The organism is Vibrio zhanjiangensis, from assembly GCF_030161235.1.
GTDB classification, from domain to species: domain Bacteria; phylum Pseudomonadota; class Gammaproteobacteria; order Enterobacterales; family Vibrionaceae; genus Vibrio; species Vibrio zhanjiangensis.
On sequence record NZ_BSPW01000077.1, the window covers coordinates 57,672 to 115,342 of the forward strand.

Sequence of the window (57,671 nt, forward strand, 5' to 3'; positions counted from 1 at the left end):
AGAGAATGATCTCGCCTGGTGCTTCTTCTGTTCCAGCGAACATAGAACCCACCATAACGCACGATGCACCAGCAACAATCGCTTTACAGATATCACCGGAGAAGCGGATACCACCATCAGCAATGACAGGAATTCCGTATTGATTGGCAACCTCAGCGGCATCTGCAATTGCGGTAACTTGAGGTACACCAACGCCCGTTACAATACGTGTTGTACATATAGAGCCTGGACCAATGCCGACTTTCACCGCACTCACACCCGCTTCAATCAAAGCCAGAGCGCCAGCGCCAGTCGCCACATTACCGCCAATAATATCTAAATCAGGATACGCTGCGCGAGTTTCGCGAATGCGATTCAAAACGCCTTCAGAATGACCATGGGATGAATCTATCAGCAGAACATCAACACCCGCTTCAACCAATGCTGCCACTCGTTCTTCGTTGCCAGCGCCAGCACCAACCGCCGCACCAACACGTAAACGACCTTGCTCGTCTTTACATGCGTTAGGTTTGCGCTCTGCTTTGTGGAAATCTTTTGCTGTGATCATGCCAGTAAGCTGGAACTCACGGTTGACAACCAGTACTTTTTCAACGCGCGCTTCGTGCATCTTTTCTTGAACTTCTTCGCGAGTGGCCCCTTCTTTCACGCAAGCTAAACGCTCTTTCGGCGTCATAACCACTGCCACTTTCTTAGATAAGTCGGTAACAAACCTGACGTCTCGTCCAGTAATAATACCAACCAGCTCATTGTTGTCTGTCACAACAGGAAAACCAGCAAAGCCATGCTTTTCAGTCAATGCAATCACATCTGAAATCGTCGCATCGGGGTTCACAGTGACAGGATGAGAGACAACGCCAGCTTCAAAAATCTTTACTTGATGAACCATCTGAGCTTGCTGCTCTATCGACATGTTCTTATGAATAAATCCAATCCCACCTTCCTGTGCAAGTGCAATCGCTAAACGCGCTTCTGTCACAGTGTCCATTGACGCCGAGATCATTGGGATGTTTAAAGTAATATTCTTTGTCAGCCGAGTGCGAAGATCAGCTGTGTTTGGGAGAACGGTGGAGTGTGCTGGCACTAGCAATACATCATCGAATGTCAGCGCTTCTTTGGCAATTCTTAGCATTTGCAATATCTCACAATTAAAGGAGTAAAAAAGAAAACCCAACCTCATCGTTTCGCATAATGAGTGCAGTGAGCTTATAACGCTTAACTACATTTGGATTAGATATTGCGGACGGATTATACGGCTAACGCAATCGATTTACTACAAATTTTTTACTTTTTTTCTTGCATTACCCCCCTTGCTATGTATTATATTGCCGCTAATCTCCATACTCACGTCCAAGAGACTCCCTGTGTCATCTCTGAGTAATCCAAACATTTTTACCGTTTCTCGATTAAATGCTGAAGTCCGACTTTTACTCGAAAATGAGATGGGTATAGTCTGGCTGTTAGGAGAGATATCCAATTTTTCAGCACCCGTTTCAGGTCATTGGTACTTAACTCTCAAAGACTCACGCGCTCAAGTTAAATGTGCTATGTTCCGCGGTAACAACCGCCAAGTCACCTTTGAGCCGCAAAATGGTCATCAAGTACTGGTCAAAGCCCGTTTGTCTCTTTATGAACCCCGTGGCGATTATCAATTGATCATAGAAAGCATGCAGCCCGAAGGCGATGGCATGCTCCAACAGCAATTTGAACAACTCAAACTTAAGTTAGCAAGTGAAGGACTGTTTGCTCAGAGTAGCAAGCTGCCACTACCAGAGCACCCCAAATGCGTCGGTATCATTACCTCAAAAACCGGTGCCGCGTTATTCGATATTCTCAACGTTCTTAAGCGTCGCGATCCATCTCTTGAAGTCATCATTTATCCCACTGTCGTTCAAGGAGAAGAGGCCGCAATTCAAATTGCTCAAACCATAGGATGCGCGAATAGTCGTAACGAGTGCGATGTCTTAATTCTAGGTCGTGGGGGTGGCTCATTAGAAGATCTCTGGTGTTTTAACCACGAAATCGTCGCACGGACAATAGCAGCAAGCCAAATTCCCATCATTAGTGCTGTCGGGCATGAAATTGATGTCACGATCAGTGATTTTGTTGCTGATATGCGCGCAGCGACCCCATCAGCCGCGGCAGAGCTGGTCAGCCGAGATAACAGCCACAAATTACAGACATTCAATACGATAGAAAGCAGGCTGAAACGCGCCTTTAGTCACTACATAAATGTGCACAAGCAAATGACGACTACGCTAGCGCACAGATTGCAGAGACAGCACCCAAATAATCAATTACAACGGCAAAGCCAACAACTTGATGAGCTGTCGACGCGCCTACAAAGATCCATCACTCTCTATATCAAAGCTCAACGTCAAGACATTAGTCAGCACTATTATAAGCTGCAACTGCACACACCAAGCCGCCATATCAGTGGACAAAGGTCAAAATTGGAACGGTTGGAGCAGAAACTTATCGATTCGATGGAGAGACACCTGCTTAAAGCTCGTCATCAACTTTGTTTAGCTGGGGAAAAGCTTGATACGGTGAGTCCACTGGCTACATTAAAACGTGGATACTCAATCACCCAGACGACATCGGGCCAAGTCATCACTCGTACAAAGGATGTGAAATCCGGAGACACAATAGTGACTCGTTTAGGTGACGGCGATATACACTCTACGGTCGCATAGTCAGTTTATGCCCGTTTAATCAATACAAACTTCGCTCTGGATTTCGATTTCAACTCATTGCACTGGTTGCAAAAATAATTACTCGCGCCACACGCTTGAATCTTCTCAAGTTGAGCTTCACAGTAGGGGCAATAGCCAACCTTATCGAAATCGCTTTCACACTGCTGGCAATGATATTGCCCCTGCCATATAAGCTCTAAATTACAGTCAGGACACCGATTCATCTTTTTATCCTTTATTTTGCTAGATGGAGATTCGCTATCTTAGCCAATAGTATCTTATGGGTTTATGATCTTTATCATTCTAGATTTGGATCATTATGAGATCAGAGGCTAAATCCATTTTGATCAGCGATCTGTACATAAAAGAATATTTATATCACCACACACCGAAAGCATAAGTTACATATCCTGCATTTGAATTTTAAACGGAATAAAAAACCAACATTAATATCAAAAAGCCAAGTTTAAAGTTTTTTATAAAACGATCCGTTAACTACTTTGCGGCGAACGCCAGAGTCTTCATTTCAATACTTTGCTCATCCAAGCAGGTCAATTCTACACGAATTTGCGTATACTCTTTAAGGCTTCTAGCATGTGTCCCACCACAAGGCATTTCGGCGAGCTTGCCTTCTCCAAGGTCACATTGCCAATAGCGAGAATCGGTTAAGGTCTCACCGCAGCATTTTATGCTGATATCAGAACCTAATGTTAACCATTGTGCTATCTGGCTATTTATTCTTTCTTCGACTCCCTTTATGTCGCTCAGAAATTCTGCGCTATTTAATCCCCTTTTCCGTAATGTTTTTCCCAAACGATACGTATCAAGACATTGCTCCTCTGAAACGATACTCGTCTGCTGTGCATAGCTATTAAAATCGTAATATCCATGAGTATCCTTACGTTCCGCGTCTTTACGCCAGTAACCTTGTTCAGCCAATACCTTGTTAAGCGCAAGTGATGCGATATGGCCTGCACTGTGCCCGCGGCTCAGCGCTTGTTGGTACGATTTATCGACCTTCAAGGACACTTGCTGACCAACAGATAAACTGACTTCTGTGTTCTCGATACAATGAACAACGACAAAACGCCAACCATCTTGGTTGCGCCGCACTGGAATATCACGACCTATAAACAACCGTTGAGTCGACATATCCACGGCACCAACCTGACAATCAACAACCGGGTATTCATCTAACAAGCCTCGATCTGCTGGATGATCGGGCCAAATATGGCTCATTGGATGGAAAGGGGTTGCTTGAGTGACCACATAGCATAACTTGGGCTCACACACTAACATCTGCACTGACGAGCTCATACTCCACGTGTCATGGCAAAAACGAATAATGGTCGGTGTAACAGACATGAATTCTCCTCAACAAAAAAGCGCCTAATTAAGGCGCTTCTAAACATTATTTTTTGCGATTTTTCATCATACCCATGAGGCGTTTACGTTTGCGCTCTTGAGATAAAGTCATCTTGTTCGATTTCCCCTCAAAAGGGTTGTCGCTACTTTGAAATTGAATTCGAATCGGCGTACCCATAATCTCAAGTGACTTACGATAGTAGTTCATCAGATAACGTTTATAAGAATCTGGCAATTCATTGACTTGGTTACCATGAATGACCACGATAGGTGGATTGTATCCTCCTGCATGAGCATACTTGAGTTTCACTCGGCGACCACGCACCATAGGAGGCTGATGGTCCTCAGTAGCCATTTTCATGATACGAGTCAGAACTGAAGTTCCCACCCGTGTCGTCGCAGATTTATAGGCTTCCTGAACGGATTCAAAAAGGTGCCCAACGCCTGTGCCATGAAGTGCCGAAATAAAGTGAATACGCGCAAAGTCGACAAAACCTAAACGGCGATCGAGCTCTTTTTTAACATGCTCTTTTACATCCGTATCCAAGCCATCCCACTTATTCACTGCAATCACGATGGAGCGGCCTGCATTGAGAGCAAAGCCTAATAAGCTGAGATCTTGGTCAGAAATATTTTCACGCGCATCGATAACCAGCAAAACCACGTTTGCATCTTCAACGGCCTTTAGGGTTTTCACCACTGAAAACTTCTCGACCGTCTCGTTGATACGCTTGCGGCGACGAACCCCTGCCGTATCAATCAATACGTATTCCCGCTCGTCACGCTCCATTGGAATATAGATAGAATCACGAGTAGTGCCTGGCATATCGTAAACTACGACACGTTCTTCACCCAAAATACGGTTAGTCAGCGTCGATTTGCCTACGTTAGGACGACCGATAATCGCCAGCTTAATCGGTTGATCTTGCAGGCGCTTGAACTCCTCTTCGGCTTCTTCCTCGGTGTAATCTAGCTTCTCTTCATCTTCGTCGATAAAGTCGGTCAGATCTTCGATTTCACCGTTTGCTTCCTCTGCCATTTTTTCTGCAAATGGGTTTAAGGCGCGATCGATCAAAGCACCAACACCTCGGCCATGAGCCGCAGCAATTTGGTACATCTGCTCAACACCTAGCTGCCAAAAATCCGCAGATGCCGCATCCGCATCAATACCATCAACTTTATTCACCACCAACATTGACGGTTTTTCAATTTTTCTCAAATGGTTTGAAATCGCGATATCGGCAGGCGTTAATCCAGCGCGGCCATCAACCATAAACAGCACTACATCCGCTTCATCAATCGCAGCAAGGGACTGTTGTGCCATTTTGGTTTCAACCCCTTCTTCGGTGCCATCGATGCCGCCAGTATCAATTACGATAAACTCGTGTTCACCAAGCTTAGCCTGGCCATATTTACGGTCGCGAGTTAAACCTGGGAAATCCGCAACCAAGGCATCGCGCGTACGAGTTAATCGGTTAAATAACGTCGATTTTCCAACGTTTGGACGCCCAACCAGAGCAACAACAGGAACCATAACAACCTCTACAATATTCTTTTCTTTATGTAGTTATAGGTAACAACTCAGGTGAATACCTGTCATGAGCTTGTTACCTATAACCACATTTCTACCAATCTCTAAAACAAACAAACGGCTCCCAACTGTCGCCAGAAAGGAGCCGATTGTGAATTGTATCACATGATCACTGAGTGAGGGTCAGTTTCTTTACTTGACCATTTCGGGTCACGATAACATACCCGTCATCAAGCTTAATTGGTGCCACAGCAAAACCACTACTATTGATTTGCTGCTGAGCAACAAACTCACCAGATTCACGATCTAACCAGTGCAAATAGCCTTGCGTATCCCCAACCACAACATAACCATCAATAACAAAGGGTGCGGTGAGCAAACGGTTTTCCAGCTGGTCGTTGGCCCACAGCTCCGTACCACTTCTCGCGTCTACCGCAATAAGATGATCTTTGTCTGTCACCAAATATATCCGCTTTGTATCACTCGCTAAATTTGTCGACGAAGAGTATTTGCGCTTCCACATAGGTTTGCCTGAGCGCAAATCTATCGCGGTCAATTGACCATTATACCCCACTATGTAAAGAGTGCTGCCCAGTATTAATGGAGAGGCATCAACATCAACCAAACGATCAATTTCAGTGGCTCCTTGAGGGGTACCGATAGGCTGCTGCCAAATCAATTGGCCACTTTCTATAATCGCTGCCGCCAAGCGTCCACCGGCCGTTCCCCAAAATACCCCTCCAGAGACAGCAACAGGCGCACTATCGCCACGTAAAGTCAGGTTTGGCACTTCTGTACTCACCTTCCACTTTACATCTCCGGTGGCTTGCTCAAGGGCAATGAGCATGCCGGTTGTGGTGTGTACCATGACTAAATTGTCATCGGTTGCAGGCGCTGCAAGTACCTCACCGTCAACATCTACTCGCCAATTTACTGCTCCCGTTTCTTCGCTCAGAGCAATAACCTGACCGTTTTCACTGCCAATAAAAATCTGACTATAAGCGGCTGTGATTCCCCCTGACAACCGCGCAGAAACATCTTGCTCAAGATCTTGCTGCCAGAGTGTTCGTCCATTCTCAGGGTTTAGCGCTTTCACCAAACCATCACGACTGGCTACAAATACTTTGTCATACGCATATGCAGGAGCAAGCTTAGAAAAATATTGCTCCACGCCACCACCAACACTGGCACTCCAAAGGCTTTTAGGGGTGAATTCACTTTTTACTTTTGGAACGGGCGCCATTATGACGGTATCTTCCTCGCTAGCACAACCAGCAAGAATGCCCACCATTGCTGCAGCTGTAATGGCTCGCTTTAGCATTTTTTTCATGCTTTGCACCTTTACTTCGCAAGATCGTCCAATTTCATTTGTAATGTTTGACTCGCATCTTCAGCCTGTTGAGCTTCTACATAGGCTGTATAAGCTGATTCAGAGTCACCTTTGCGAAGCAGAATATCACCTTTTAATTCAGCGACCCTGCCAGCCCAGGTTTCATCACTGATAGCAGATAACTCAGCCAAAGCTGCATCAAAATTACCTTGCTCTAGCTTTAAGCGAGCGATGCGAAACGCGATCACCGAGGTCAAAGCTTGATCTTCTGTCGCTGATTTAGCCCATTCGAGCTGAGCTAAAGCTTGGTCAAATTCGCTCGCTTCGACTTGTACTTTCGCCAGCTGAAGCGCTGCCAATACAGCATATTGAGTGTCTTTATTAGCATCAATAAAGCTTTGTAATGCCGCTTTACCATCTGCATCATTATCTGCTAACTGTTGCACCGCTTTGGTATAACTTTCAGAAGCGCTCTCCTGAGCGGCAGTCACTGAGTCTTGATAGTAGCGCCAACCAAACAGACCACCCAGACCAACGACAGCCCCTAAGATGACGGATTTTCCGTTCTCTTTCCACCAGTCTTTAATCGCTTCTACCTGTTGTTCTTCAGTATCGTAGAGTTCCACTTCCTGTCCTCATAAATCTAAAAAGTGGCGACATTAGCCACCACTTCAAATTTGAATTTGTGTTTAAACCAGTTGTGCCAATTTGGCAGCGATTTCATTTTGGCTATACGTTTCTTGCGTACCGCCATGCAAATCTTTTAGTACTACGGTGTTTTCGGCGACTTCATTTTCACCAAGTACCAAGGCTACCGCCGCTCCGACTTTATCGGCTCGTTTAAACTGTTTCTTAAAGTTTCCGCCACCAAAGTGACTCATAACACGAAGCCCATCAATGTTTTCACGCAATTGTTCGGCAAGCTTCAAACCTGCCATCATAGTGCCTTCACCCGCGGTCACTATGTAAACATCAACAGCACGACGAACACCTGTCAGCTCGAGTGTTTCTAGCATCAATACTAATCTCTCGAGTCCCATAGCAAACCCAACAGCTGGAGTTGACTTACCACCCAACTGTTCAACAAGTCCATCATATCGTCCACCAGCACATACCGTTCCTTGAGCACCAAGATTTTCGGTAACCCACTCAAACACGGTACGGTTGTAATAATCAAGCCCACGCACTAAACGTTCGTTGACCGTATATTCGATACCTGCCGCATCGAGAAGTTCACACAAGAGCGCAAAATGTTGCTTCGATTCTTCACCTAAATAATCTGAAAGGCGAGGCGCATCAGTTAAGATAGCTTGCACGTCCGAGTTTTTGGTATCCAGCACCCGAAGTGGGTTAGTATGCATACGACGCTTGCAATCGTCATCCAAAACATCAACATGTTGTTCTAAAAACGCGATCAGAGCGGTACGATAACTCGCACGATCTTCTAATGATCCAATTGAATTAAGCTCCAAACGAACATGCTTTTCAATCCCTAGCTCACGCCACAGGCGAGCCGTCATCATAATAAGTTCAGCATCAATATCAGGGCCATCTATACCGAACACTTCTACACCACATTGGTGGAATTGACGATAGCGCCCTTTTTGTGGTCTTTCATGACGAAACATCGGTCCCATATACCACAAACGTTGCTCTGAGCGGTCAATCAAACCGTTCTCAATACATGCTCGCACGCAGCCGGCTGTCCCTTCAGGACGAAGGGTCAAGCTGTCACCATTACGGTCATCAAAGGTATACATTTCTTTTTCAACCACATCGGTGACTTCACCGATCGCTCGACTAAAAAGATGAGTCATCTCAACAATCGGCATGCGAATTTCAGTGCAGCCATAGGAGCTCACCACTTTCTTGACCGCATTTTCTAATTTTTGCCACAGCGCAGACTGGCTAGGAAGGCAATCATTCATGCCTCGAATTGCTTGAATTTTTTTTACCACAATATTTACCGTAATTTAGGTGACCTTGAGATTAATCTTTGACTTTAACATCGATGCGATTTTGAGCATCCAAGATAGAAGCTTTGGCTCGGATCTTTGCTTCCAGCTGATTGACTAAATCATCGTTATCAAAACGCTCTTTTTGACGTTTACCATCTTCATAAAAAGCACTTTTTTTGTGACTACCTGCAAGTCCAAGATGAGACACTTCAGCCTCACCGGGTCCATTTACCACGCAACCAATGATGGACACATCCATTGGCGTGATTATATCCTCTAGTCTTTCCTCAAGAGCATTAACCGTATTGATAACATCAAACTCCTGACGAGAACAACTTGGACATGCGATAAAGTTGATTCCTCGTGATCGAATACGCAGCGATTTGAGAATGTCAAAGCCAACTTTAATTTCTTCTACAGGATCAGCGGCAAGAGAAATACGTAGTGTGTCACCAATTCCTTCGGCAAGTAACATACCCAAGCCAACTGAAGATTTAACAGCCCCAGCCCTTGCTCCACCTGCTTCTGTAATCCCGAGATGAAGGGGTTGATCGATTTTTTTCGCCAGTAAGCGGTATGAGTCGACAGCGAGGAAAACATCAGATGCCTTCACACTCACCTTGAATTGGTCGAAGTTAAGACGATCTAAAATATCCACATGACGCATAGCAGATTCCACCAAGGCTTCTGGGGTCGGTTCGCCATATTTCATCTGAATATCTTTTTCTAATGAACCACCATTGACGCCAATTCGAATCGGGATATTTTTATCGCGAGCACAATCGACAACTGCCCTGATACGGTCTTCCTTACCTATATTGCCAGGATTGATGCGTAAGCAATCCACGCCATATTCCGCTACTTGCAGTGCGATACGGTAGTCAAAATGAATATCCGCCACTAAGGGAACGGAGACTTGCCGCTTGATGTGTTTAAACGCCTCGGCAGCCTCCATTGTTGGTACTGAAACACGTACGATATCAGCGCCAACCTTTTCCAGTGATTTGATTTGCGCAACCGTCGCTTCTACATCCGTGGTTCTTGTGTTTGTCATTGACTGAACAGCGATAGGTGCGCCGTCGCCAATGGGTACATCGCCCACATAAATACGAGTAGATGGACGACGTTTTATAGGTGATTGGTATTGCATAGCTACTTCTAAGGTAAGGTGAACCTTGCTACTTTACCAGAAGTATACCCAGATAGGTCAATAGGTTCGTCTGATAAAGTTATTGATACATTTTCCGGCGCGCCTAAGATGACTTTATAAGGTGGATTCCCAGCAAGCTCGATATCTTGTCCTGCTTTCTTAATTCCAGTCGCAAGTATCTTACCTGTCGAATCTTTAATTTGAATCCAGCAGTCATCACTGAAAGAGATTTCTAATAAGTTAGCAACCACAGACGCTGTCGGTTGTTCTGGTTCAGATGCGGCCTTTTGTTCTGTGCTCGAAGTATTGTTCTCCACATCCGAGCCTTGAGTTGAAGCGATAGAGCCTGATGTATTTGTTTGCTCCACAACCGGCTCAGTCACTTTTGCTTCTTCAAGCTCGTGTTCAGTCTGATCAGCAGAAGGAACAATTTGAGTCGTTACCGCTTCTAGTGGTTGCTCTACCAACTGCGAATCATCTGGCTTAGGTTTATCCAAAGATTGAGGTTCAACAGCAGCAAAATCAAGTACATTTTGTTCTGCCAACTCTTGTTCAATTTTCTGCTCTTGCTCGGTGATAGCCGTCAATTCTACCGCTGTTTTTTCTTGATTTTGCCACCACCAGATACAAGAAATACCAACAATAATCGCCGCAATACCCCATGTCAGCCCCATGATTCGATTATCGTGTTTCTCTTGGCTTGTTTTTTGAGAAAAGCTCTGCATTTCATGCTCTTGGTGCTGGGCTTTCCCCTTATCATCAAGAGCACAGAGAACAACCGATTCTTCTATTCCAACAACACGAGCATAGGAACGTAAATATCCACGGGTAAAAGTTGCGACTTGCTTACTTTCAAACTGATTGGATTCAATATTTTCAATAATTGAACGTCTAAGACGTAATCGATTTGCAATTTGTTCCAGCGTTAAGCCAAGCTCTTCACGCTTTTGCTTTAATATTGTACCCGCTTCAAGCTTTGTCTCTTCATCAATCAAGGGCGTCTGTTCAGCACTCATTTTATAAACGTCTCTAGTTGCAGAATTCCACGTCAAACGCACATTTATTCATTATCGTTAGTTGTACAGATTTGAGTAGCAATCTAATATTTTGAGGTAAATCCCTCACCAAAATGTGCAAAAGCACTTCACGTAAATCTCAGAGATATTTTCTCTAAAGCACTAAAGTTTAATTCTAATAGATATCAGAGATGAAACAACATAGAAAACACGTATAATTCACAGTCAGGTCAAGGTTTTTCCATATTTTGACATTATTTAGCTCAATCAGTTTAAAAAAAACCAGAGCTGAGCTCTGGTTTTTTGTCGATAAGCATCATTTTAAACTGCTTTAATAGCGATTGTCTCACCTTTTGCCGCTCGAATGGTTGCCGTACGTTTTGTACGATCAATAACATCCCCGACAAGCTGACCACAAGCAGCATCGATATCATCACCACGCGTTTTACGGACAGTCACCGTATGCTCATACTGCATCAATGTTTTTTGAAAGCGGTCGATTCGAGAATTGCTTGGCTTTTTATAAGGTGAACCTGGATACGGATTAAAAGGGATCAGGTTAATCTTACACGGCGTATCTTTCAGTAACTGAGCAAGCTCATGAGCATGGTCCATGTCATCATTAACATGGTCGAGCAGTACATACTCAACCGTTACTTTACCACGATTGGCATTCGACGAAGCGATATAACGACGAACCGAAGCCAGAAAGTCTTCAATATCCCAACGATCATTGATTGGCATAATGTCACTACGCAGCTTGTCATTGGGTGCATGAAGTGAAATGGCTAACGCCACATCTATCTGACCTGTCATTTGATCCAAGCCAGAAACAACCCCTGAAGTCGATACGGTTACTCGGCGCTTAGACAAACCAAAACCAAGATCATCGAGCATAAGTTCAAGCGCTGGAATAAGGTTTTTCATGTTGAGTAAAGGCTCACCCATTCCCATCATGACCACGTTAGTAATCGGGCGCCGACCTGTTTCTTTTTCTAAACCAATTTCACGAGCAGCACGCCACACTTGGCCTATAATCTCTGAAACTTTTAAATTACGATTAAAGCCTTGCTGCGCCGTTGAGCAAAATTTACACTCCAAAGCACAACCAACTTGGGAAGACACACAAAGTGTCGCTCTATCATCTTCAGGTATGTAAACGGTTTCGACATCCTGATCGCCCACTTTCATCGCCCACTTAATGGTACCGTCAGAGGAATGTTGAGCTTCTGAGACAACAGGCGCTTTAATCTCACAGCGCTCCATGAGCTTTTCGCGCAATTTTTTATTAATGTTGGTCATGTTTTCGAAGTTATCGACACCAAAATGGTAGATCCACTTCATGACCTGATCGGCACGAAACGCTTTTTCGCCAAGTTCCTCAGCAAAAAGTTTACGCATTCCTTTACGATCAAAGTCGAGTAGATTGATTTTTTCAGTGCCCATGGAGCCTCACGAAACAAGGTAACATTATTAAGGGCGCGAATTGTACAGCCTTTAATTCGCAACGACAAGAGGGCTAACACCCTGTATTTTATAAGGCATTAATATCATTGCGATTAAAATTTAGCCAAATGTTTGTTTTAATCTGCGATCTGTTTAATCTGTTCAACTATCGCTTTGAGTCCGTTTCCACGCGATGGGCTGAGATGGGAGATGAGACCTAAGCTTTCAAAATATTCATCAACATCAAATGCTTGAATTTGCTGTGAGCTTTTACCATCAAAAGGGGCCAAAACAAGTGCAATTAGGCCGCGAACAATACGCGCATCAGAATCAGCGCAAAAATACCATACGCCGTCTAACTGTTTACTCACTAACCACACCTGGCTTTCACACCCAGCTACTTTCACTTGGTCTAATTTCAGCTCATCAGCCATGACTGGAAGCTGCTTTCCCCATTGAATGACTTGACGATAACGCTCTTCCCATCCTGTTAGCGCTTGCATCGTTGAGACTATATCCTCAACGGTAATTTCTTTACCAAAAGGCGATGTAGGGAAAGGGGACATAGACGACTCCAATAAAACTACTGAGTGTGTTTTTGAATCAGTTTTTCAACAATACGTGACACAGCGACAAAACCAAATGTCGCGGTCACAACAGTGGCAGCGCCAAACCCACTCGCACAATCCATACGCTTAGGCCCTTCCGCAGTAGATTTCATATTACATACCGTACCATCTGGTTGTGGGTACTTTAACTGCTCAGTGGAGAACACGCAGTCGATACCAAATTTACGCTGCGGATTTTTGGGAAAGTTGTAATGACGCCGTAAAGTATCTTTAATTTTTTTCGCCAACGGATCTTGTATCGTTTTAGTCAAGTCTGCAACTTGAATCTGAGTAGGATCGACTTGCCCACCCGCCCCACCAGTGGTAATGACTTTAATCTTATTACTGCGGCAATAGGCAAGTAGAGATGCTTTAGCTTTGACGCTATCGATAGCATCAAGGACATAATCAAAGTCCTTTGTTAGGTATTCATTCTGGTTATCCGGTGTAATGAAGTCATCGATAAGATTTACCTGGCAGTCAGGATTAATAAGCTTGACCCGCTCAGCCATCACTTCTATTTTACTCTGGCCAATGTTACCACTCATGGCATGAATTTGACGATTAATGTTAGTCACACAAATATCGTCCATATCGATAAGGGTTAATTGGCCGACACCTGTGCGAGCTAATGCTTCAACGGCCCATGAGCCGACACCACCAATTCCTATCACACAAATGTGTGCCGCGCGGAGAATTTCAACTTGCGAGTGACCATAGAGACGACGAGTTCCCCCAAAACGTTGGTCATAACTATCTGAAGCTGGTGTATCAAGTTCACGCATTATGATGTCTTCCGCTAAATTGACGATTAAAAAACAAAGAGTGCGATTTATACGCACTCTTACTTAAAAAGTCTAGTCAACCAAGACTATTCTAATTTTTCAGGTGGCAGTGCCCATGGTGCTTGGGTTGCTGAGTTTTCTAACCCCAGCTTCCATACACGGCCAAAGTGCTTGTAATGGCCCGCTTCAGTTCCCGCTCTTGGGCCCATACCATGATATAAATCTAGGTGATTTTGTTTTACCGCGCCGCCAGTATCAAGCACAATGAGCAAACGCAGTTGATGTGCCCCACTCCAAGTGCCATCGGCATTGATCAAGGGCACTTCAGCGAGAATTGGGGTCCCCATTGGCAAAATAGTGGCATCTCCTGCCACAGAAGCCATGGGAAGTAGAGGAATACCTGCGGTGCCCGTTACTGGAGCATCAGCTCTTGGTTCAAAAAACACGTAAGATGGGTTTTGCTCGAGCAATTCACGCACGGTTTGATCATCGTTTGCCAACACCCAATCTTTAATGGCTTTAAGTGACATTTTCTCGCGAGCGACTAAACCTCTCTCAATGAGCACCTTACCGATACTGACATAGGCTTTGTTATTTTTGCCGCCGTAGGCAAAATATTCCAAGCTATCGTCATCTTCAAAGTGAACAAAACCACTTCCTTGCACTTCCATCATAAATGGATCGATCATATTGGCGGAATAACCAAGCTCAAGGCCCAGACCTTGTAAAGCGCCATCGTAGATTTGTGCACGGGTTGGGCAGTCCGTCTCACAGTCAGGCTTTGCATAAACAGGATAACGGTAGGTTTCATTGGCTTCATGACGTAATTCCATTACGGGAGAAAAATAACCTGTAAACAGAACATTACCTTTTTTATCTCCCCCTCCTAGCTGAGCCGCCTGAACACCAAAATCCGCTAACTGCGCAGGATCACCGCTTTGCAACGCCCACTCATTCAGTTGTTCATACAAAGGCTGATATATTCCAGCCATTGACGGCGAGTTTTCAAGTACTTGCTCCGATTGCTTTGCAAATTCAGTAAAATCTTTCGGCTTATTAGACTCAATAGTTGCGGTTTTATTGAGTATCGATGCAAAGTCACCATCAAGATACTGCTGAGCCCGATCGTTTGGCTGCGCGCAGCCAAACAAGACACTAGCAACAACAAAGGGAAGGTATTTTTTTAACACGAGAAATATTCCTTATTGAACTGTCGCTAAGAATGACAAACTCAAACGACGAGTGCAATCAAGTAAGTGTATGTAAACGTGATTTTTGATGATTTCTTACCACCCGATATTGCTAGCCTGACATTTATTACCACATTGAGTAACAAAATCCTTGATGAAAAAAGAATAAAGATGCAATATAAACACATATTAATTCATCTGTATGTCAATTATGAAAATTAGGAATACCGCTTTAGTAAAAGGTTTTCGTCAATCCGCTCCTTATGTCAACGCACACCGGGGTAAAACCATGGTTGTGATGCTTGGCGGCGAAGTCATCGCAGATGAGAACTTTTCAAATATCATCAATGATATTGCGCTACTTCACAGCCTTGGTGTCAATATTGTGGTTGTGCATGGCGCTAGACCTCAGATTAATCAATTACTTGAGCAGTCTAAGCACGAGAGTCCATATCACAAAGGTATTCGAGTAACAGACCAACAAAGCTTAAACCTTGTGATGCAGGCCGCAGGCCAGCTACAACTTGCCATTACAGCGCAATTATCCATGAGCCTTGCGAATACACCAATGGCTGGCACTCAACTCAACGTGGTCAGTGGCAATTTTGTCACCGCCCAGCCACTGGGTATCGATGATGGTGTCGATTACTGCCACAGCGGGCGTATTCGGAGAATAGATACCCAAGGAATCAATCGCGCCTTGGAACAAGGTTCCATTGTCCTACTCGGCCCAATCGCCAGTTCAGTCACTGGTGAATCGTTTAATCTACTTTCTGAAGAAGTCGCGACTCAAGTTGCCATCAAACTGGGGGCTGATAAACTTATTTGTTTTTGTTCTGAACAAGGTGTTATCGACAGCAACGGTAGAGCCGTTGCCGAGTTGTTTCCACACGACGCTGAACAAATACTTCTCAAACTAGAGAAAAGCAAACAAGACTCTTCAGGTACAATACGTTTTTTGAGAGCAGCGACGGCAGCGTGTCGTGCTGGCGTTCCCCGTAGCCATTTAATTAGCTATAAGGTTGATGGTGCACTGATTCAAGAACTCTTTTCTATTGATGGAATCGGCACACAAATCTCTAAAGCAAGTACAGAACAAGTTCGCCAAGCTCAAATTGATGATATCGGTGGGATTTTGGATTTAATTCGCCCTCTTGAACAACAAGGTGTACTCGTAAGGCGCTCGAGAGAACAACTTGAACAAGAAATCCATAAATTCACCATTATTGAAAAAGATAATTTGATTATCGGCTGCGCCGCGCTCTATACCTATGCCGATGAAAAAATGGCCGAAATGGCTTGTGTCGCTATTCATCCTGAATACAGAGATGGCAATCGTGGTGTTCTGTTGCTTCAACACATCAAATTGCAATCCAAAGCTCAGGGTATAAAACATATCTTCGTTCTTACGACACGCAGTATTCATTGGTTCCGCGAACAAGGTTTTCAGGAAATGTCAGTTGAATGCTTACCTTCGCAAAAACAAAATCTTTATAACTATCAACGTAAATCTAAAGTACTGGCCATTGCGCTTTAATTTATCCTCTGACTTGTCCAATGACGCCCTTAAATGGGCGTCATTGTGAAAGACGCGCAACAATACCACTGGCTCTTTGGGTACAAATCTTAATGCCTCGAGCCAAAATCTTGTCATCGACAAATAAACTCAAACGCTGCTTGGCACGCGTGACACCTGTGTAGATAAGTTCGCGAGTCAAAATCGGTGTATGGTCAGGTGGTAATAGTATTAAAGTATGTTCAAACTCGCTTCCTTGAGACTTGTGTATCGTCATTGCATAGGCGGTTTCATGTTCAGGAACTCGGCTGGGTAACACCGCTTTGATCGAACCATCTGGTAGCTCAAAGAATACTTTAAGTCTTTCCGTACCATCAGAGTTGTCACGCAAACACAGCCCAATATCACCATTGTACAAGCCTAACGCGTGATCATTACGCACAATCATAACGGGGCGGCCATGATACCAAAGCTCATCTTGCAGTTTTATCAATTTACGCGCCTTCAGTGCACGCTCTACTCGTTGATTTAGGCCAGCTAAACCAAAATCACCTTCACGGATGGCACAAAGTAAGCGGCACTTTGCAAAAAGCTGCAAAGCCTCTTTTGCTACCTGTTGGATATTCTCACTGCCAGACACTTCGTCTGTCTGTTTAATTCGGTTTAAATAATGGCTATATTCTTCAACCAAGGTTTGAATCATTTGGCTGTAATGATGGCCATCAACTGGAAACTTAGCGATATCATCAAAATCTCTTTGCCAGACTAAATTCATTTTGGTCGATGACCCAGAATTGATCGCCTTAGCCAACTGGCCAATCCCAGAGCGTGCGTCAAAACGATAGCTTTTCTGTAACATACATAAACTATCTGCAATTGTTGCCGGGTTAGCATGTCTATTCACAAGTGATTGAAAGCCTGTCAGTTGACTAATCAACTTAGCTTGTTCAAAGCTATATCCTTGCTGGCTAAACGAACAAATATCCCCAAGTACTGCGCCTGCTTCAACAGAAGCCAGTTGATCTTTATCGCCCAATAATATTAATCGTGCGTGTTTGGGTAAGGCATCCACCAGCTTATACATCATGGGTAAGTCAACCATAGACGCTTCGTCGACCACCAAAATATCGAGATGAAGCGGATTTTGTTGATTATGACGAAACTCAGCACTGTTGGGCACCGCACCTAAAAGACGATGTAAAGTGCTCGCACTAGTGGGTATCTGAGCCTTCAGGCTTGGCTCAATGGGAAGCTCCGCAAGCGCTTTACCAATCGATTCGGTTAAACGCGCCGCCGCCTTACCTGTTGGTGCTACCAATTTGATCACAGGTACTTGACCGGCTTGTTGAGCCTGTACATTTAGTGCGACAAGCAACTTGGTGACCGTCGTGGTTTTACCTGTTCCCGGCCCCCCCGAAATAACCGCAAAACGCCGCGTCAAAGCCACTGCAGCGGCTACTTTTTGCCAATTTATACACGCAGCCTGTGGGACCAACTCGTCTAACACCTCAAGCTGCCCAAGCTTTGAAGCACTCACCAACTTTTGGTCTATGGCGACCCAATCAAGTTCCTCACTACTAACAACATCTAGATGATCGCACACAAGCTGTTGCCTGATGACCTGAGTTGTTGTGCCATCAGATTGTGCCAAAGCCAGAGCATTAAATAGATAGCGGTAGTTTCTGGCAAACAAATGATCCAACAATTGAGTTAGCTTTTGCACATCGATAGGCTTTAGGCTTACTGGTGACCCAAAGCTGTTCAATCGATTGGCGAGGATAAATTCGTAGTACCAGTAGCGATAAAGGTAAAGCCTTTCACCATCGAATATCATCGGGCAAGTCTGACCTAAATGTCCAACGAGACTAGAGCTTTGCAACACTTGCGGCCAGTCAAGTTTTTGTAGCACATTATTAAGCTGATGAGCCAAGTCGCCGAATACGCCGAGCTTCGACACCAAATCACAAGGCTGACCGTAGCGGTCAAATAAAGGTAAGCAAATATGCCCATTGCCTAATTCAAAACTTAGCATTGCCGCAATAAAAGCCACATTATCATCTCTACCTTGATCGTGAATAAATCGAGCAAACTGATAATCAATTTGTCGAATTACTCCTTTTTCAACCAGAGGCTTAAGCGACGAAAATAGATTTTGCATCTAAAGTAACTCCATCTGCCCTGAACTGGTTTGTTTTGGCTCTATCGGTCGTCCCTCAATTAAAGCGTCTAAATCTTGTAAAAAGTCTAGCGTTGGGCGGGCATAAAAGACGCCATGTTCGCTTTCACCATCCATGCCGCGTAAAAATAAGTAGTAAATACCACCAAAATGCGTGTGATAATCATAGTTAGGCAATCGAGAGCGGAGAAAACGATGTAATGCCAATGCATAAATTTGGTATTGCAGATCATACCTATGCTCAACCATTGCTATTTTTAGAGCCTCACCATGATAATCGCTCACGCTATCACCGAGAAAGTTCGATTTCCAATCAAGTAGATAATATTGCCCTTGATGTTCAAACACTAAGTCTATAAACCCTTTCAGCATGCCTTGCACTGATTGAAAACCCAAATCACCCGCTTTAGCAGATAGCGCATCATGGCGTTGAATAACGCGATTTAATGCAGGAGCCGTGAGTATTTCTATCGGCAGCAAAAACTCCATCTCTACAAGACGCTGAGATGTGCGCTTTTGATTCAGTTTAAGCCGTTTACCATCTAGAGGTGTTGCCAATACGGTATCCACTAAGTTCTGCAATATGGGCAACCATGATATATCTAATTGCTCACTATCCATCAAATGACCGATAATCTCGGTATTGGCGGGACTTGTGGCTGGCTCAGTAAATTCTACCTTTTCAAACAAGGTATGAAGAAAAGTCCCCGCTCTGGCACCTTTGGGAAAAGTAAAAATCGTCTTTTCTGGCTCCAATAAATCTTCTTGCTGTTGATCGTCAGCGCTATCAAGATCCAAGGTCAGGATATCGGTTAAGACGCCATCCAAATCCGACGTGGAACCGTACTTAACTAATCCAGAATAACTGGTGATCCACCAATTACGATCAATCTCTGTTTTTAGTTCGCTCGCAGTCAACTTAACTTGCTCAGGCCCAACAGACACTAACTTTTCATCACGCTCTTCGGGTAAGGATGTAAGTTTGACACAAGGCAGTTTGTTGGCTTGCCGCTCAAGTGCTGCGATCAAATCTGACACACCGCACTGCTGACCATTTTGCAGTAAATATCCCATCGCGCTGTGGTGAACCCCTGTCGGCTCTTTGTTCGAACGTCCATCTCGAATCGGTGCTACGCCAACAAAACAGGCATAAACAGCCCGCGTAAGGGCAACATAGATAAGCCGAAGATCTTCTGCCAACCGCTCTTTGTCTGCCTGCTGCAATGACGTATCTTGAGCGCTAATATCGAGAATGGTTTGCTCTTGGAAACTATCATAGTATTTTGCTTCACTGGCCTGACGATAACTCATTACAAAGGGCAGGAAAACCAGATCATATTCAAGCCCCTTGGATTTGTGAATCGTGATAACTTGGACCAAATTTCGCTCGGATTCCAAACGCTGAATTTGCTCTTCTCTGCCACCGAATCCAGATTGCGCATCGGTAATGGATTGCGCTAACCAACGCAGCAAACCATGATCACTGTCTAGATCTAAACTTGCTTGCTGGAGTAACTCTCCAATGTGCATCAAATCTGTTAGAATTCGTTCCCCATTGTCTTGTTCCAATAGACGTTCAGCAATATGCCTTTTGCTCATTACACTACGTAACATAGGTAGAACACCACGCTGACTCCACAAACGTCGATATTCTTTAAACTCATTGATGACATTGTCCCACTCAATTTCATCATTATTGAGCCTATCCAATGATGCCGCATCTAATGCAAAGAGTTCCGAGGCGATGCACGCTCTTAGCGCTCGTTCATTTTCTGCCGTTAACACAGCTTGCAATAAGCGTTGTATATCTTGTGCCACTGGTGAGGTAAAAACATTGTCACGATTGGAAAGATAAACGCTGGCAATTCCCTTCTTCGCTAAAGCTTGTCGGATCATATGACCTTCGATGCCTGTTCTCACCAGCACTGCAATATCTCCTGCTTGAATATTCTGCTGAGATTTTCCATCATCAAATACCGCTTGAGCTTGCTGAGCCAAGGCTAAAATATCATGGATTTCTTGGGCACACGCTTTAGCCATCACCTGCTGATATTCACCTTTGGTGACAGGACTATTGTCTGTTTCTTGTAGCCAAAAGGTCAACGCGGGTTGCGGTTCACCATTTAATAACCACCGACGTTTATCCGCATCCGGACTCGCTTCTACAGGTAAAAAAGGAATATCATCATCGTATATAAATGGACAATCTGGCGTATCAAATATCTGATTCACTGCCGACACCATATCTTTGCTCGAACGCCAGTTTGTCCCCAAAGTAAAATGAGACATAACCTGATTACGTGCTTTGATATAAGTAAAGATATCCGCGCCACGAAAACCATAAATAGCCTGCTTAGGATCGCCTATCATAAACAAACCGCACTGCGGCGAGCAAAGATAGATACGGCTAAAAATACTGTACTGAAGCGGATCGGTATCTTGAAATTCGTCGATCATCGCAACTGGATATAAGGTTCGTATCCGCTGTGTAAGCTGTTCGGTCTCGTCATTATCTATGGCAGCAAACAGCTGAGTCAGTAGATCATCAAACGACAACCATTGCTTGCGCTGCTTAGCGTTGGATAACATATCTCGACATTGCTCTATCGCATGCGCCATTATCGGCGCTTGCAAACTGATCGGATTTGCAAGAAATTGCTCGATAGCAGCAAATACTGGGTGATAAGGCGCTTCACCTTTCGGCGTTTTCTCTTCAAGAACGCTCTGAGAGAACTTTTCTAATTGCTCGGGATAGTCATAGCCAATCGTCTCCGCGGCAGCCCAACGTCCAACCGCTTCAAGCCAAGCAGGTACGCTTTTTTTACTATAGCTGCGCTTGTTAATATCTGAACCGCTAATTAAGCCCAAATAGTCCTTTTGCCCTTCACGCCAAAGCGCTTTAAGCCTATCAATTTTATGAATATTTTCAGCGTGAAGATCAACTAGATTTCCTCGCATCGCTGGCACCGACATTCTCGGCGCAGGACCCGTTAAGTAAGGGCTTATTTTATCCAGTAGCTCAGCAGGAGAGCCCCAAATACGGCGAATTTCGCCTGCTAAATGAATCGGTAATGGATAAAAATTGCGTCGCCAGTAATCTGCCACCACTTGGGCTTTGAGACGACTTTCATCAGTGATGAATTCGTTATTGAAGCGACTCCCCGATTCAAAGGCATTTTGTGTGAGCATACGCTGACAAAAACCATGAATCGTATAGACTGCGGCTTCATCCATCTGCCTTTCCGCCTGCAATAACATCTCCGCTGCTCGGTGATGATCCTCAACCTGTTCTAGCAAAGGCGCAATAACAGGATCACGGCTAAAGCCACGGGAAAATGCCAATCTTGCATCGTGAATACGTGCTCGAATCCGGTCACGAAGCTCAGCAGTGGCCGCTTCGGTAAAGGTCACCACCAGTATTTGATCCACAGTAAGCGGCTGTTGATGCCGCGTTTGTTCGCAGCCATGACCAAGTAACAGTCTCAGATAAAGTCCTGCAATCGTGAAAGTTTTTCCGGTTCCCGCAGACGCCTCTATCAAGCGGGCTCCATGCAATGGAAAAGTGATGGTATTGAGTGATGTAACCCTTGACCTAGATGTCACCGTTTTCTGCCCCTTGATTAATGTACTCAGCTCCAAAGAAGACATTGAACATATTAGACAATTTACCCCATAACCTCGTGCTGCTATTCACCACAATGATCCTGCACGGCTAATCTCGGTGCCTGCATAACTAAAGCCGCTAAATCTCTTACTTGCGATGCAAGTTCATCGCTCCACTTTGGCCAAATTCTGGCGATGTAAGCATTGGTACCTTCTCCATTGCCAAAGTAACCACCGTTAAATGTCTCAGCCATTTTTAGTAACGACTTCTCTTCGTTCTCGGTCCATTGCCCACGATTGAATCCAGCTTCAATGCAAGCTAATGCGGTACTCGGAAAGTAAGCTAAAGGTGTGGTCATTCCTTGGTAGAAAAGGCGAATTAATTCACCAAGGCTAGACTTAGCCGTATCCGAGTCAGCAATAGGCGCGAAAGTTAGGTGAACGACACCCATTTTACGATCATAGCCCAGCATATGTGTGCATTTGTTGTGTCCCATAGCATTGACAGCCAAATGATCAACCCACCATGACAGATAATCCTGAGCTCGTATTCGGCCGCTACGAAAGCGCACTAAGCCTGAGCGATAGTTTTGAGTAAGCCAGCCAGTTAGCTCAATAGGCTTGCTCTCACCCAAGATATCAAAAGACAGTTTAACTTCTTGATCGTCTTCTTCATCGCTGCACAGCCAAGTGAGTTGTTCCACCAGCTCCTGCACTTGTACCCGATTGGTTTCGAACTCAAGATCACCAAAAGCCCCTATCGGCAACTTGCCCTGAGCTCTCTGCTGCGCAATAAACTCGTCAATAATGGCTTGCTGCTCTTTAGCACCTTGACGTTCTGCATGGAGCAAAATTTCAAGCAAATTGTCTCGTATTTGATAACTTTCCAGTCCATTGAGCACAAAGGGCTCATCATCTTCTACCACAGGTAATGGCGGTTCAAATACAACTTTTAGACGTCGATTAAAAAAGTATTGTACTGGCAAGCGCCAAAAGCGCTGCAATTCGACTAAATCGAGTTCCAAAGGATATTGCGCATCGTGTAAATAATCACTCAGCTGGCGATTAAATTGGCCAGTCGCTGAACCATGGCGATTGGCGGCAGGTAGCCACTCCTTGGCATAGCTAACATGACCATTCGAAAAGGCTTCTGGACTGAAAGGAACCATAGGATGTAGATAACAGATAGCGTCGAGAAGGTATTTACCCGACTCGTCACTATTTAAGGATTCATGCCCTCGCAAACAATAGTTCTGTTGACAGTATTCCATCAATTCGGCAACCAAAACAGAAGGCACTCGCTCGGTATTGTCTTGAATTGAGCGGCCAACATAGCTGATGTAGAGCTTATACTGAGCAGACAATAAAGCTTCAAGAAAAAGATACCTATCGTCATCTCTGCGCGAACGGTCACCAGGCCGAGTTCTGCCATTCATGAGATCAAAGCCTTCAGGAGGAACAGAACGTGGATACACACCATCATTCATCCCCAACAGGCACACCACACGAAACGGAATTGAACGCATAGGCATTAAAGTACAAAAGTTAACCTGACCCGCAAGAAAACGCTGACTCACTCGTGTCGTCGATAGCTTATTTTTGAGGTATTGAGACACAATATTGAGCGACAACTCTTGTTGATATGCCGCCTCTTTAATCTGCTCATGTAATCCTGATAAAGTATCACGAATAGACTTCAGCGCGGCTTCCCCTTCTATATCGACGGCAAAAAAATCATCCAGAATTAAGGTCAATATTTCACGCCAACTTTCAATCGGCTGAGTGCTCGCAAGCTTGCTGCGATAATGGCTAACCATTTCAATAAAGTGAGCCAATTTTCCTGCTAGTTCAGCGCTCATACCTTGAACTTGATTGTAAGGAGAAAGAAGACCACTCTCGGTCTCTAATACCCCCACTGAATCAGGCATAGCGTAACCAAGTAACATACGTTGAATACCGAATTGCCACGTATTTTGTGTCGTTTGGGGTAAATCAAACTCTTCACCAGTGTGTAGGTTAAGCCCCCAGCGAATACCAGATTCTTCTACCCATAACTTGGCTTGTGCAAACTCCTCCTCAGTTAACCCAAATCGAGCCAAAACAGCGGGTGTCTCTAACAGCTCAAGCAACTCGGAAGCAAGACAGCGAGTGTTCGGCAAATTCACAAGTTGCATAAATGAATGCAGAATGGGACTTTCCTTATCAGCCGTCCGATCCGAAATAGAGTAAGGAACAAAACGCTCGCCCGGAGCATTGCCAAATACGGCTTGAATGGCAGAGCTATAGGCGTTGATATCTGCCACCATCACGATAATATCGCGTGGTTTTAAGCTTGGTTCATTATCAAACATGGCCAATAGCTGATCGTGTAACACTTCCACTTCTCGCATCGCACTATGGCACACATGCACACTGATAGAATGATCTTGAGGCTCAATCACTCGTTTGTGAAAGCTAGAGTCAATGATTTGGTCATTTTGCTGTTCTTCGAGATTCAAAATATCAGCCTGAACATGATGCAATAAGGAATCTCTATCAAGATCAACAAATGCCTCAATTTCATGGCTATCTAATTGAGAGAGCAAAAACATATTGTCTCTACCCAGCTTGCCCATTGACGCTAGCAAACTATTGCCTACAACATTGGTGTGCAGTTCATCAACTGCATTTTGGTCGATGTCCCCTTTAAGCTGATGGGTTTCACCTTCAAGTTCAGAATTGCCGTCTTTCCAGACCAAATGCTGGCGATGACGAGCCGCAATACGTGCTAGGTATTTGCGATCCCTCACCTCTCCCCAATAGTAGCGACATGGGTTTGTAAACATTAAATGGACATCGATATGTTCACCAATGGCTTTAAGTGCATCCATGTAACGAGGTGGCAAAGAAGTGATACCAAAAACAAAAAGGCGACTTGGCAGTTGCTCAAAATCCCCAGTCTTAGTTTTCAATTTATCGATAAAGTCTTGGTAAAGGTTAGCTCTATGATATGGAGATTGACCCAGAGTAACGGTATGGCGGTACAGAGCCTGCCACAAAATAGGCTGCCAGTTATGTTCATTTTGAAGCTCGACAACGTCTTGACCTAATTCCCAGCGAGTGATCCATTCTGGTCGATAAACAAGGTAACCATCAAATATATCGGCTATTTTCTCAGCGAGTTGGTAGAGCTTGCTCCGATCTTCATCGTGTTGCAGGTAATGCTTAAGAGGGGCAAACTCGACCTTGTCCAGCAAAGTTGGAAGAATCTGCATCAACTTCCAAGTCATGGCTTCTTTGTTAAAAGCGCTTCGCTGCGGCACATCAGTAAGAATCTGAGTGAACATATCCCAGATAAAAGTAGCCGGTAATGGAAAAGCTAGGTTAGCGGCAACACCAAATTCTTTAGCCAACTCTATTTTCAGCCACTGGGACATACCTGGACTTTGAACCAAGATTTGTTCCTGTTCAAAAGGGTTATCTAAAGGATTGAGACGAACCAGTTCGACAAGTAAAGATTTTAACACGTCGACTTGGTTGGAATGGTAGACAGTAAACAAAATGCACTCACACTATCATTGCCGCAATTGGCTTCAGATTAGCATAAGTACATTCATTTCTTGAGCCTTAAACCTTGATCAATGCATCAAAAGGCTAAGCATTACGCACTATCACTTTATGAGGTTGATAAAAGTTAAAATATCTCAATGCCACATAAGAAATCACCGCGGTCGCAATCACTAGCTCGATACCCGCAAGCAGATGTACCTGCTGGACGTATTGACTGTCCATACCGGATGCTTGCATCAAGCTTGCCAGTTTAAATAAGGCTGTGGCACCAATTGCCATAGGGAAAGTGAAAGCAGCGTAGCCTGGACTAAACGGTAATCTCAATAATCTAAAGAAAGCGAGGTAAATAATGGCTGTCATTAGAACGCCGATACCAAATAATAAACCCACAATCACAGGTGATGGTTGGGAAACCACGGTCAAATACCCTGCTAGAGATAAACTGGCTGGCGCTGCCATAATCGCAAGTGTTGGCTTGGCAGCATCTGGTACTTCATGACTAAACATAAAACGGTAAATCATCATAGGCAACATGACAGCATAAGCGAGCATACCAAAGATTAGCGTACCATTGGCAATAACCAATAAGTCTGGATTACCGGAAAAAGCCACATCAGCAACGATAATACCGACAGGTGGAACAAACCAACTAGGCACCATATGGTGTAGTTCAAACTCTTTGGCTCTGTGATAAACAAAGCTGACGAGGAAAACAATATGTAAACCAACCGCCGCCAACCAGAGCATATCGCCAAGCATAGGGTAAAAATGGCCAAGAGAATTTGATACTACCATGCTAGCCATAGCAAAGGTTGGGACCACACTGCCTACGACAGGATGAGCAAGATCTTGACGCAGTAAATGACCATGAAAAAGAAATTTCACCGCAAGCACGCACAACAATAGGCTTGCAATGACGGCTCCCAACAGTTGACCATAACCATGCAAAGGAGCAAAATTTTCCCAACACCATCCTAAACTGGCAATCCCTAGCGCCAAACCCGCCATGGGGGTGGGTGCTCCCATCACTTTTGCTTTTGTCGCTTTAATCATCATTGCCTCACAATCTTACTTTCTACTTCAGCAATAATACGCTTGATATTTGTTCGAATATATCTAATTATTTAAAACACATGTTCAGAATAAATTAACAAAAATCGTATGGCTGCCAATATTTCTCTTAAGCAATTGAAAGTCTTTATTTCTATCACTCAGCACGACACCTTAACTAGCGCCTCTGAGGCATTATTCTTATCAAAAGCAGCGGTAAGTATGGCGCTATCTGAGCTGGAAAAGCAGATAGGTCACTCACTATTTGATCGGGTCAACAATCGACTGATCCTCAATCAAGAAGGGCAAAAGCTGTTACCTCTAGCAGACGAACTTTTACATCGAGCTCAGGATATCAATCAACTCTTCGATGGCGATCAAACCTTAACCGGTGAACTCAAAATAGGCGCTAGTGATACGATTGGTAACCAAGTTGCACCCTATTTATTGCGCGACTTTCGCAAACAAACCATGCACAAATCTCAAAGCCTTTTTATTTCAAATTCCGCTTTAATTTGTGAAAAACTCATCGATTATGAACTTGATATTGCACTAATAGAGGGAAAAACCCGTCATCCCTTGCTGATTTCAAATCAGTTTAGCCAAGATGAAATGTGCGTCATTTGCGCTCCTAATTCACCTTTGAGTCACAAGAAACAAATCTCATTAGACACACTAGAAGACAGCCACTGGGTACTGCGCGAACCAGGTTCTGGCTCTCGAGAGTTTTTCCTTCAAGCGATAGCTCCCAGACTGGAACACTGGCAAGAGAGCTTTCAACTCAATACTACCGAAGCACTCATCAATGGTGTTTCAGCAGGGTTGGGACTCAGCTGTTTGTCTCAGCTTTCAGCAGCTCCTGCAATACGTGATGGTCGAGTTGTTGAACTAAAACTCCCCCTTGATATGAAAAGGCGATTTTGGCTTTTAGTGCACAAAGAAAAGTATCAGAGCCCTCTGCTTAAATCTTTCATTGATTTTTGCCATTCATGGCGACAAAGCGCTTAAATTGACCCATCATGGGCGCTCATTTCTGGACTTAACAGATAAAGTGCTGTATAAAAAGACAGTGAATAATCTAATTAATTTATGAGCTAGAGGACCAACCATGGCTGTAATCGTCAAGTACGTGGTAGAACGTAACGGAGAAGAAAAAATGACTTTTACCTCAAAAGCGGAAGCAGACGCCTATGACAAAATGCTTGATATGGCTGATGAACTTTTTGAGCTATTGGGTAAAAGTGAATTACTTGAAGACGAGGCAAAACAAGAAGATTTAGCCATGTTCTTAGCGCAAAATAAAGAAGAGCTGCTATTTGCGCTGGGTGCAAAACGTAAACCAGTAAGCAAGAAAAAAGCCGTAGAGCCTATTGAAGAGGTCGACGAAACGCCCGCTCAAGACGACGCGGCGTAAACATTACGCATATTACTCTGAAGTGACAGGCCGTGTCGACCTTGTTGCAACCTTAGCTGCATGAGTTAACACGCCTTGCCAACTCCTCCCCCTTCTTTGGGGAAATCATCTTTTGTTGCACTTTACCCTAATAAATTTGCTTAGCTTGATATATCATGCTCACTCCATTCTGCATTTGGGCCTACTAGCATGAATTATGTTGTTGAAGTGTGTATCGATAACCTTGAATCTCTCCACAAAGCAATAGAAGGTGGTGCAACACGCATTGAACTTTGCTCGTCACTCGCACTTGGTGGCCTAACACCCAGTTTTGGCATGATGAAACAAGCAGCTCAACTCGCTAGCATCCCAATATTTGCCATGATTCGACCACGCCAAGGCGACTTTCTCTACGACGAAGATGATATTGAAAGTATGCTCATTGATATAGAGATTGCAGCGCATGCAGGGATGGACGGTGTGGTATTCGGCGTTTTAACGCCTCAAGGGCATATCGATATGATTCATGCTCGTCGACTCGTCAATAAAGCCAAGCAACACAGCTTAGAGGTGACTTTTCATCGCGCCATCGATCAGTGTATTGATTATCGTCAATCTATCGCTGATATTGCAGAACTTGGCTGCGAACGAGTGCTAACATCAGGTTTAGGGGCGAATGTGGAACAAGGTATAGATATCTTATGTGATATGGTTAAATTGGCCGCAGGACGGTTTACGATTATCGCGGGTTCAGGACTAAACGCCGACAATGTCAACATGATCGTCGATAAAGCACAGATAAAAGAGGTTCACCTGTCAGGGAAGTCAACTCGAGCGAGTAAAATGCAGCAGTTCTCAAACCATGCCAGTATGGGTAGCCAAGACTTAGATGATTTTGTTATTCCTGTGACCAATCCATCGGCAATTAAAGAAGTTATCAAAGCCCTTAATTCTTAACATCGTAAAAAGTCTCGGCTAACACACACAAGTATGAAGTTAGGTGAGCATCTTTTAACGCAGAGCATCATCAATACTTTGGTCGCCTAAATGACGCACATCCTTGCCTTTAACAAAATAAATGATGTATTCGCAGATATTTTGACACCGATCGCCCACTCGCTCTATGGCTCGAGCAGACCACATAACTTGCAGTATATGAGGAATGTTTTTCGGGTCTTCCATCATATACGTCATTAACTGGCGAATAACAGCCTCATACTCAGCATCGATTTTATCATCCAGCTTATGCACTTGTGCAGCGGACTCTACATCCATTCGCGCAAAAGCATCGAGTACTTGATGCAGCATACTAATCGCTTGTCGACAAAGAGGTTCAAGTGATACTTGGAATTGACGCTCTTTTGATGAAGGACTTTCAATTGCAACGTAAGCCATACGAGTTGCCACATCTCCGATACGCTCAAGATCCGTGATGGTTTTAATGATCGCCATGATCAAACGTAAATCCTTTGCCGTTGGCTGACGCTTAGCGATAATACGCGTACATGCATCATCAATGGACACTTCCATTGCATTGACTTTGTGATCGTCGCGCACAACTTTACGTGCAAGTTCAATATCTTCTTTATGTAACGCTTGCATAGCAAAGGAAAGCTGCTGTTCAACCAGCCCCCCCATTGTGAGAACATGAGTGCGAATAGATTCCAGTTCAACGTTGAATTGACCTGAAATATGACGTCCAAAGTTCATAACAACATACTCACTCTAAGATTAACCATAACGTCCAGTAATATAGTCTTCGGTTTGCTTTTGACGAGGTGAAGTAAAAATGGAATCGGTATCAGCATACTCGATCAACTTGCCCATATGAATAAAAGCAGTATGATCGCTCACCCTAGCTGCCTGCTGCATATTATGAGTGACAATAACAACCGTATACTTGGTTTTTAGCTCATTGATTAACTCTTCAATGGTTAATGTTGATATAGGATCTAACGCCGATGTCGGTTCATCAAGAAGCAATATTTCAGGCTCAATCGCTATCGCTCTTGCAATCACCAAGCGTTGCTGCTGACCACCTGATAACCCAAATGCATTCTCATTTAAGCGATCTTTCACCTCATCCCACAAAGCTGCGGCACGAAGGGAGGCTTCAACAGCATCATCTAACGTACGACTATTTTTAACACCTTGCAAACGCAAACCGTAGACAACATTTTCATAAATAGATTTAGGAAAAGGGTTGGGGCGCTGAAACACCATACCCACCCTCCGGCGCAATGTCGGAACATCTACCTGAGGATGGTAAATATTCATACCATGCAGTTTAACCTCGCCTTCAACGCGACAACCTTCTACCAAATCATTCATCCGATTCATACAGCGAAGCAACGTCGATTTACCGCATCCCGACGGACCAATAAAGGCCGTAACCTGCCCTTTAGGAATTCGCATCGAAATATCCATAAGCGATTGAGTGTTATGGTAAAAAAGATTCAATTTTTCAATTGCGATCGCCGTTTGCTCATCAGTGAGATTATTCACATCAAGCGGCACCGGATAACCCAAAGTCTGATCAACTGAAAACATCGTTTAATCTTGCCCCAAAATTCGGTACTTCTCACGTAGGTTATTACGGATACTGATTGCGGTTAAATTCAACCCAATGATCACACACACCAACAAAAACGAAGTGGCATAAACCAAAGGTCTTGCACTCTCTATGTTAGTCGTTTGAAAGCCAATATCATAGATATGAAAACCCAAATGCATGAACTTTCTGTCTAGGTGTAAAAATGGGAACTGACTATCAAAAGGCAAACTAGACGCTAGTTTTACAGCTCCAACTAGCATCAAAGGAGCCACTTCACCTGCCGCTCGAGCAACAGCTAAAATCAGTCCAGTAATGATCGCTGGACTTGCCATTGGCAACACAATTCGCCACATAGTCTCAAACTGAGTTGCCCCTAACGCCAGTGAACCATGGCGTGCAGAGTTGGGTATCCGCATCAGGCCCTCTTCTGTTGAAACAATCACAACAGGAAGTGTAAGCACAGCAAGTGTCAATGCCGACCACAATAAGCCGGGCGTTCCGAATGTAGGCGCTGGTAACTTCTCCGAGTAAAACAGATTGTCGATTGAGCCACCAAGGGTATAAACGAAAAAGCCCAAACCAAATACACCGTAAACAATCGACGGTACACCGGCAAGATTAATCACTGCCACTCTTATTAGACGAGTTAAGGTATTATTCTTGGCATACTCATGCAAATAAATTGCCGCAATAACACCCAATGGCATGACGATAATTGACATAATGAGCACTAACAACACAGTGCCGAATATCGCTGGAAATACCCCTCCCTCAGAATTCGACTCTCTGGGCTCACTGGTCAAAAATTTCCCAACTTGATGAAACCAATGCTGGACCTTGTCCAAAAAAGACATTTGATTTGGGTACCACACATCAAGCATCTCACTAAGAGGTATTCGGTAGTCGTTACCTTTCATGTCCTCGACAATCAGCCCCTGCTGTTGTAACTCGGACCTCAGCTCATCCAATCTCGCTTCCATATCCGTCAGCTGTTGACGAAATATACGAGATTGACTGTCATAGCGCTCTAGAAAATCATTATCTAATCGCCCATTCATTTGGCGCTTTTTTTTCTCAAATTTTAGTCGGCTGAACTGAGCTGAAATGACTCGAATTTGCTTTTCAACTAAGCGTTCGATATTCAGTCGTTGCTCATTTGCAAATGTGAGGGCTTGGCTGATGGTCTCGTGAATATCGGGGGTCGCTTTAATCTGCCCTGTCTGTGTATAGTAGCTTTTGGGCATGCCATAAAAATCGCCGTTCTGAGTGCGTTCAATCACAGCCCAAGCTTCGGGCGTTGACGGTTTAATTAAATCTCGAGCTATAACAGAAACAAAATCAGCTGGATAGATATCTCGATTCGCTATCTTTATCTGCAGCCGTTCAATATCACCTTTTTCTTCAATCTCAGAGGGTAGGTCTACCTCCATCTGCTTTAAATGGCTAATTGAGACTGATTCATGAGCATAAAGTTGCCCGACAATACTTTCACCTTGGTTGGTCGTCCAATGGTAAAGCGGCGATGGCCAAAAATACGACAACCCTTTCCAGCCGATAAACAGCAGCAATCCTAGTACAGATAACAAACTCACACTGACCGAACCTGCGGTTAGCCACACCCAAGGAGAACCCGACTTAAACCACCTATATTCCATCAACTATTCCTAACTGAAACGGTTTACAACGCACGGTACTTTTCTCTCAATCTTTGGCGAATCCACTCAGCTAACGAGTTCACGACAAAAGTGAACACCAACAAAATCAACGCGGCTAAAAATAGAACTCTAAAATGTGAACTCCCAACCTCAGATTCTGGCATTTCAACAGCAATAGTGGCAGATAAAGTGCGCATCCCTTCTAGAATATTCCAATCCAAAATTGGAGTATTACCCGTTGCCATAAGCACTATCATAGTCTCACCAACGGCTCTACCCAGTCCCATCATAACTGCCGAGAAAATTCCCGGGCTGGCGGTGAGCAACACAACATGAGTAAGGGTTTGCCAGGGTGTCGCACCTAATGCCAGAGAACCGTCGGACAAATGTTTAGGCACAGAAAAAATCGCATCTTCCGCAATAGTGAAAATCGTTGGAATAACAGCAAACCCCATAGCAAAACCAACCACTAAGGCATTTCTTTGATCAAAGCCAATCCCCTGCTCCGCTAGATAAGCTCGTATATCGCCATCAAATAACCACCACTCCAAGTTTTCACTTTGACTCCAGATCACGGCGGTAAAAGCGATCAATAGCGGCATGAGCACTACCACATGCAAACCACTAGGTAATCTTGCACTCCAGCGATAAGGAATCACATTCCAGAGTCCACCGATAACTAAAATTGAAAACGGTAACAAAATTATCAGAGCGACTACAGAAGCAAGATGACTTTCGACAAGAGGCGCAAACCAAAGACCAGCGAGAAAACCGATAATCACCGTTGGCAACGCCTCCATTAACTCAATCGAAGGTTTCACCACTCTACGCATATTGGGCGTCATAAAATACGCGGTATAGATAGCCCCAAAAATTGAAATCGGGACAGCAAACATCATCGCGAAAGCTGCTGCTTTGAGGGTACCAAAAGCAAGAGGGACTAAACTAAACTTGGCTTCAAACTCATCATCCGCAGACGACGTTTGCCAAACATAGTCTGGTTGTGAATAACTTTCATACCAAACTTTTTGCCAAAGTGATGACCAAGAAATTTCAGGAAAGGGATTATCGACGTAAGCCACATTCAACTGAGAATCAGATAAAGTTAACAAGTAATTTTCATTATTGGACATTGCAGCAAGTTGAGGAGCTTTGTCAAAAACTCTCTGAAAAATGGTCAACTTTTCACTGGTCGTATAATGACTTTGTACTGTTCCATTGGTGTAAAAGCTGTAAAACCCTTTACGATAAGTGTCCGCTAACAAAAGTTCTAGTTGAGGCGCAAGTTGGAAATTACGAATATGCGTCAAAAGTCGCTTGCCATCGCGCAATGTATCAAACCATTGCGAAACCAAACCATTTTGATAACTAACCAGTAAAGAATAGCCACCAGATAAAAGCGTTATGTTACTAACCTCTGCGCCATTTTTATCAAGGCTAAGGTCAACCCTTTCCCGAACACTGAAATCGGTTGCTCTCTTTTGGGCGATAATGAGTTCGGAGCCACGACGAAGATATAACGTATCCCCATCAGGTGTGATAACAAGTTGGTCTAGGCGGTGAAAAGGCTGCGAGAATTCAAATTCTTGCTCATTTTTGTTGACATCTTGCCATAGAATACGTACCCGATGGTCATCATAATACCCCACCAAAGTCACTCCAGAATTTATTGCATAATCAAAGGAAGTCAAAGTGGCCTTTGTATCAGTTTGTAGATTAAAAGGCAGAGATAAACGGTCTATTGTCGGCGAAAATGCGTCTTTCTTCAGCTTAAGATCACTGTTCTTACTCGGTTTGTACAGTAATACTTCACCGTTTGATTTTGCTGCTCCTAACCATTGATGTGAAAAACCGTTAGAACGATGCAAGTTATAGTCTTTTCCTAGCTTAATCGTGCCGGTTGGAGACACACTGCTTTGCTTCAGGGACCAAAAATCGACATATCCTAACTCGGATATTACAAAAGCACTTTCTCCGTTATCATCAATACCGATAACAACCGGTTTTTCGGTTGTTATCGACTTTATCGATACATTAGGCGTCAACTTTGCGTCAGAAAATAATGGTAACACCGCAGAAAACAGATAAACAAAGAGCAAAACAAGAGCCGCTAAAACAGCAATTCCTCCTGTTGATACGAACCAACGAGCAAAACGATCTTTAATTAATCGCTTACGATCACGTTCTCGCAATGCAAAGTCCGCTTTGTCCATTTCACTCACTTATTTAGACGTCCCCATAGGTATAATATTTCGATTAGATGACAATTATATTACATAGAGAATAAAACAACTAAAAACAATGTATTAGGTCAATTAAGGTCTGCTTTTCACACCTTAAGTTGCACTCCCTATGAGTATGACTCCATTACTCAACTTCGTCAGTCAAGTTAATAGGAAAAATAATGAGCACAGAAAAGCTGTATATTGAAAAGGAACTCAGTTGGCTTTCTTTCAATGAACGTGTTTTACAAGAAGCGGGAGACAAAAAAGTTCCACTCATTGAACGGATACGATTTCTCGGTATCTTTTCCAATAACTTAGACGAATTTTACAAAGTGCGCTTTGCTGATGTTAAGAGACGCATCTTAATCAACCAAGAACGCGGGGGCAATGACAATTCAAAGCACTTGTTAAGTAAAATGCAGAGTAAAGCGCTCAAGCTCAACGATAAATTTGATGAACTCTACTCAGAACTGATCCGTGAAATGGCACGCAGACAAATTTTCCTTGTCAATGAAACTCAGCTCAACGAAGCTCAGGAAATTTGGGTAAAAGACTACTTTCGTAAGCAGGTACAACCGCACATAACGCCGCTTCTACTAAGAGAAGACATTGATGTGCTTGAATTTCTCAAAGATGAATACACATATCTTGCGATTGACCTCAAACAAGACAATGATAGCCAATATGCCCTGATCGAAATCCCAACAAGCCACTTGCCGAGGTTTGTTATGGTACCAGAACACAAAGCCAGAGGCCGAAAAACCATTATCCTTTTGGATAACATCATCAGATACTGTCTTGACGAATTATTTTATGGCTTCTTCGACTACGATGAGCTTACAGGCTACGCAATGAAAATGACTCGAGATTCTGAGTATGACCTCAGTCATGAGGTTGAGCATAGTTTGCTAGAGCAAATGTCGGAAGGCGTGAGTCAACGCCTCACAGCAATGCCAGTGCGTTTTATCTATGAGATGGGCATGCCTGAGCCGATGCTGGCATTTTTGTGCGACAAGCTAAGAATCTCCAATTACGATAGTCTGATACCTGGTGGGAGATACCATAATTTTAAAGATTTTATCGAGTTTCCAAATGTGGGTAGAGATTACCTAGAAAACCGCCCACTCCCCCCACTCCAGTGTTCAGAATTTGATGGATATGCCAACAAGTTTGATGCGATTAAGCAACAAGATATCTTGCTTTATTTTCCCTACCATACATTTGAACATATCACTGAACTCGTGCGTCAAGCTTCATTCGACCCCAAGGTATTGAGTATCAAAATCAATATTTATCGGGTGGCTAAAGATTCTCGTCTCATGAACTCTCTAATTGATGCCGTCCATAATGGTAAACAAGTGACCGTGGTCGTTGAATTGCAAGCTCGCTTTGACGAAGAAGCGAATATTGAGTGGTCCAAAGTGCTAACCGAGGCTGGAGTTAGAGTTCTTTTTGGCACTCCCGGATTGAAAATTCACTCTAAATTGCTGCTTATTGGGCGCAGAGAAAATCATCGTATTGTTCGCTACGCCCATATAGGAACGGGGAATTTTCACGAAAAAACGGCTCGTATTTATACGGATTTCTCACTATTAACTGCCGATCCTCAAATTACTTATGAAGTACAAAATGTCTTCGCTTACATTGAGAATCCTTATCGCCCTGTCAAATTTGAACATCTTATTGTATCTCCTCGAAACTCTAGAATAAAACTTCATCAACTCATCAACGAAGAAATTGCCAATGCGAATGCGGGTAAGCGAGCAGCTATCACATTAAAAATTAACAACTTAGTCGACAAGAACTTAATTAATAAGCTTTATGAAGCAAGTTGCGCTGGTGTCAAAATTAAAATGGTTATTCGAGGTATGTGCTCTTTAGTACCAGGTATCAAAGGCGTTAGCGAGAATATTCGGATCATTAGTATCGTTGATCGTTTTTTAGAACACCCTAGGATATTAATTTTCCACAATAATGGTTCACACAAAGTCTATATTTCGTCAGCCGATTGGATGACCCGCAACATAGATTATCGAATTGAAGTCGCCGCTCCTATCCGTGATCCTAGACTCAAACGTCGTATTATCGATATCATCAATATCCATTTTACTGATACAGTCAAGGCTCGCTTGATCGATAAAGAAATGAGTAACAAGTATGTTGCTCGTGGTAATCGAAAGAAAATTCGCTCACAAATCGCCATATACGACTATCTTAAAGAGATAGAAAAACAGACCAGAAAACGCACAGAGCAGCCTCTTATACATGACCAAATCTTCGCAAATTCGTGACATAGCCGCCATCGACCTTGGTTCAAATAGCTTCCATATGGTGGTCGCTCGGGTTGTCGATCAGGGATTGCAAATGATCAGTCGACATAGGCAAAGAGTGAGGTTAGGCGCAGGCCTAAAGGGACAGAAATACCTTGATGACGACGCTATTGAAAGGGGTTTGGAATGTCTGGCCATGTTTGCGGAAAGGCTACAAGACTTTGAGCAAGATAGTGTACGTATTGCAGCAACGCACACCTTACGCCAAGCAAGTAACGCACATATTTTCCTATTGCGCGCTAGAGAAGTCATGCCCTTTCCTATCGAAATCATTCCGGGGGTCGAAGAAGCGCGATTAATTTATCTAGGCGTGGCTCATACCCAACCAGAATCAGATTCAAAACTTGTGGTAGATATTGGCGGGGGCAGCACAGAAATCATCATAGGAAGCGGCTTTGAGCCCGAACTGGTCAATAGTAAGCAAATGGGCTGCGTTAGCTATACACAACAATATTTTGCCAAAGATAAAATCTCACCCAAACACTTTGCCAAAGCCATATTAGCCGCTGAGCAAAAGATGGAGTCCATTGCCTATCACTACAAAAAAAAAGGCTGGGATATCGCTTTTGGTTCTTCAGGAACCATCAAAACTATCCGAGATGTTCTAGTAGGTATGGGTTATGAAGATGGACTGATCACCTCAAAGCGGTTGGATAAACTCATTAATACTCTATGTCAATGGCACAGTGTGGATGAAATCTCTCTCTCTGGATTAACCTCTGAGCGTCAGCCTGTTTTCCCCGCTGGGGTGGCGATTTTAACTGCTGTGCTAGCAAGTCTTAAAGTCGATGAGATGCATGTGTCTGAAGGTGCGCTGAGAGAAGGACTTCTTTTTCAAATGGAAGAGAGTTTTCAGCGCTCAGATATTCGAATGAGAACTACGGAGAACCTTGCCAGCAAACACGCAGTGGACTTAGAACATGCCGAGAAAATCAAAAAGCAAGCCACTCACTTCCTACAACAAATACATAACGAACTCGGTATAAAAAAACAATCTGAGCTATTCGACTTACTTGAATGGGGAGCATTACTCCATGAAGTCGGCTTGAGTATCAGTTTGCAAGGTTTTCATCGTCACTCAGCCTACATACTGAGGCATACCTTTATGCCCGGCTTTAATCGTGAACAACAAACCGTGCTCGCAACCCTAGTACGCTTTCAACGAAAATCACTTAAGCTACACGAAATGGAAGAGCTCACGCTATTTAAAAAGAAACACATCATTAGTTTAATCCGTATATTACGCCTAGCTATTTTGCTCCACGGTCAACGAAACAATGAACCATTACCTTCATTGGAACTCTGTATTGACGGGCCTCAATGGAGTTTAGTGTCGCAAGACAAAGCTTGGTTGGAAAGCAACAAGCTCTTACACGCCGATCTGACTACAGAGCAAAAATATTGGCGTAATGCTGGCTGGGATCTCCACTTCTAATTTTAGTTAACTCTAAACGGAGCTAGCTAATTTTCAGCCAAGCCAACTTTGTTTAATTCGTGAGCTGCCATATCCACAGACACAGGAACATACCCCGCTTTTGCTACTATGCTTTGCCCTTGCTCTGAATATATAAACAGCACAAACTCTTTCATCAGGCTAGACAGCGGTTTGGCTGGGTTTTTATTGACGTAAAGATAAAGTGGTCTTGATAAAGGATATCGTCCTGACAAAATGTTACTTTCACTTGGATAAATGTAGTCTTTACCTTGTCTTGCAATAGGGACTAGCCTAGCTCCTGACACTTGGTAACCAACCCCCGAATACCCCATCGTATTGATGGAAGAAGAAACAGCCTGAACGACCGAAGCAGAACCTGGCTGTTCATTGACATTAGCTCTGAAATCTCCACCACACAGGGCACTTTTTTTAAAATATCCATAAGTGCCGGACACTGAATTTCGACCAAACAGCTGTATCCCTCGCTTTGCCCATTGGTAATCAAGTCCTAGCTCAGCCCAAGTCGAAACTGGCCGTTTCGCCCCACAGCGAAAAGTGGCTGAAAAAACACTGTCGAGCTGCAAAAAATTGAGACCATCGACCGGATTATCCCTATGAACAAAAATACCCACAGCATCAATAGCAATGCGCAGCTCTGTCGGCTTATAACCATACGCCCGCACAAAAGCCTCAATTTCACGCTGACGCATAGGGCGGCTCATTGGACCAAACTGTGCAGTGCCTTCAGTGAGTGCTGGCGGCGCGGTTGATGAACCTGAAGCTTGCACTTCACCGTCTACCGCTGGATATAAATGTTTAAACTCTTCAACCCAAAGTGTCGTGATACCCGCTAATGTATCCGAACCAACAGTCGTCAAACTGCCGCTCAAGTTAGCCACCTTTCGATAAGGTTGATGGTTTACTTCAATCTCTTGGGCATACGCGAAACAACAGGTAACAAAAAGAGTAAAGAACGCAAAAAATCTCATCCGTGCACCACGAAACGTGATGGCAAAATAAACGAAAACTTACTGCCAACGCCCACTTCAGATTGAACATTCAAATGGGAATCATGATGGCTCAAAGCATGTTTAACAATTGCCAGTCCAAGGCCACTCCCTCCTGTGTCTCTTGAACGCGCTTTGTCTACTCGATAAAATCGTTCAGTCAATCTATGCAAATGTTGAGGTTCGATACCTTCACCACTGTCTTCGACTTCTAAACACGCACCTTGACCAGAACGATACCAACGCACCTTTACATCGGCTCCTGCTGGCGTGTACTTGACAGCGTTGTACACCAGATTGGAAATCGCACTACGCAATTGATCTTCATCACCAAGCACTAGTAGTTCTTTATCAACCTCAAAACAAAGTTGATGTTGCTGGTCGCCACTCAAGCTCTGAGCTTCTTTTTCAAGTACCTCTAGCATGGCTGGAACATCAACCACCTCTTCCAATTCATGCATAGGTGCGGCTTCAATTTTGGATAGAGTCAATAACTGATTCACCAACCCATTCATCCGATTCAACTGCTCTGTCATCACTCCATGTGCCTTAGACCACATAGGCCCTACAACCATATCTGGATCTTCTGTCATTTCCAGATAGCCTTGCAACACCGTCATTGGCGTCCGAAGTTCATGGGAAACATTGGCAAAGAAATTACGTCTCATGCCTTCCAGTTGCTTAACTTGGGAGACATCACGAACCACCATTAAGTGCTCGCCTTCGGTATAAGGTACAATACGAAGTTCAAGCATGCGTTCAACATTTAATGGTGAGCGCATCTCTAAAGGCTGAGAAAAGTCTTTCTTACTAAGATATTTAATAAAATCTGGTGTGCGAAGTAGATTGGATATGGGCTGACCTGCATCATCTGGCCATCGAAAACCAAGCAAATGCTGAGCGAGTTTGTTACACCACACAATATTGCCTTCACTGCGAAACACGACGGCTCCATCAGGCAATGATTCCGCGCCATTACGGAAGCGGCGGATAAGGCTACTTAATTCTTTTCGTTTATTACGCTGACGCTGCTGAAGTCGATAGATACCATTAAATATGGATTCCCAATGGCCAGTGCCGGAAGGTGGCGTTAACCTTTTTTCGTCCCATAACCACCCAGAAAGGCGCATCTGATTGTGCAAGTGCCAAATCAACTGTAATACCGTAGCCGCTAAAAGCAGCCACGACATATGGCCAAAAATCCATCCGATAGTCACCCAAGGGGTGTAAAAAAAAACCAGCTCTTTGGCTAGCTTTTTCCACGTTAACCGTTCAACCACTTACCTCTCCTGATGGCAAACTTAGATCAGGCTTTAGTCGAAAAGCGATAGCCTGCACCACGCACTGTTTGGACTAATCTATCGTGACCTGCCCCCTCAAGTGCTTTCCTTAAGCGGCGAATATGCACATCTACCGTGCGATCTTCAACATACACATTGGTGCCCCAAACATTGTTCAGTAACTGCTCACGGCTATATACTCGTTCTTGATGCGTCATAAAAAAATGCAGCATCTTGAACTCTGTCGGCCCCATTTCTAGAGGTTGGTCATTTGCGGTTACTCGATGAGACACTGGGTCAAGTCTCAATCCTTGCACATCAATGACATCTTCCAATGCCGTTGGTGTGACACGACGAATTACCGCTTTTAGGCGTGCAACCAACTCTTTAGGTGAAAATGGTTTAGTGATGTAATCATCTGCACCAACTTCTAAACCGCGAACTTTATCTTCCTCTTCACCACGAGCGGTAAGCATTACCACTGGGATATTACGAGTCAGCTCTTCGCGTTTCATGTGTTTGATAAAGTTAATTCCACTACCACCAGGCAACATCCAGTCTAGAAGAACCAAGTCAGGGAAAGGTTCTGCAAGCTTGGTTACTGCGCTGTCATAATCTTCCGCTTCAACCGCATTGTAACCTTTTTGTTCGAGGACAAAGCATAGCATTTCGCGAATTGGCGCTTCATCTTCAACAACAAGAATCCTTCTCGACATAATTGAATAACCTTTAAGTAAGTGAAATTTAATTGTGCATTGACCAAGGCATTATCACTATCAATTATGACACTTTTGTGACCATTGAAAACAAATTTTAATATAAGTTTCATCTTAATCATGAGCAGTTGCTATGGGACAAGCTCAGCAAAAGCCTTTATGATTGGCAGCCAAAGTTTAAGATCAACAGAGCCTAGGTATAGAGAAAGCATATGTGGTTTAAGAACTGTCTAGTTTACCGTTTTAATCGAGATATTAAATTCCAAGCAGATGAATTGGAAAAACAACTTGCTGAATTTCGTTTTACACCCTGTGGTAGTCAGGATAAACAGAAATTTGGTTGGGTGACAGCGCTGGGAAAACATGGAGATATGATGACCCATGTATCAGAAAATCGAATCCTGATCTGCGCAAAAAAAGAAGAGAAAATGCTACCCGCCTCTGTGATAAAAGACTCTCTCAGCGCCAAAGTAGAAGCGATCGAGACACAGGAAGGTAAACCTCTTAAGAAAAAGGAAAAAGATAATCTCAAGGAAGACATTATTATGGATTTGCTACCACGAGCGTTTAGCCGCAGTAGCCATACTTTTGTCCTTATTTTACCTAAAGAAGGCTTCATACTGGTCGATGCAAGCAGCTTCAAAAAAGCAGAAGAAGTATTGGCTCTGCTACGCAAAACCATGGGAAGTCTGCCGGTTGTTCCTGCCATTCCAGAAAAAGCATTAGCAACCACTCTCACTGAGTGGGTAAAAACGGGCAATACGCCAGTTGGCGTGGAAATGCTTGATGAAGCAGAATTGAAGTCCATTGCGGAAGAAGGCGGTGTCATTCGTTGCAAAAAACAGGAGCTCACCGCTGATGAAATTCGCAGCCATATTGAAGCAGACAAAGTCGTCACAAAACTCGCTCTATGGTGGCAAGAGCGTATAGAATTTCTTCTTGCTGAAGATGGCAGTATCAAACGTCTCAAGTTTTCAGATGAGCTAAAAGATCACAATGATGATATTCCAAGAGAAGATCAAGCCGCTCGATTCGACGCTGACTTCTCGCTAATGTGCGGTGAACTCAGCGCTTTTCTACCTAATTTATATGAATCTCTTGGTGGCTTGCCTCAAGCAAACGCATAAGCGTATCTCGGGTGTTTAGCTATAGGTAAGCACCCTCCTTAAATTACCCTACTCACCCCATGGACTTTTTCCTAGTCACAAGTCACGTTTTAGCGTAAAATTTTCGCCCCAATTCCACCAGGTGGAATTGACCTGACTTGAGATCAGACTAAGAGAATTAAACATGACAACTGAGAAAGTATTCATTCCCGAGTTACTGTCACCTGCTGGCAGCCTGAAAAACATGCGCTATGCGTTTGCTTATGGCGCAGATGCTGTATATGCAGGACAGCCACGTTATAGTCTTCGTGTACGTAACAATGAATTCAATCACGAAAATCTAAAAATAGGCATTGATGAGGCCCACGCCTTGGGTAAAAAGCTTTATGTGGTATGCAATATTCAACCCCATAACTCTAAACTCAAAACCTTTATTCGCGATCTTAAACCTGTTGTAGAGATGGGCCCTGACGCGCTTATTATGTCAGATCCTGGGTTGATCATGATGGTGCGTGAATCTTTTCCAGATATGCCAATTCACCTTTCAGTACAAGCCAATGCGGTAAACTGGGCAACCGTTAAATTCTGGGCAGCCAATGGCGTTGAGCGTGTGATTGTCTCACGTGAACTTTCATTGGAAGAAATTGAAGAGATTCGCCAGCATTGCCCTGAAACTGAGCTGGAAGTGTTTGTTCATGGTGCACTTTGCATGGCTTACTCTGGTCGATGTCTTCTTTCCGGCTATATGAATAAGCGAGATCCAAACCAAGGCACCTGTACCAATGCCTGTCGTTGGGAATACAAGGTCGAAAAAGGCAAAGAAAACGATGCCGGACAAATTGTAGAAGAGTTCGACCCAGCGCAAGCACAAACTATTGAGATTCAAAATGAAGCACCTCAAACCACGCTAGGTCTTGGCCAACCAACCGATGAAGTGGTACTTCTCTCAGAAAGCCACAAACCTGAAGAGAAAATGGCTGCGTTTGAAGACGAGCACGGCACCTATATCATGAACTCCAAAGATTTGCGTGCGGTTCAACACGTTGAGCGCCTTGCGAAAATGGGCGTACATTCGCTTAAAATTGAAGGCCGCACTAAATCTTTCTATTATTGCGCACGCACCGCTCAAGTCTATCGCAAAGCCATTGACGATGCTGTTGCTGGCAAACCATTTGATCAAAGCCTGATGGGAACCCTAGAGAGTCTGGCTCATCGCGGCTATACCGAAGGTTTCCTTCGCCGTCACACCCATGACACTTATCAGAACTATGATTACGGTTATTCCGTTTCTGATACTCAACAGTTTGTCGGAGAATTTACCGGAAAGCGTCGCGGCGACCTTGCTGAAGTTGAAGTGAAGAACAAGTTCATCTTGGGCGATAGCCTTGAGCTAATGACGCCTAAAGGCAATGTGGTTTTTACTCTTGAAGCAATGGAAAACCGCAAATCACAAGCTGTGGATGATGCCAAAGGCAATGGCCACTTTGTTTTTATCCCAGTACCACAGGATATGGACTTAGAATACGCCCTTTTGATGCGAAACCTCAGCAATGGTCAGGACACTCGTAACCCAACGGGTAAATAGTCATGGCACTCTTAATTACAGATAAATGTATTAACTGTGATATGTGCGATCCTGAGTGCCCCAATGGAGCCATCTCTATGGGAGACAGTATCTTTGAAATCGACCCAAATCTGTGCACTGAATGCAAGGGGCACTATGAAAAACCCACTTGTCAGTCAGTATGCCCGATCACAAAATGCATTATAACCGACCCAAATCATATCGAAACAGAAGAACAACTTCTGGAAAAGTTCGTCATTATCCAAGGGTTGGCTTAGGGCTATTTAAACAATAAGGTGCCACTCATGAGAGTGGCATTGTTTTCTAAATACTTTTCAACATTTTCTGGCACGGAGCTGGCATCACTTTACGCTTCTTTTTACCCTTTGTTTGTGATACTAGCGGCTTAGGTTGAGGTCGCCAACTGATTAGCTCAGCACCGCATCCATCCCCTTCAGGTGGTGCCGCTTGAGACTGGCACGCGTCACTTTCATAAGGACATTTAAGCCTGACATGCATATGATAATGATGTCCCCACCAAGGCCTAACTTTTCTTAACCACTCACGCTGTCCCAATGCTTCTTCAGCACACAACTTTTCCTTAATCACAGGATGCACAAAGATACGTTCCACTTGCGTATCATATGCGGCCATCTTAATCAGCTCAAAATGGCGAGCATCCCAATTTTCTTTTAGCATTCGATATTGTTTTATATTAACCACACTCATAGGAACAGGGTTTTGGAGCTGTTTATCTGACAGCCGTTCACGCGTGAGCCTAAGCCAGATATCAATGTCTAATCCTGTTTGATGGCTAGTATGTCCAGATGAAAAACGCCCTCCTTGGGGCAAAGACAAATCACCGACCAGTATATGCGTATTAAGATATTGCTCTGACATTTTGCCCAACCGCTGAACAAAACTCACTGCGCTAGGGTGGCCATAATATCTCTGGCGATGACTTCGCAACACCTGATAGCCTATTCCTTGAAGAGGAAGTGCGCTAGCGCCAGCCAAACAACCATTAGCATAACTTCCTATCGCTTGGGGTAAATGCTCTGATGGTGAACGAATTTGTTCCCAAGGACTGGCATTTAGCATACCCGCCACAAAGAATAACGCAGCGACAAGTAGTCTTTGCCAATGAACATACTCTGTCATCTCCTCTCCCTTCAAAATCACCCTATGTGCTTACCTTTAAGAGGGAATGGATTTAAAGACTCAACACATATTGGCTAGTAGTGATCCCCATTATCATAATAGGCACAAGCCTCAAGAGCCGTAAAGATAACCGCAACATCCACATCAGCATCCAGAATATCTCGGATATGCTGAGTAATCAGAGTAGCTACCGCATCCTGAGTCTCTTGCCCGCGATCAAACCACAACACCTCGACGAAAGGATAGGCTTGGCTTACTTGCCCTTCATGATAGAAAGTCGTGTTGACATATTCGAATGTAAAATCCTCTCTTGGGCAGTTCATATGAGGCTGCAAGGCATCAAGTAACGATTTAGATAAGACTTCAACAAGGCTCGGCTCAATAGCGCGAAAACGTAAGTGTGGCATCAATAATTTCCTACAATTTATTGCTTGATTAACATGGAACCCAGTTAATTGGAAATATCTCGATTATTTCCAGTTTAACCATTGAAAGAGATAAGAAAAAGCCGCTGAGAGTTCAGCGGCTTTGAGGCTATTGAGGCATTTCGTCAAACTCAGCACCTTCTTTTTCCACCTGAGGCGGCATAAGATGCTCTTTGGTAATTCCCAGTTTAAGAGCCAGTGCGGATGCAACGTAAATCGAAGAGTAAGTACCAACAGTAATACCCAGTAGTAGTGCCGTCGCAAAACCATGAATCATTGCTCCACCTTGAACAAATAGAGCAATAACAACAAACAAAGTGGTACCTGATGTGATAAGGGTACGACTCAATGTTTGCGTGATAGAGCTGTCCATCACTTCTGCAGGCTCACCTTTGCGCATCTTGCGGAAGTTTTCTCGAATGCGGTCAAAAACGACGATAGTATCGTTGAGGGAATAACCGACAACGGTCAGAAGCGCCGCTACGATAGTTAAATCAACTTCAATTTGCATTAAAGAGAACACGCCCAGTGTAATAATGACATCGTGTGCAAGTGCAAGCACAGCACCAGCAGCAAGGCGCCACTCAAACCGAACGGATACGTATATCAAGATACAAATCAAGGAAACGATAATGGCAAGCCCACCCGCTTCAGTGAGCTCGTCCCCGACATTCGGCCCCACAAACTCGATTCGGCGCATTTCAACGCTTTCACCCGTCCCTGCTTTGATTGCACTAATGATTTCATTACCGAGTGTCTCTCCCGCTACATTTTCACGAGGACGCAGACGAACCATCACATCACGAGAGCTACCAAAGTTCTGAACTGTTGCATCGCCAAAACCTTTATCCTCTAGAGCCGTACGAATTTGCTCTAAATTGGCGGGCTGCTCAAAGCCGACCTCAATCAGCGTGCCTCCAGTGAAGTCTAAACCCCAGTTCAACCACTTGGTAGATAGCGTGAATATTGATGCACCAATCATCAGTATTGATAAAAGGAAGGCGAATTTCGACCAACGCATAAAGTCGATCATTTTCTCTGCTTTTAGAATCTGAAACATAATCTTCCCCAGCCTTAGATCGACAATTTATTGATGCGCTTTCCGCCATACATCAAATTGACAACGCAGCGCGTTCCTATGATGGCAGTAAACATGGAGGTCAAAATACCAATCGAAAGCGTCACAGCAAAGCCTTTAATCGCCCCTGTACCAACGGCAAAAAGAATAATCGCCGTGATCAATGTCGTAATATTCGCATCCGCTATGGTGCTAAAGGCATTAGCATAACCTTGATGAATCGCTTGCTGTGGATTGCGACCATCACGAAGCTCTTCGCGTATCCGTTCAAAAATAAGAACGTTTGCATCCACCGCCATACCGACGGTCAGTACAATACCCGCAATGCCTGGCAGGGTCATGGTTGCCCCCGGAATCATAGACATTACACCTATGATAAGTACGAGGTTTATCATCAACGCCATGTTGGCAATCAAGCCAAACTTACGGTAGTAAAGTAAGGTGAACAGCATGACAGCGACCATACCCCAAATACACGCCATCACACCCATATCAATATTTTGCTGCCCCATTGAAGGGCCAATCGTCCGCTCTTCAACAATAGAAATTGGGGCAATAAGAGCTCCGGCACGAAGTAACAAGGCTAAATTATGTGCTTCTGCCGCCGTATCTATCCCCGTGATGCGGAAGTTGCGACCAAGTGCTGATTGAATTGTTGCTTGGTTAATCACCTCTTCATGCTTACTGAGAATGACTTTGCCTTCAGGAGTGCGTCGACCACTATCTTTATACTCAGCAAATACGGTCGCCATCAGCTTACCAATGTTCTTTTTAGAGAAAGCGGACATCTTACTGCCGCCTTCACTATCGAGTGAAATATTAACCTGAGGACGACCATATTCGTCAGCGCCAGAGCTTGCATCTGTGATGCTTGATCCACCCAAAATTACACGTTTTTTCAGGACAACAGGACGGCCATTTCTATCTTGTTTAATCTCACTGCCAGCAGGCGCTCTACCGCTCGCTGCCGCAGCCAGATCCGCTTGATCATCCACTTCACGAAACTCAAGCGTTGCCGTTGCACCGAGAATTTCCTTCGCTCGAGCAGTGTCCTGCACGCCAGGTAATTCGACCACAATACGGCTCGCACCTTGACGTTGAACTAAAGGTTCAGCAACCCCCAACTCATTAACTCGGTTACGTAAAATGGTAATGTTTTGCTCAACGGCATAGTTACGAATCTCAGCCAGACGCTGCTCGGTAAATGTTGCCGTTAATGTAAATCGACCATCTGCGTCTGAATCCAAAAACGTCATATCTGGATGGTTTTGGGTCAGTAAGCGTTTGGCATCAGCCAGTTGTTCACTGCTACGAAGTAAAACTTCCACAGAATCATTCTCTGTAGGACGAATTGCTCGATAACGAATCTTAGCTTCGCGCAGCTCACTACGAAATGCTTCTTCTTGTTGACCGACCAGCTTTTCCATTGCTGCATCCATGTCCACTTCCATCAAAAAGTGGACACCTCCACGAAGGTCAAGGCCCAATTTCATTGGCGCCGCACCAATGGCGTCAAGCCAATCAGGAGTCGCTGGAGCAAGGTTTAAAGCAACAATCTTGTCTTTACCTAGCGCTTCGCTAATGATGTCACGAGCGCTGAGCTGAGTATCAGTATCATTAAAACGAACAAGAATAGATCCATTTTCAAGAGCAATGGATTTTTGGGATAGGCCCTTTTGTTCAAGAGCTTGAGTGACAGAGTCCAGCGTTGACATATCGACAGAGGCGCCGCGCGCCCCTGTAATTTGAATAGCTGGATCTTCACCATAGATATTGGGAAGTGCGTATAAAGCAGCGATGGCAATGGTCAACACCACCATCAAATACTTCCATAATGGATAGCGGTTAAGCACAGCGAGGATCCTTTAGCTGTTTATAGGGATTTCAGCGTACCTTTTGGCAACACTGCTGTCACAAAATCTTTCTTAATAACGATTTCATTGTTGGCGTTAAGTTCAACAGAGATGTAGTCATTGTCTTCTGCAATCTTGGTAATTTTACCTACCAAGCCGCCACTGGTTAGCACTTCATCACCTTTCCCCATCGATGCCATTAAGCTCTTGTGTTCTTTAACGCGCTTTGCTTGCGGGCGGTAAATCATAAAATAAAAAATAACCGCGAACATGCCAAGCATGATCAGCATTTCGAAACCACCACCTGCGGGAGCGCCATCTGCGGCATAAGCTGGAGTAATAAACATTAAAACAGTCCTCTATTTTCTTTTGCTAAATATCGAAATTGGGCTTGTAAGTTAAGGTTTCAAGAGAAAATCCCACAATTAGCGAGCCTACTCTCAAAAATGACCCTTAATTTGCCTACTCATTCACAAAAGCCTTCAGCACAGTGCCAAAGGCCATTCATCATTACTGCGGTTTTGCCAAAGGTGGCACTTCTCGATCACGACGAGCATAAAACTCTTGGACAAACTCATCAAATCGGTCTTCATCGATCGCCTTGCGAATACTCTCCATCACACGCTGGTAGTAGCGTAGGTTATGGATGGTATTGAGTCGAGCGCCTAGAATTTCATTACAACGATCTAAGTGGTGCAAATACGCTTTCGAATAATTCTGACACGTGTAACAGTCACATTCAGGGTCCAAGGCCGTTGTATCCGTTTTGTGCTTAGCATTACGGATCTTAATCACTCCGCCAGTAACAAACAGATGACCATTCCGTGCATTACGTGTTGGCATGACACAATCGAACATATCGATACCACGGCGAACGCCTTCAACCAAATCTTCAGGCTTACCAACTCCCATTAGGTAGCGTGGTTTGTCTTCTGGAAGTTGTGGACAAGTGTGTTCGAGCACGCGGTGCATATCTTCCTTGGGTTCCCCAACCGCAAGTCCGCCAACTGCATAGCCATCAAAACCAATCTCAGTCAGACCTTTTACTGATATGTCACGTAAATCTTCATATACACCACCTTGAACAATACCAAAGAGACTGTTCGGATTTTCGAGTTTATCAAAGTGATCACGTGAACGCTGTGCCCAGCGCAAAGACATTTCCATCGATTGCTTGGCTTGATCATGTGTCGCTGGATAAGGGGTACATTCATCGAAGATCATCACAATATCTGAGCCAAGATCTTTCTGAATTTCCATAGACTTTTCAGCGTCCATGAAAATCTTGTCTCCATTGACGGGATTACGAAAATGAACACCTTGCTCAGTGATTTTACGAATATCACCCAAACTAAATACCTGAAAGCCTCCTGAATCTGTCAAGATAGGGCCTTGCCAGTTCATAAAGTCATGCAAATCACCGTGCATTTTCATGACGTCTTGGCCTGGACGAAGCCATAGATGGAAAGTATTGCCCAGTAGGATTTCTGCCCCTGTACCTTTGACTTCTTCAGGTGTCATCCCTTTCACTGTGCCATAAGTACCAACAGGCATAAATGCGGGGGTTTGGACAGTGCCACGCTCAAAGGTCAATTGACCTCGACGCGCCGTGCCGTCTTTCTTTTTCAGATCAAATTTTAATTTCACTAAGCCTCCAATTGTCAGAGATACAGTCTGACCAAAATTATAAGTGCTTACTCAATGACTTACTCCATTTTGAGTTTAACAACCAATTTGGCTGTTCACTCACGGCAAGCAAACACTGTCAAATTATTCTTTAACGCTCGAGCGTTCTCTTGTTAATAAACATCGAATCACCATAGGAGAAAAAACGATACTTTTTCTCAACCGCATGTCTATATGCGTTCATAGTATGTTCAAAACCAGCAAACGCGCTGACTAACATAATCAAGGTTGACTCTGGAAGATGAAAGTTAGTAATCAAACAATCAACCAATTGATATTCATAGCCAGGATAAATAAAGATTTCCGTATCGCCGAAAAAAGGAACCAGTTCACTCCCCTTTTTTATGGCATCTTGAGCTGCGCTTTCCAAAGAGCGAACCGATGTCGTTCCTACTGCGATGATTCTACCACCACGAGATTTGGTTTTGTGAATAGCATCGATGACTTGCTGGGGAACTTCAACATATTCAGCGTGCATGTGATGATCGTGAATATTATCGACCTTAACTGGCTGAAAAGTACCTGCACCAACATGAAGCGTAACATAAGCAAGCTCTGCGCCTTTATCTTGGATCTTTTTTAGCAAAGCATCATCAAAGTGCAGCCCTGCGGTTGGAGCAGCAACAGCACCTGGTTTTTGGTTGTACACCGTTTGATAACGTTCTTTATCCGAATCTTCGTCAGGCCGGTCAATATAGGGCGGTAAAGGCATATGACCAATGTGCTCTAGGATCGCCAACACGGTTTTATCTGAGTCAAACTGCAATTCAAATAAAGCATCGTGCCGAGCGACCATTTTGGCCGAATATTCATCATTTTCGCCAAGCCGAATGGTTGTGCCCGGTTTAGGGGATTTAGAGCAGCGAACATGAGCTAGGATGCGCTGATCGTCTAGCATCCTTTCAACTAAGACTTCTAATTTGCCGCCCGATTCTTTGCGACCAAACATACGAGCTGGAATGACGCGTGTATTGTTAAAAACAACTAAATCACCCGCTTGAATACGTTCTAGTACATCGGTAAATGTCCCATCACAAAGCTCTCCTGTATTACCATCTAACTGCAATAATCGGCTAGCGGTACGCTCTGGTTGAGGATAGCGAGCAATAAGCTCATCAGGTAAATCAAAGTGGAAATCGGATACTTGCATCTTACTAATCTTTTGTCGTGGTTGCTCTTATTGTGAACAAAGTCGAACTGGTTCTGTCACAAACAGACGACGAGTTTTTCGCAGCCGACTAGTATATGCTGGGTAGACTCAATAGCAAGGTTTCAGATGTGAATATTTGTCATCTCAGTTGATTTAATTGATAGCGGTAAAATTGCACTTATTCTCTGTACAAAATTTGCCACACTTGATTCACGAAGAGAAAACCAAAAACCTTGCTGGCTCTCATTCTCGAAAACAGAAAATGTCTATAGTAGAAAAGACAAAACCATAACTCAGGAGGCAGCCATGATAAAAGTCGAAGAGATGATGACTCGTAATCCCCATACTCTACTACGGTCACACCAGCTTTCAGATGCGAAACATACCATGGAAGCACTAGATATTCGCCACATCCCTATTGTTGATGCACATAAACAACTGCTGGGTGTGGTATCACAACGCGATGTGTTGGCTGCACAAGAATCTAGCCTACAAAACATACCCGAAAACCAAGCTTTTACACTCAGTACGCCACTTTATGAAGTCATGAAAACGGAAGTGATGACAGTGTCTCCACAGGCTGGCCTAAAAGAAAGCGCGCTCTACATGCAAAAGCACAAAGTAGGCTGTCTGCCAGTAGTAGAAAAAGGACAGCTTGTGGGCATTATTACTGACACTGACTTTGTGGCGATCGCAATTAACTTACTAGAATTACAAGAGGAAATAGAGCCGTTAGAACTTGACTAGACTCTTTATTCAACCAAATGCCGAGCAAACATGGCGTTGAGCTCGGCGATAGGGCTAGCTCTAAACACCCACGATGCCAACCAAAGCGGACAATCCCATCCAAAACATATTTGTCTCAAAGTATAAATCCTGAAATATTCTCAATATCAATTACACTCTAAGAATACGAGTGAGACGCTTGTTCTCACTATGTGCTGATTGCTTTTTGTTAATTGTTCATCACTACTCACTAGCGTAGGTGCGACTATGAGTCTTAAAAAACTGCTTTCAATCGGATTTGGGGCCGTCATTGGCCTCATCATAATAATGTCTATTATCAGTTCATTACGCTTTCATCAGTCTGCGGATGGCTTCAACCAATATCGTTCATTAGCGCTTACCAGTCTCTCGACAGGAAGAATCCAAGCGAACATATTGGAAGCGCGTCTAGCTGCGTTAAAGTTTATAAGAACGCACGATGAACAAAATGCCAGTCAGCTGCATAAACGAATTGAAACAACCAAAGCGTTAATAGAAGAAGAGCTCAAAAGAAGCGCCAACCACGAACAGAAGTCAAACTTTGTTTCGATGAAAGAGCAAATGATTCAATATGAGCAAGGTTTTGACAAAGTAGTACAGTTAGTCAAACAGAGAAATCAATTAGTCAAAGAAAAACTGGACCCCTCAGGTCTCTCAATGCGACAGGCAGTAACGACGTTGATGGGTCAGGCTGCACAAAATGAAGATTTAGAAGTCGTGGTGTCTTCGGGTAACCTCCAAGAACATTTAATGCTCGCTCGTCTTTATGCATCAAAATTTTTAACCGCGAACAATCAAGAAGATGCTCAGCGAACACAAAAAGAATTCCAGCAAATGGAAAAACTGGCCAGCATGCTTGAAGATCAGATTATAACAACCCCACAATTAGAATCTCTCAAACAATTTCAACAGACATTCGCCGTTTATAAAACCACGTTCTCGCAAGTGGTACAAACCATTGAGCAGCGCAACACCGTTATTGCTGGAACACTTGATGTCATCGGCGCATCCGCAGCTTCATCAATTGAAGACATAAAACTAAAAACCAAAGCTCATCAAGATACCATTGGGCCACTTATGGTCGAAAGATTTACTAACACTCAATTTATGATTGGCGTGGTATCCGTATTAGTTGTTGCTCTGTCGCTCGCTGCAGCAATGGCCATTTACCGCAACGTGCTACGAATCGTTGGAGGCGAGCCTAGTGATATCCAAGCCATTGTCGAGCAGGTAGCGCTTGGTAAACTGGCAACTGATAGAGCGTCCACAGGAAACGAAACCGGCATTTATGCCAATATTATAAAAATGTGTCATGAGCTCACGAGAATTATTAATGAACTCCACCAAACCTCCGATTCTGTTTCATCCGCTTCTGACGAACTCACTAGTGTCATGAAAGAAACTGAGCGCAACGCTGATCAAGAATTTCATCAGGTCGAACAAATCGCTACAGCGATCAACGAATTATCCAGTACCGCAAGTGAAGTCAGCCATAATGCATCCAGTGCTGAAACAGCAGCTAGCGATGCCAATTCCAATGTGGTTGAAGGCCAGCGTCTATTAGCGGCTTCAGATGAAGTGGCGACAAAAGTTGATAAATCCATTGAAGAAACGTCGGGAATTGTCCAGCAGCTTCAAGACTATTCTGTTGAAATAGGCAGTGTTATTGAAGTGATCAATTCTATCTCAGAGCAAACCAACTTACTGGCGTTAAATGCCGCCATTGAAGCTGCCCGAGCAGGAGAGCAAGGACGAGGGTTTGCTGTTGTGGCTGACGAGGTCCGCTCTTTGGCCGCAAAAACCCAAAAATCGACGGTTGATATCCAGGAAATCATTTCTCGACTTCAAGCACAGGCGAAAGATGCCAATCAATACATGAAATCTAATCTGACGCTAGCAGAGGAATCACGCAATTATAGTCACAATTTACGCTCCGCTTTTACGGCAATTACCGACTCAGTTCGCCAAATTTCCGATCTAAACACGCAAGTTGCCTCAGCATCAAGTGAGCAGTCGAATGTCACCCAAGAGATTTCAAAAAATGTCTCTCAAGCATTTGATCTTGTGAACCTTAACGTGTCTGCTATCAAAGAAAGTAACAAAGCCAGTCTTGAGCTATCCAGTTTAGCGTCAAGGCAAAAAGAAGCGCTGAGTTTCTTTAAGATGTAGTATTGGGTATATGTAAAAAGAGCGACTTAGGTCGCTCTTTTTATTGCGATGACCAGTAAGACGTTTAGAACTGTTTTTCTTCTGTCGACCCAGTTAAGGCTGTCACTGATGACTCGCCACCTTGGATAATGTTGGTCATCTTATCAAAATAGCCGGTACCGACTTCTTGCTGGTGCGCGACAAAAGTATAGCCCTTTTCCGCAGCGTTAAATTCAGGACGCTGAACTTTCTCAACATAGTGGCGCATTCCCTCCCCCTGCGCGTAATCATGCGCGAGTTCAAACATGTTAAACCACATATTGTGAATGCCAGCCAAGGTAATAAACTGATATTTATACCCCATGTCCGATAACTCTTGCTGGAATTTAGCAATGGTTTCAGCATCGAGGTTTTTCTCCCAATTGAACGAAGGAGAGCAATTATAGGCAAGCAGCTGCTCTGGATACTGAGCATGAATCGCTTTGGCGAACTTACGCGCTTCTTCTAAACAAGGCGTCGCAGTTTCGCACCAGATAAGATCCGCATATGGCGCATAAGCAAGACCTCTTGAGATAGCTTGGTCAATCCCCGCCCGTACACGATAAAAGCCTTCTTGAGTGCGTTCGCCCTGAATAAAGTCTTTATCATAAGGATCACAGTCTGAAGTCAAAAGATCCGCCGCATTCGCATCAGTGCGAGCAATAACTAAGGTTCTTGTTCCCGCGACATCGGCCGCCAAACGCGCAGCCACAAGCTTTTGCACGGCTTCTTGAGTCGGAACCAAAACTTTACCACCCATGTGGCCGCATTTTTTCACCGAAGCAAGTTGGTCCTCAAAATGTACCCCCGAAGCGCCCGCTTCTATCATCGACTTCATCAATTCATACGCATTCAGTACGCCACCAAAACCCGCTTCAGCATCCGCAACGATTGGTAGGAAATAATCAATTCCACCTTCATCTGTCGGTGATTTTCCATTTGACCATTGAATTTGGTCCGCACGGCGAAACGAATTGTTGATTCTTTTGACGACGGATGGCACAGAATCAACTGGGTATAAGGATTGATCTGGATACATAGTCGATGCGGTATTATTATCCGCCGCAACCTGCCACCCAGAGAGATAAATCGCCTCAATACCCGCTTTCGCTTGTTGAACCGCTTGCCCTCCAGTTAGTGCGCCAAGGCAGTTTACATACCCTTTCTTGGCACCACCATTGACTAAAGACCAAAGCTTGTCTGCTCCGCGCTGAGCTAGGGTATTTTCAGGCACCATAGAACCACGCAAAGTGACCACCTCTTCTGCACTATACGGGCGTTTGACATTTTTCCAACGCGGATTCGTTGCCCAGTCTTTTTCAATTGCCTCAATTTGTTGGCGGCGAGTTAAGTTTGTCATCGCTATTTCCTTCTATTGATGATCCAAATGGCGGTTGTTATACCAGCGGTACTTCCTTTTCCGCTGTTTATTATCGATGTTATTGACGTTGTTAGTAACTAATCTAGATAGTCATAGCCAGGTATGGTGAGAAAATCGCTAAGCGCTTCACTCGTCGTGAGCTTGGCCATCAAATCCGCCGCCTCTTCGAAACGACCAGATTGATAACGCTCATCACCAATCTCTGCTCTCACTACCGTAATCTCTTCATTTAGGTACTGTTCAAAGAGCGCTTTAGTCACAATTTTTCCGTTATCTAGGGTTTTGCCATGTTTGATCCACTGCCAAATGGATGCTCTTGAGATCTCGGCTGTCGCAGCATCTTCCATTAGGCCATAAATCGGCACACACCCATTACCTGAAATCCAAGCTTCAATGTATTGCAGCGCAACTCTAATATTGTGCCTCATCCCTTGCTCGGTTCGTTCACCATCACAAGGCTCCAGTAAATCTTGAGCTAAGGTAGGTGCGTCATCTTCACGAGTAACATCCAGTTGGTTGGTTCGCTCTGCCAATACATGGCTAAAGACCCTCATTGCCGTTTCAGCCAAACCAGGATGTGCGACCCAAGTACCGTCATGGCCATTTTGCGCTTCAAGTGATTTGTCGGTTTGGATTTTATTGAGTACTTGTTGATTTTGCTCTGGTTCCTTTACTGGAATAAACGCCGCCATTCCTCCCATTGCAAACGCACCGCGTCGATGGCAGGTTCGGATCAATAAACGAGAGTAAGCATTGAGAAAAGGCTGATCCATAGTGACGCTTTGCCTATCAGGCAAGATACGATCAGGGTGATTTTTTAATGTCTTGATATAGCTAAAAATGTAGTCCCAGCGGCCACAATTAAGGCCAACAATATGCTCCTTAAGCGCATACAAAATTTCATCCATCACAAATACTGCTGGGATGGTTTCAATCAAAACCGTCGCTTTTATCGTGCCTGTATCTAAGCCATAGTGCTGCTCGGTGAAGTGGAATATTTGACTCCACCACTGGGCTTCTTGGTAGGATTGAAGCTTAGGCAAATAGAAATAAGGACCGCTGCCTTTTCTCATAAGACTCTGATAGTTATTATGAAAATAAAGCGCAAAGTCAAACAAAGCTCCTGGAATAGGCTGACCATCAAAAAGTACATGTTTCTCTTTAAGGTGTAACCCTCTCACTCGACAAATGAGTACAGCAGGATCATCAACTAGCTGATAATACTTACCCGTTTTCGGGTCATGGTACGATATAGTACCGTTAACCGCATCACGCAAGTTTATTTGACCATCCAACAATTGCACCCAATCTGGTGACATAGAATCTTCAAAGTCAGCCATAAACACTTTTACATTGGCATTCAACGCATTTATGACCATTTTTCGATCGGTTGGTCCGGTAATTTCAACGCGGCGATCCATAAGATCACTCGGAATACCACTTATCTTCCAGTCATTTTCTCGAATATCTTGAGTACTAAAGTCAAAGTCAGGTAAGGCACCTGCATCAATGCGTGCCTGATATTTTTCCCGTTCCAGCAGTAGAGCATGGTTCTGGTCGACAAAGTTCCCGCACAGCAGAGCCAGTAGATGTTGACATTCATCAGAGAAGATAGCTTGATGTTGTTGTGAAAGGTGAGCCGTCACTTCTAATCTACTTTTATTCACATTATTTTCCTGTAAGTGGTGACAGCCTTCTTTTGAAGCTGATGTTTTAAAAAGCATTTCCCTTACCTTCTCTAGGCTCATAATTAA

Annotated in this window: 45 protein-coding genes (1 of these 45 only partly in view); 12 read left to right on the forward strand and 33 right to left on the reverse strand. The window is 44.0% G+C overall.

Annotation, left to right across the window (positions count from 1 at the left end; genetic code table 11):
• Positions 1 to 1,129 carry the 5' portion of an IMP dehydrogenase gene (guaB, locus tag QQK21_RS16675; RefSeq protein WP_284193316.1) on the reverse strand. Its footprint begins 335 nt before the window's first position, so 1,129 of the gene's 1,464 nt are visible here — the first part of the coding sequence; the start codon lies at positions 1,127 to 1,129; its stop codon lies beyond the left edge, outside the window.
• Between the two features lie 310 nt (positions 1,130 to 1,439).
• Between guaB and xseA the strand changes: the two genes are divergently transcribed.
• Positions 1,440 to 2,693 (forward strand): exodeoxyribonuclease VII large subunit, encoded by a 1,254-nt coding sequence (xseA, locus tag QQK21_RS16680; RefSeq protein ID WP_431313135.1) that lies wholly within the window; start codon positions 1,440 to 1,442, stop codon positions 2,691 to 2,693.
• A 5-nt stretch (positions 2,694 to 2,698) separates the two neighbouring features.
• Here xseA and QQK21_RS16685 read toward each other — a convergent pair whose 3' ends face one another.
• The 12 genes from QQK21_RS16685 to mltA form a co-directional block, all read right to left on the reverse strand.
• Positions 2,699 to 2,917, reverse strand: a complete 219-nt coding sequence (locus QQK21_RS16685; RefSeq protein WP_284193318.1) for a zinc ribbon domain-containing protein — start codon at positions 2,915 to 2,917, stop codon at positions 2,699 to 2,701.
• Positions 2,918 to 3,188: 271 nt separating this feature from the next.
• On the reverse strand, positions 3,189 to 4,058 hold the full coding sequence (locus QQK21_RS16690) for an alanyl-tRNA editing protein (RefSeq protein ID WP_284193319.1): 870 nt from the start codon (positions 4,056 to 4,058) through the stop codon (positions 3,189 to 3,191).
• 46 nt (positions 4,059 to 4,104) lie between these two features.
• Complete coding sequence (der, locus tag QQK21_RS16695; RefSeq protein WP_284193320.1) at positions 4,105 to 5,592, reverse strand: ribosome biogenesis GTPase Der; 1,488 nt, start codon at positions 5,590 to 5,592, stop codon at positions 4,105 to 4,107.
• 166 nt (positions 5,593 to 5,758) lie between these two features.
• Complete coding sequence (gene bamB, locus QQK21_RS16700; RefSeq protein WP_284193321.1) at positions 5,759 to 6,919, reverse strand: outer membrane protein assembly factor BamB; 1,161 nt, start codon at positions 6,917 to 6,919, stop codon at positions 5,759 to 5,761.
• Between the two features lie 11 nt (positions 6,920 to 6,930).
• A complete protein-coding gene (locus QQK21_RS16705; RefSeq protein ID WP_284193322.1) occupies positions 6,931 to 7,545 on the reverse strand; it encodes a YfgM family protein in 615 nt (204 codons plus the stop codon).
• Positions 7,546 to 7,608: 63 nt separating this feature from the next.
• On the reverse strand, positions 7,609 to 8,877 hold the full coding sequence (gene hisS / locus QQK21_RS16710) for a histidine--tRNA ligase (protein ID WP_284193323.1): 1,269 nt from the start codon (positions 8,875 to 8,877) through the stop codon (positions 7,609 to 7,611).
• Between the two features lie 31 nt (positions 8,878 to 8,908).
• Entirely contained in the window at positions 8,909 to 10,027 is a 1,119-nt protein-coding gene (gene ispG, locus QQK21_RS16715) for a flavodoxin-dependent (E)-4-hydroxy-3-methylbut-2-enyl-diphosphate synthase (protein ID WP_284193324.1), read from the reverse strand.
• Positions 10,028 to 10,035: 8 nt separating this feature from the next.
• Entirely contained in the window at positions 10,036 to 11,043 is a 1,008-nt protein-coding gene (rodZ, locus tag QQK21_RS16720) for a cytoskeleton protein RodZ (RefSeq protein WP_284193325.1), read from the reverse strand.
• A gap of 321 nt (positions 11,044 to 11,364) precedes the next feature.
• Positions 11,365 to 12,489 (reverse strand): dual-specificity RNA methyltransferase RlmN, encoded by a 1,125-nt coding sequence (rlmN, locus tag QQK21_RS16725; RefSeq protein WP_284193326.1) that lies wholly within the window; start codon positions 12,487 to 12,489, stop codon positions 11,365 to 11,367.
• Positions 12,490 to 12,626: 137 nt separating this feature from the next.
• Positions 12,627 to 13,055 (reverse strand): cysteine desulfurase sulfur acceptor subunit CsdE, encoded by a 429-nt coding sequence (gene csdE, locus QQK21_RS16730; protein ID WP_284193327.1) that lies wholly within the window; start codon positions 13,053 to 13,055, stop codon positions 12,627 to 12,629.
• A gap of 17 nt (positions 13,056 to 13,072) precedes the next feature.
• Positions 13,073 to 13,882 (reverse strand): tRNA cyclic N6-threonylcarbamoyladenosine(37) synthase TcdA, encoded by an 810-nt coding sequence (gene tcdA / locus QQK21_RS16735; RefSeq protein WP_284193328.1) that lies wholly within the window; start codon positions 13,880 to 13,882, stop codon positions 13,073 to 13,075.
• A gap of 86 nt (positions 13,883 to 13,968) precedes the next feature.
• A complete protein-coding gene (gene mltA, locus QQK21_RS16740; protein WP_284193329.1) occupies positions 13,969 to 15,072 on the reverse strand; it encodes a murein transglycosylase A in 1,104 nt (367 codons plus the stop codon).
• 211 nt (positions 15,073 to 15,283) lie between these two features.
• Between mltA and argA the strand changes: the two genes are divergently transcribed.
• Entirely contained in the window at positions 15,284 to 16,609 is a 1,326-nt protein-coding gene (gene argA / locus QQK21_RS16745; protein WP_284193330.1) for an amino-acid N-acetyltransferase, read from the forward strand.
• Between the two features lie 40 nt (positions 16,610 to 16,649).
• On the opposite strand, the gene recD is transcribed toward argA, so the two are convergent.
• The 4 genes from recD to QQK21_RS16765 form a co-directional block, all read right to left on the reverse strand.
• The gene (gene recD / locus QQK21_RS16750) at positions 16,650 to 18,746 is read right to left on the reverse strand and encodes an exodeoxyribonuclease V subunit alpha (RefSeq protein WP_284193331.1); all 2,097 of its coding nucleotides are present in this window, start codon (positions 18,744 to 18,746) and stop codon (positions 16,650 to 16,652) included.
• On the reverse strand, positions 18,747 to 22,412 hold the full coding sequence (gene recB / locus QQK21_RS16755; RefSeq protein WP_431313133.1) for an exodeoxyribonuclease V subunit beta: 3,666 nt from the start codon (positions 22,410 to 22,412) through the stop codon (positions 18,747 to 18,749).
• A gap of 38 nt (positions 22,413 to 22,450) precedes the next feature.
• Positions 22,451 to 25,906 carry an exodeoxyribonuclease V subunit gamma gene (gene recC / locus QQK21_RS16760; RefSeq protein WP_284193333.1) on the reverse strand — a complete coding sequence of 1,152 codons (3,456 nt, stop codon included), beginning with the start codon at positions 25,904 to 25,906 and terminating at the stop codon, positions 22,451 to 22,453.
• Positions 25,907 to 26,000: 94 nt separating this feature from the next.
• On the reverse strand, positions 26,001 to 26,969 hold the full coding sequence (locus QQK21_RS16765) for a TDT family transporter (RefSeq protein WP_284193402.1): 969 nt from the start codon (positions 26,967 to 26,969) through the stop codon (positions 26,001 to 26,003).
• Positions 26,970 to 27,077: 108 nt separating this feature from the next.
• Between QQK21_RS16765 and QQK21_RS16770 the strand changes: the two genes are divergently transcribed.
• The 3 genes from QQK21_RS16770 (at position 27,078) to QQK21_RS16780 (ending at position 29,316) form a co-directional block, all read left to right on the forward strand.
• Entirely contained in the window at positions 27,078 to 27,974 is an 897-nt protein-coding gene (locus tag QQK21_RS16770; RefSeq protein WP_284193334.1) for a LysR substrate-binding domain-containing protein, read from the forward strand.
• Between the two features lie 100 nt (positions 27,975 to 28,074).
• On the forward strand, positions 28,075 to 28,380 hold the full coding sequence (locus QQK21_RS16775; RefSeq protein WP_284193335.1) for a YebG family protein: 306 nt from the start codon (positions 28,075 to 28,077) through the stop codon (positions 28,378 to 28,380).
• 189 nt (positions 28,381 to 28,569) lie between these two features.
• Complete coding sequence (locus QQK21_RS16780; protein WP_284193336.1) at positions 28,570 to 29,316, forward strand: copper homeostasis protein CutC; 747 nt, start codon at positions 28,570 to 28,572, stop codon at positions 29,314 to 29,316.
• Between the two features lie 54 nt (positions 29,317 to 29,370).
• On the opposite strand, the gene phoU is transcribed toward QQK21_RS16780, so the two are convergent.
• Genes phoU through QQK21_RS16800 form a run of 4 tightly spaced genes read right to left on the reverse strand, consistent with a single transcriptional unit; the run spans position 29,371 to position 34,781 of the window.
• Positions 29,371 to 30,069 (reverse strand): phosphate signaling complex protein PhoU, encoded by a 699-nt coding sequence (gene phoU / locus QQK21_RS16785; RefSeq protein ID WP_284193337.1) that lies wholly within the window; start codon positions 30,067 to 30,069, stop codon positions 29,371 to 29,373.
• A 21-nt stretch (positions 30,070 to 30,090) separates the two neighbouring features.
• Positions 30,091 to 30,909: a phosphate ABC transporter ATP-binding protein PstB gene (gene pstB / locus QQK21_RS16790; protein WP_284193338.1), complete on the reverse strand. Its 819-nt coding sequence runs from the start codon at positions 30,907 to 30,909 to the stop codon at positions 30,091 to 30,093.
• A 3-nt stretch (positions 30,910 to 30,912) separates the two neighbouring features.
• Complete coding sequence (pstA, locus tag QQK21_RS16795) at positions 30,913 to 32,568, reverse strand: phosphate ABC transporter permease PstA (protein ID WP_284193339.1); 1,656 nt, start codon at positions 32,566 to 32,568, stop codon at positions 30,913 to 30,915.
• 23 nt (positions 32,569 to 32,591) lie between these two features.
• Positions 32,592 to 34,781: an ABC transporter permease subunit gene (locus QQK21_RS16800; RefSeq protein ID WP_284193340.1), complete on the reverse strand. Its 2,190-nt coding sequence runs from the start codon at positions 34,779 to 34,781 to the stop codon at positions 32,592 to 32,594.
• 191 nt (positions 34,782 to 34,972) lie between these two features.
• On the opposite strand from QQK21_RS16800, the gene ppk1 reads away from it, so the two are divergent.
• Together ppk1 and ppx are read left to right on the forward strand one after the other, a co-directional pair.
• On the forward strand, positions 34,973 to 37,084 hold the full coding sequence (ppk1, locus tag QQK21_RS16805; protein ID WP_284193341.1) for a polyphosphate kinase 1: 2,112 nt from the start codon (positions 34,973 to 34,975) through the stop codon (positions 37,082 to 37,084).
• A complete protein-coding gene (gene ppx / locus QQK21_RS16810; protein WP_284193342.1) occupies positions 37,059 to 38,558 on the forward strand; it encodes an exopolyphosphatase in 1,500 nt (499 codons plus the stop codon). The genes ppk1 and ppx overlap by 26 nt, the downstream gene beginning before the upstream one ends.
• 26 nt (positions 38,559 to 38,584) lie before the next feature.
• Here the strand turns inward: ppx and QQK21_RS16815 are convergent, their stop codons facing one another.
• From QQK21_RS16815 to phoB, 3 genes are read right to left on the reverse strand one after another with little or no spacing between them, the layout of a single operon-like run.
• Positions 38,585 to 39,547 (reverse strand): PstS family phosphate ABC transporter substrate-binding protein, encoded by a 963-nt coding sequence (locus QQK21_RS16815; RefSeq protein ID WP_284193343.1) that lies wholly within the window; start codon positions 39,545 to 39,547, stop codon positions 38,585 to 38,587.
• Complete coding sequence (gene phoR, locus QQK21_RS16820; protein ID WP_284193344.1) at positions 39,544 to 40,845, reverse strand: phosphate regulon sensor histidine kinase PhoR; 1,302 nt, start codon at positions 40,843 to 40,845, stop codon at positions 39,544 to 39,546. The genes QQK21_RS16815 and phoR overlap by 4 nt, the downstream gene beginning before the upstream one ends.
• 26 nt (positions 40,846 to 40,871) lie before the next feature.
• Complete coding sequence (gene phoB, locus QQK21_RS16825) at positions 40,872 to 41,561, reverse strand: phosphate regulon transcriptional regulator PhoB (protein WP_284193345.1); 690 nt, start codon at positions 41,559 to 41,561, stop codon at positions 40,872 to 40,874.
• Positions 41,562 to 41,773: 212 nt separating this feature from the next.
• Between phoB and rdgC the strand changes: the two genes are divergently transcribed.
• From rdgC to QQK21_RS16840, 3 genes are all read left to right on the forward strand, one after another.
• Positions 41,774 to 42,688: a recombination-associated protein RdgC gene (gene rdgC / locus QQK21_RS16830; protein WP_284193346.1), complete on the forward strand. Its 915-nt coding sequence runs from the start codon at positions 41,774 to 41,776 to the stop codon at positions 42,686 to 42,688.
• Between the two features lie 163 nt (positions 42,689 to 42,851).
• On the forward strand, positions 42,852 to 44,252 hold the full coding sequence (gene trhP, locus QQK21_RS16835; RefSeq protein ID WP_284193347.1) for a prephenate-dependent tRNA uridine(34) hydroxylase TrhP: 1,401 nt from the start codon (positions 42,852 to 42,854) through the stop codon (positions 44,250 to 44,252).
• Positions 44,253 to 44,254: 2 nt separating this feature from the next.
• On the forward strand, positions 44,255 to 44,509 hold the full coding sequence (locus QQK21_RS16840) for a YfhL family 4Fe-4S dicluster ferredoxin (protein WP_284193348.1): 255 nt from the start codon (positions 44,255 to 44,257) through the stop codon (positions 44,507 to 44,509).
• Positions 44,510 to 44,555: 46 nt separating this feature from the next.
• Here the strand turns inward: QQK21_RS16840 and mepA are convergent, their stop codons facing one another.
• The 7 genes from mepA to queA all read right to left on the reverse strand — a co-directional run bounded on the left by mepA (position 44,556) and on the right by queA (position 51,584).
• Positions 44,556 to 45,392: a penicillin-insensitive murein endopeptidase gene (gene mepA / locus QQK21_RS16845; protein WP_431313134.1), complete on the reverse strand. Its 837-nt coding sequence runs from the start codon at positions 45,390 to 45,392 to the stop codon at positions 44,556 to 44,558.
• 74 nt (positions 45,393 to 45,466) lie between these two features.
• A complete protein-coding gene (locus QQK21_RS16850; RefSeq protein WP_284193349.1) occupies positions 45,467 to 45,799 on the reverse strand; it encodes a DUF1904 domain-containing protein in 333 nt (110 codons plus the stop codon).
• Positions 45,800 to 45,926: 127 nt separating this feature from the next.
• Entirely contained in the window at positions 45,927 to 46,877 is a 951-nt protein-coding gene (gene secF / locus QQK21_RS16855; RefSeq protein WP_284193350.1) for a protein translocase subunit SecF, read from the reverse strand.
• 14 nt (positions 46,878 to 46,891) lie between these two features.
• Positions 46,892 to 48,748 carry a protein translocase subunit SecD gene (gene secD, locus QQK21_RS16860; protein WP_284193351.1) on the reverse strand — a complete coding sequence of 619 codons (1,857 nt, stop codon included), beginning with the start codon at positions 48,746 to 48,748 and terminating at the stop codon, positions 46,892 to 46,894.
• A gap of 20 nt (positions 48,749 to 48,768) precedes the next feature.
• Positions 48,769 to 49,095 (reverse strand): preprotein translocase subunit YajC, encoded by a 327-nt coding sequence (gene yajC, locus QQK21_RS16865; RefSeq protein WP_284193352.1) that lies wholly within the window; start codon positions 49,093 to 49,095, stop codon positions 48,769 to 48,771.
• Between the two features lie 163 nt (positions 49,096 to 49,258).
• Positions 49,259 to 50,395 carry a tRNA guanosine(34) transglycosylase Tgt gene (gene tgt, locus QQK21_RS16870; RefSeq protein ID WP_284193353.1) on the reverse strand — a complete coding sequence of 379 codons (1,137 nt, stop codon included), beginning with the start codon at positions 50,393 to 50,395 and terminating at the stop codon, positions 49,259 to 49,261.
• 130 nt (positions 50,396 to 50,525) lie between these two features.
• The gene (gene queA, locus QQK21_RS16875) at positions 50,526 to 51,584 is read right to left on the reverse strand and encodes a tRNA preQ1(34) S-adenosylmethionine ribosyltransferase-isomerase QueA (RefSeq protein WP_284193354.1); all 1,059 of its coding nucleotides are present in this window, start codon (positions 51,582 to 51,584) and stop codon (positions 50,526 to 50,528) included.
• Between the two features lie 306 nt (positions 51,585 to 51,890).
• Between queA and QQK21_RS16880 the strand changes: the two genes are divergently transcribed.
• Positions 51,891 to 52,331, forward strand: coding sequence for a CBS domain-containing protein (locus QQK21_RS16880; protein ID WP_284193355.1), 441 nt, complete (start codon positions 51,891 to 51,893; stop codon positions 52,329 to 52,331).
• 246 nt (positions 52,332 to 52,577) lie between these two features.
• On the forward strand, positions 52,578 to 54,518 hold the full coding sequence (locus QQK21_RS16885; RefSeq protein WP_284193356.1) for a methyl-accepting chemotaxis protein: 1,941 nt from the start codon (positions 52,578 to 52,580) through the stop codon (positions 54,516 to 54,518).
• 64 nt (positions 54,519 to 54,582) lie between these two features.
• Here QQK21_RS16885 and aceA read toward each other — a convergent pair whose 3' ends face one another.
• Both aceA and aceB read right to left on the reverse strand, forming a co-directional pair.
• Complete coding sequence (gene aceA / locus QQK21_RS16890) at positions 54,583 to 55,896, reverse strand: isocitrate lyase (RefSeq protein WP_284193357.1); 1,314 nt, start codon at positions 55,894 to 55,896, stop codon at positions 54,583 to 54,585.
• A gap of 98 nt (positions 55,897 to 55,994) precedes the next feature.
• Positions 55,995 to 57,584 carry a malate synthase A gene (gene aceB / locus QQK21_RS16895; RefSeq protein WP_284193358.1) on the reverse strand — a complete coding sequence of 530 codons (1,590 nt, stop codon included), beginning with the start codon at positions 57,582 to 57,584 and terminating at the stop codon, positions 55,995 to 55,997.
• Between the last annotated feature and the right edge of the window lie 87 nt (positions 57,585 to 57,671).

Bases quoted from the DNA above. Each gene is read 5' to 3' on its own strand.
- QQK21_RS16685 (WP_284193318.1), bottom strand. From the start codon at position 2,917: ATGAATCGGTGTCCTGACTGTAATTTAGAGCTTATATGGCAGGGGCAA.
- pstA (WP_284193339.1), bottom strand. From the start codon at position 32,568: ATGGAATATAGGTGGTTTAAGTCGGGTTCTCCTTGGGTGTGGCTAACC.
- rodZ (WP_284193325.1), bottom strand. From the start codon at position 11,043: ATGAGTGCTGAACAGACGCCCTTGATTGATGAAGAGACAAAGCTTGAA.
- QQK21_RS16775 (WP_284193335.1), top strand. From the start codon at position 28,075: ATGGCTGTAATCGTCAAGTACGTGGTAGAACGTAACGGAGAAGAAAAA.
- trhP (WP_284193347.1), top strand. From the start codon at position 42,852: ATGACAACTGAGAAAGTATTCATTCCCGAGTTACTGTCACCTGCTGGC.
- recD (WP_284193331.1), bottom strand. From the start codon at position 18,746: ATGCAAAATCTATTTTCGTCGCTTAAGCCTCTGGTTGAAAAAGGAGTA.
- aceA (WP_284193357.1), bottom strand. From the start codon at position 55,896: ATGACAAACTTAACTCGCCGCCAACAAATTGAGGCAATTGAAAAAGAC.
- QQK21_RS16800 (WP_284193340.1), bottom strand. From the start codon at position 34,781: ATGGACAAAGCGGACTTTGCATTGCGAGAACGTGATCGTAAGCGATTA.
- yajC (WP_284193352.1), bottom strand. From the start codon at position 49,095: ATGTTTATTACTCCAGCTTATGCCGCAGATGGCGCTCCCGCAGGTGGT.
- QQK21_RS16815 (WP_284193343.1), bottom strand. From the start codon at position 39,547: ATGAGATTTTTTGCGTTCTTTACTCTTTTTGTTACCTGTTGTTTCGCG.
- rdgC (WP_284193346.1), top strand. From the start codon at position 41,774: ATGTGGTTTAAGAACTGTCTAGTTTACCGTTTTAATCGAGATATTAAA.
- QQK21_RS16880 (WP_284193355.1), top strand. From the start codon at position 51,891: ATGATAAAAGTCGAAGAGATGATGACTCGTAATCCCCATACTCTACTA.
- recB (WP_431313133.1), bottom strand. From the start codon at position 22,412: ATGTCTTCTTTGGAGCTGAGTACATTAATCAAGGGGCAGAAAACGGTG.
- QQK21_RS16690 (WP_284193319.1), bottom strand. From the start codon at position 4,058: ATGTCTGTTACACCGACCATTATTCGTTTTTGCCATGACACGTGGAGT.
- QQK21_RS16765 (WP_284193402.1), bottom strand. From the start codon at position 26,969: ATGATTAAAGCGACAAAAGCAAAAGTGATGGGAGCACCCACCCCCATG.
- secF (WP_284193350.1), bottom strand. From the start codon at position 46,877: ATGTTTCAGATTCTAAAAGCAGAGAAAATGATCGACTTTATGCGTTGG.
- QQK21_RS16840 (WP_284193348.1), top strand. From the start codon at position 44,255: ATGGCACTCTTAATTACAGATAAATGTATTAACTGTGATATGTGCGAT.
- rlmN (WP_284193326.1), bottom strand. From the start codon at position 12,489: ATGGGCACTGAAAAAATCAATCTACTCGACTTTGATCGTAAAGGAATG.
- phoU (WP_284193337.1), bottom strand. From the start codon at position 30,069: ATGAACTTTGGACGTCATATTTCAGGTCAATTCAACGTTGAACTGGAA.
- QQK21_RS16885 (WP_284193356.1), top strand. From the start codon at position 52,578: ATGAGTCTTAAAAAACTGCTTTCAATCGGATTTGGGGCCGTCATTGGC.
- argA (WP_284193330.1), top strand. From the start codon at position 15,284: ATGAAAATTAGGAATACCGCTTTAGTAAAAGGTTTTCGTCAATCCGCT.
- bamB (WP_284193321.1), bottom strand. From the start codon at position 6,919: ATGAAAAAAATGCTAAAGCGAGCCATTACAGCTGCAGCAATGGTGGGC.
- ppk1 (WP_284193341.1), top strand. From the start codon at position 34,973: ATGAGCACAGAAAAGCTGTATATTGAAAAGGAACTCAGTTGGCTTTCT.
- pstB (WP_284193338.1), bottom strand. From the start codon at position 30,909: ATGTTTTCAGTTGATCAGACTTTGGGTTATCCGGTGCCGCTTGATGTG.
- csdE (WP_284193327.1), bottom strand. From the start codon at position 13,055: ATGTCCCCTTTCCCTACATCGCCTTTTGGTAAAGAAATTACCGTTGAG.
- QQK21_RS16850 (WP_284193349.1), bottom strand. From the start codon at position 45,799: ATGCCACACTTACGTTTTCGCGCTATTGAGCCGAGCCTTGTTGAAGTC.
- QQK21_RS16780 (WP_284193336.1), top strand. From the start codon at position 28,570: ATGAATTATGTTGTTGAAGTGTGTATCGATAACCTTGAATCTCTCCAC.
- xseA (WP_431313135.1), top strand. From the start codon at position 1,440: ATGGGTATAGTCTGGCTGTTAGGAGAGATATCCAATTTTTCAGCACCC.
- queA (WP_284193354.1), bottom strand. From the start codon at position 51,584: ATGCAAGTATCCGATTTCCACTTTGATTTACCTGATGAGCTTATTGCT.
- mepA (WP_431313134.1), bottom strand. From the start codon at position 45,392: ATGACAGAGTATGTTCATTGGCAAAGACTACTTGTCGCTGCGTTATTC.
- der (WP_284193320.1), bottom strand. From the start codon at position 5,592: ATGGTTCCTGTTGTTGCTCTGGTTGGGCGTCCAAACGTTGGAAAATCG.
- phoB (WP_284193345.1), bottom strand. From the start codon at position 41,561: ATGTCGAGAAGGATTCTTGTTGTTGAAGATGAAGCGCCAATTCGCGAA.
- QQK21_RS16770 (WP_284193334.1), top strand. From the start codon at position 27,078: ATGGCTGCCAATATTTCTCTTAAGCAATTGAAAGTCTTTATTTCTATC.
- tcdA (WP_284193328.1), bottom strand. From the start codon at position 13,882: ATGCGTGAACTTGATACACCAGCTTCAGATAGTTATGACCAACGTTTT.
- ppx (WP_284193342.1), top strand. From the start codon at position 37,059: ATGACCAAATCTTCGCAAATTCGTGACATAGCCGCCATCGACCTTGGT.
- ispG (WP_284193324.1), bottom strand. From the start codon at position 10,027: ATGCAATACCAATCACCTATAAAACGTCGTCCATCTACTCGTATTTAT.